Source organism: Cupriavidus sp. 05T41, from assembly GCF_056396525.1.
Map to the genome: position 1 here is coordinate 1 of NZ_JBFTLQ010000046.1, position 54,836 is coordinate 54,836.

Below are 54,836 nucleotides of genomic sequence, written 5' to 3' on the forward strand. Positions count from 1 at the left end.
GTCCCCTCGATCTACCGCAAGCAGACCCCCACCCTGCGCGACAAGTACAACTTCACCGACGAAGAAGTCGAGTTCTTCGACCTGCATATCGTCTCCGACGAAATCCACGGCGAGCGCGGCTACCAGATCGTGCTCGAACACGCCGACACCCCCGAACTCCAGCAGCGCTGCCTGAAGATCTGCGAGATCGGCGCACAGATGCGCCTGCTCTATACCACCGCCCTCTATCACGACTACGTCGCGCAGGAAATCCCGCTGCCCGAACTCGAACTCGCCGCTTGAGAGGGCTGCGTCATCGCACGCGGCCGGCATTGCACGCCGGCCGTCCTTGACAGACCACCACGGACCGCTTGCGGAACAGTTGTATGCCGAAAGTCGTATTTCACAAGAATGGCCAGACCTTCGAAGACGAGGTCAAGCCCAGTACCAACCTGGTGGTCCGGGCGGGAATCAAGCAGTTTCCGTATCCGAACCTGCGCTACGAATGCGGCATGGGCAAGTGCTCGAAATGCGCCTGCCGCGTGATCTCGGGCGCCGAGCACTTGCCGCCGCCCAACTGGAAGGAAAAGAAGCAGCTCGGCGAGCGGCTCGAACAGGGCTACCGGCTGACCTGCCAGATCTGGCTGGAGCATGACATCGAGCTGGCCCAGGACGAACTGCCGCCAGAGAGCGTCGCGCCCAAGGCCATGCCAGCCGCAGCGCGGCCGGTGACGGCAACCAGCAATTCGTGAGCCATCGGCAATTCTCCGCACCTGTACCAGCGGCAACAAGCAAGCGGCAAAGTCATGTACGTGATTCTCAGCAGCAAGCCAGGGCAGTTCCATACCGAACTCGTCGAAGGACTGTCGGCCGTGGAGGCCTACGACTACCTCTTCTACGGCCGCATGACGGCGCAGTACGTGATCGCCGAGCTGGCGTATCCGGTCAAGGTGAAGGTGGTAGAGCAAGCCGATGGCGGCACGCAGCCCATCGTCAACTACGTGCCCTCCAAATTCCTGGAGAAGTTCGACACGCTCGAAGGCGCACGCGAGGAACTCAGGCGGCTGGCCAGCTTCGGCAGCATGGATATCGCGCTGGTGAAGCATCCCGACTGAACAACCCCATCCACGACAAACCGAGTATGACCGGCACGGCGCCGGGCAGCCCCCTCATGCAATCGGACTGTTTCCATGATTGAAATCACCTTTGTCACCAACGACAGCAAGGTCGTCACCGCCCCCGAGAACAGCAACCTGCTGCGCGTTTCCCTGCGCGAGAAAGGCGGCATCCCCTTCAAGTGCGGCGGCGGCCTGTGCGGCACCTGCAAGTGCAAGATCGAAAGCGGCCTCGAGTTCACCGACGCCATCAAGCCCAAGGAGCGCAAGCACCTGACCGAGGAGCAGTTCGGCCAGGGCTACCGCATGGCTTGCCAGACCTTTGTGAACGGCGACATCAGCGTGTCCTGGGAAGCGCAGACCAGCGCCGCGGCCAAGGCCGTATCCGTCGCCGGATAAGCGAGCGCCGCTTGTGATGCGGCGTGCTCCCGGCTTGCCGCAGGATAGCTGCGGCGCACCTGCATGCCGCCCCGCCGCGCCAAAGTTTGCCGCTTTGGCACAAGGCCGGCTACGATGCCGCCTCTGCACAGACCGGCGACACCGCCTTCGTCACGCCGGCACAGGAGACAACCCCCAAAATGGATTCACATATCGCCATCGGCGCGGCCCACTGGGTCTACCTCGCCGGCGTGTTCGCCATCGTGCTCACCATGGTGTTCCGCGCCAACGTGGTGGTGCCCTCGATCATCGCCACCTTCCTGGTGACCCTGGCCTGGACCCATAGCCCGGTCAGCGCGCTGGCCAGCATCTTCAACGCCAGCTTCGTGGCGGCGCGCGAACTGTTCAACATCTTCCTGGTGATCGCGCTGATGACAGCGCTGCTCAACGCGCTCAAGGCCCTGCGTTCCGACGTGCGCATGGTGGAGCCCTTCCGTTCGGTGATGAAGAACGGCCACACGGCTTACTTCATGCTGGCCGCCATCACCTATGCCATCTCGCTGTTCTTCTGGCCCACCCCGGCGATCCCGCTGGTGTCCGCCATCCTGCTGCCGGCCGCCATCGCCGCCGGGCTGCCGCCGCTGGCCGGCGCCATGGCCATTGCCATCGCAGGCCAGGGCACCGCGCTGTCGTCCGACTACGTGATCGGCGTGGCGCCGGGCATCAGCGCCAAGGCGGCCGGCGCCGCGGTCAGCGCCGCCATGGTGGCGGACCGCGCGCTGGTGCTGTCGCTGATCACCGGCGGCATCGCGCTGACGCTGGCCTATCTTTCCATCCGCGGCCATATCCGCCCCGCCAGCACCAGCCTGCTGGAGCGCTGGCAGGGCCGCGCGGAAACCGGGATGGACCCCGCCGGTGGCGCCGGCAGCTTCGACAAGAGCGAACTGGCGCGCGGCACCGCGCATGGCGAGCCGCTGGGCACCGACGCCAATATCGCGCGCAGCCTGTCGATGGTGGAGCAGCGCCGCATCAAGTGGTCCAAGGCATTTGCCGTGCTCACGCCGCTGGCCTTCGCGGCGGTGATCGCGCTGATGGTCTCGCCCAAGCTCGGCCTCGGCGTGGCCGAGCTCAAGGGGGGCGAAGCCGCGGCCATGGTGGGGGGCACCGCGGCGCTGCTGATGATCCTTTGCACGCTGGCTGCCGAAGGGCCGCGCAAGATGCTGGACATGAGCGCAGAGCACATCACCGACGGCTTCGTCTTTGCCTTCAAGGCCATGGGCTCCGTGCTGCCGATCGCGGGATTCTTCTTTATCGGCGCGAGCGACACGGCCGGCGCCATCCTGCACGTTGGCACCGGCCACGCGCCCAGCCTGCTGTTCGAGCTGATCCAGGGCGCCGAGCAATGGATTCCAAACAATCACGTACTGGTGGCCTTCGGCGTACTGCTGGTGGGCATGATCACCGGCATCGACGGCTCCGGCTTTGCCGGCCTGCCGCTGACCGGCACGCTGGCCGGCGCGCTGGGGCCCACGGTCGGGCTGGACGCGGCCACGCTGTGCGCGGTGGGCCAGATGGGCGCGGTATGGACCGGCGGCGGGACGCTGATCGCGTGGTCGTCGCTGGTGGCCATTACCGGCTTTGCGCGCGTGCCGGTGCTCGATGCCGTGCGCGCGCTGCTGGTGCCGGTGCTGGCGGGCCTGACCGTCTCGACGATGTGCGCCGTGGTCCTGTGGCGCTGAAACACCGAACCTCAAACCCCTGACAAGCAAGGAGCGACCCGCATGACAACCGCAACCCCGGCCGAAGGCGTGCGCGCCGCGCACTGCATGGTCGCCACCGGCCACCCGCTCGCCGCGCAGGCAGCGCTGCGGGTATTGCGCGAAGGCGGCAGCGCTGTCGACGCGGCGCTCGCGGCCGACGCTATCCTGGGCGTGGTGGAGCCGATGGCCACCGGCATCGGCGGCGACATGCTGGCCATGATCGTCGAGCCCGACGGGCATGCGGTCAGCTACAACGGCACCGGCCGCGCGCCTGCGGCCTTTCCGATGGCGGCACTGGCGGGCCTCCCCGGGCAGCGCATCCCCGAGCGCCACGCGCTTTCGCTGACCACGCCCGGCGCGGTGCGCGGCTGGGAGGATCTGCACCGCCGCTATGGCCGCATGGAGTGGAAGCAATTGTTCGCCCCGGCGATCGCGCTGGCGCGCGACGGCTTCCCGGTCGCACCGGTAGCCGCGCGCGAATGGGCCGTGTTCGATCGCGTGCTGCACCAGGACCCGGTCTGCGCCGCGCTCTATCGCGCCGGCCGCCCGCCGGTCGCCGGCGAGACCTTCAGCAATCCGGAACTGGCGAAGGTGCTGGGCGCCATCGCGGCGGAAGGCGCCGATGCCTATTACCTGGGCGCCCCCGCGCAGGCGGCCGCGACAGCCAGCCGCAATGCCGGCGGCGCGCTGGCGGCCGCGGATTTCGCCGCCCATCGCGGGAATTTCTGCACGCCGGTTTCCACGACCTTCCGCGGCCTGACCGTGCTCGAGTGCCCGCCCAATACGCATGGCGTGGCGATCCTGCACGCGCTGGACGAACTGGGCCGGCTCGACCCTGCCCTGCTGGCGCAGGACGATCCCGCCGCCGTGCTGCGCACCGTGCAAGCCATGGGCCGCGCCATGCAATACGCCAAGCAAACCGTGGCGGACCCGGCCGGCAACACAGTCTGCACCGTGGTGGTGGATCGCGACGGGCTGGCCGTCACGCTGATGACCAGCATCTTCAAGCGCTTCGGCTCCGGCATAGCGGTGCCGGGTTGCGGCTTCGTGCTGCAGAACCGCGGCTTCGGCTTTGCCGGCCCCGGCCATATCAACAGCCCCGCGCCCGGCAAGCGGCCGTACCACACGGTCGTGCCCGGCGCGGCGCTGCGCGACGGCCGCTTCCATGCGGGCTTCGGCGTGGTCGGCGGCCTTATGCAGCCGCAAGGACAATTGCAGTTGCTGGTGCGGCTGGCGGCCTGGCAGCAGCCGCTGCAAGCCGCGCTCGATGCGCCGCGCTGGCGGCTGGAGTCCGACACCGCGCTCGCCATCGAAGCCGGCATGCCGCCGGCCATCGCGCAAGCCCTGCGCGACGCCGGCTACACCGACCCCGCCGGCCTTGGCGAGCTGGGCGACCGCAGCGATTTCGGCGGCGCGCAGATCGTCATGCGCGATGCCTCAGGCGGCCTGCTGGGCGCATCGGACAAACGCAAGGACGGCATCGCGCTGGGCGATTGAAGCGCGCCCCGATTGCCGACACCCATTTCCAACCGCCGGAACCCCACCCGTGACCCTGAAGATCTACGGCATCGCCGCCTCGCGCGCCATCCGCCCCCTGTGGGCGGCGGAAGAACTTGGCCTGGCCTACGAGAACATCCCGCTGCACTACGCCTCGGCGCAAGCCAAGGCACCCGCCTACCTGGCGATCAACCCCAACGGCACCGTGCCCGCCATCGACGACGATGGCCTGGTCATCTATGAGTCGCTGGCCATCACGCTCTACCTGGCGCGCAAGCATGCGGGCCAGGTGCTGTGCGACGGCACCGCCGGACAGGACGCCGGGATCCTGCAATGGACGCTGTGGGCCGCCACCATGGTCGAGCCGCACCTGACGCAGTGGAGCCAGCACACCCGGCTGTTGCCACAGGCGCAACGCGACCCCGCCCAGGCCGCCGCGGCGCTGGCGGCGCTGGCGGCGCTGCGCAAGCCGCTGGCCGTGCTGGACGCGCATTGCGCGCGCCAGCCCTACTTGCTGGGCGACACCTTCACCGTGGCGGATCTGAACGTGGCATCGGTGCTGCACCGTCTGGCCGACATCGATGCCTGCGCCTTCACCAGCTTGACTGCCTGGCACCAGCGCTGCGTGACGCGGCCGGCGGCGCAGCGGGCCTTCGCCTTGCGCCAGCAGGCGGCCTGAGCCAGCGCCACCAGCAGGCCGATGCACGCATCGGCCGCCGCCTGCCCCTGGCGGCAAGGACGCCGCGACGCACCGCAAGGCGGCATGCGGCTAGCGCTTGCCGCCCGCCAGCTTGACGGCATCCGGGTGCCGCCGCAGCCGCCACATGGCGACGCAGCCCAGCGCCGGCCCGATGGCCAGCATGCCGAAGCCCCCGCGCCAGCCGAGATACGCCACGACATCCGGCACCAGGTGGATGCTGACCAGCGTCAGCAGGAAGCCCGCGCAGGTCTGCGCCGTCAGCAGCGTGCCCACCGAGGACGGATCGGCCAGCTCGGTCACGCTGGCGGAGAACTGCGCGGAGTCCGCGATCACGGACAGACCCCACAGCAAGGCCACGGCCACCAGCAGCGCCATCGGCGCGGTGGACAGCCAGCCCATCAGCGCCGCGCACGAGGCGCTGATGCCCATGGCACCGATGGTCACGGCGGTGCGGCCCACGCGGTCGGCCAGCCAGCCGCCCAGCCACGCGCCGAGCGCGCCCACGGCCACCACCACGAAGGTCATCCATTCGGCCCGCGAGCGCGCTTCGGCCACGCCGCGCGCGACCAGCGTCTGCTGCAGGAACAGCGCCAGCCAGGCCCACATCGCGTACAGCTCCCACATATGGCCGAGATAGCCCAGGTTGGCCAGGCGCACTGCCGGGCTGCGCCAGGCCTGCGCCACCTTGCCGATATCGATGCGCGTGGCGCGCCTGATGTTGGGACCGACGCTGGCGAAGCCGATCAGCACCGCCGCTGCCGCGGCACAGGCCGCGGCCACGCCGTAGATGGTGCGCCAGTCCAGCCCGCCGGTGGCGGCCAGCAGGTGCGGGCTGGCCGAGCCGAGCGTGAGCGCGCCCACCAGCAGGCCGATCAGCAGGCCCAGGTCGCGCTGCGCCCAGGTGGCGGCCATCCGCATGCCCACGGGATAGACTCCCGCCATGCACATGCCGGTGACAAAGCGCAGCAGCACCACCACGCCGCCGGTGGGCGGCAGGAACGCCAGCGCGCCGGTGGCCAGCGCCGCCACCAGCGCGGAACCCATGAACAGGCGCCGCAGATCGTAGCGGTCCGGCAGCGACAGCAAGGCCGAGGTAATGGTGCCGGCGACAAAGCCGAACTGCACCGCGCTGGTCAGCAGGGCTTCGTCGAAGGCCGCGATCGCGTGCGCCTGCTTGATAACGGCGATCACCGTGCTCGACGAGAACCACACGCCCATCGCCGCCACCTGTGACAACAGCAGGATGACTAGCGAGGCGGTCTTGCCGGGCAGGTGGGCGGCGGCGGGCATTGCGGGCGTGGAGGACATGACGGGCGCGGCCTGGGCGCGAGCCATCGCGTCAGGTCCCGGCGTCGGCTGGCGCCGCCGCGCCGACCCGGTGGAAATCGCGGCCGAAATAGATCAGCCCGTCGCGGTCGTCCTGCGCGCGCGCGGCCCGGACCGCGCAGAAGAACACCGTGTGCGTGCCGACCTCGGTCACCGATTCGATCTCGCAATCGAGCGCGCTGACCGCGCCGCGCAGCACCGGCGCGCCGGTCTCCATGCGCTCCCACTCTGCACTGGCAAAGCGCTCGCCGATCGAGACGTCCTTGCTGGAAAAGCGCATCGCCACGTCGCGCTGTTCCGCGCTGAGCACATTGACGCACAGCCGGCCGTTCTCGCGCATGGCGGCATTGTTGCGGCTGGCGCGGTTGATGCACACCAGCAGCATGGGCGGCTCGTCGGTCACGCCGCATACGGCGGAAGCGGTGCAGCCGGCCAGGCCCGCCACGCCGTCGGTGGTGATGACGTTGACGGCGGCGCCCAGCCCTGCCATCGCGTCTCGGAAAGTCGTCTTGTCTACCATGCCCTTGTCCGGTGCCTGCGCAGAATGATGATCTCAGGCCTGCGCGCCTGCAACCGCGGCGGCGCCGCGGTAACGGGCGGCAGCGTGCGTGGCCGGCAGGCGGGCGTGGCCGAACAGCTTGTCGCGGTAGGTGCCGTCGCGGTACGCGGTCTTGTAGACGCCGCGCTCCTGCAGGATCGGCACCAGCAGCCCGATCACATCGTCGAAGCACTCCGGCATCACGGTGCGCGAGAGATTGAAGCCGTCCACGCCGGTGTCCTGGCTCCAGCCCTGCATCAGGTCCGCGATGCGCCCGGCGCTGCCCACCCAAGGCGCCTGTCGGCTGCCCAGCACCATCTGCTCGAGCAGCTTGCGGCGGGTCCATTGCGGGCCGGCGCTGCGCGTCATGGCCTCCACATTGGATACGATGGCCTGGCTCTTGCTGGCCTGGATGGGCTCGTCGATGTCATAGCGCGCGAAGTCGATGCCCATCGACGCGGCCGCGTGCACCAGTGCCGCCTCGGAACTGACATAGCGGCGGTATTCCTCGTACTTTTCCTGCGCCTCGGCATCGGTCCTGCCGGTGACGATGGTGGCGCCCATGAACACCTTGACGTCTTCCGCGCGGCGGCCCTGCCGCACCGCCTGGGCGCGGATGTCGCCGACGATCTCCTGCACCCCCTCCTTCTTCTGCCCGTTCACGAACACGCATTCGGCGTGCGTGGCCGCGAACCGGCGCCCGCGCGCGGACGATCCCGCCTGGTACAGCACCGGGGTGCGCTGCGGCGACGGCGCGCACAGGTGCACGGCGTCGACCTTGTACTGCGGGCCGCGATGGTGGACGGCGCGCACCTTGGACGGATCGGCATAGACGCCGCCGGCGCGGTCGTGGACCACGGCGTCGTCGTCCCAGCTGCCTTCCCAGAGCTTGTAGACCAGCGCCATGTATTCGTCGGCGAGGTCGTAGCGGTCGTCGTGCGCCGCCTGCCCTTCGATGCCGATGGCGCGTGCCGCACTGTCGAGATAGCCGGTCACGATATTCCAGCCGATGCGCCCGCCGGTCAGGTGGTCGAGCGTGGACATGCGGCGCGCGAACAGGAACGGCTGCTCGTAGGTCAGGTTGCAGGTCACGCCGAAGCCGAGATGGCGCGTGACCGCCGCCATGGCCGGGATGATCAGCGTCGGGTCGTTCACCGGCACCTGCACCGCGCCGCGCAGCGCGGCGTCCGGACTGCCGCCGTAGACGTCGTACACGCCCACCACGTCGGCGAGGAAGATGCCGTCGAACAGGCCGGCTTCGAGCGTCTTCGCGTAGTCGGTCCAGTACTGCAATTCGCCGAAGCGACTGGATTGATCGCGCGGGTGGGTCCACAGCCCCTGCTGGATGTGGCCCACGCAGTTCATGTCAAAGGCGTTCAGACGAATTTCACGGGGCATGCCGGCTCCAGGTCAGCCATTGGTCCGCCGGGGCCGCTGCTTCGCCGCAAACCGGCCAATGTCTGCCACCCCGCTCATTGCGTTTAATATAGTGGACGGATGACTACCGATAAAAGCGAAATTCGATAAGGGTTAACGCGAGCATGTGAGGCAGCCCGGCGCAATGCCAGATGCCAGATGCCAGATGCCAGATGCCAGATGCGGGAAGCGGGGAAGCGGGAAACAGCGCCGACGCCGGCGCCCGTCAGATGGCCGCCGCCACCGGGCGGTTCGCCTGGCGGCCACGGCGACGCAAGTCAGTCCTCGCCGTCGACCTGGCAAAGTATCCGGTGGGCCAGGCGCAGATGCGGCCGGTCGATCATCGTGTCCCCGAGGCGCACCACGCCGGACGCGCCCACGGTAGAGAACGCGGCCACCACCTGCCTTGCCCAGACCACTTCTTCCTCATTGGGAAGGAAGGCCTGGTTGATCGCGGCGATATGTGCCGGATGCCCCGCCGCCTTGGCTACGAATCCATCGCGGCGCGCCTGCAAGGCCTCTGCCACGATCTGCGCTTCGTCGCCGAGTTTGGTGCTGACGGCATCGATCGCGTCGACGCCCGCCTGGGCGGCCGCAAGCAGGCACATGGTCCGCGCCACGGAGAAGGGCGATGTGAGCTCCCGGCCGGCATGCGACGAGAAAGCGCCCAGATCCGCGGCCAGATCGTCGACGCCCCACATCAGCGCGCGCAGACGCATGGGGGCGTTGCGGTACGACGAGAGACCGAACACGCCCTCCGACGTCTCCGTCGCCATGGCGATGATGCCGGTCTGCTGCTTGCCGCCGAGCAGGATGTGCTCGAACGCGGAAAGAAAATCGCCTAGCCGGTGCACATCGTCGACACTCCGGCATTTTGGTAACACGATGGCATCGGGACGGTGACGCACGACGGTTGCGAGGTCTTCAAGGACGTGCGCCGTGGACAGGCCATTGATCCGCACGAAGAAGCAGGCGGGCATCGATTCCCGGTGCACATCGAGGAAGGCCGAAAGCCGCTTCCTCGCCTCGCCCTTCCCTTCCTCGGGCACGGCATCCTCGAGGTCGAAAACCAGCGCATCGGCGCCGGACCGCAAGGATGCTTCGAGCTTCCTGTCGCTGTCGGCGGGTACGAAAAGCAGAGAGCGCAGATGGCCCGGCGTTCCAATACTCATGGTCTTCTCCTGCCTTGCGGCCATCCAGGCCTGCGATTCCGGTACGCGAGACTCGCGCCCGGGTTCCCGGCGTCCCTGTTGCGACAGGATTCGTCCTGAACCACCGGGTCATTGTCCTGCACGATGCCTGCACCGGGCAACTTCGTCAAACCGCATTCCCGGAAGACCCCTTTAGCCAATTTCGAATACACTGGCCCGGCCACGCCGGCGATACGCGATACGCAATACGCATCGGCATGGGCGGCCGGGAAAAACATGCAGATATCGTCATAGATGGAATGGCCGGCGATGCTCGGGCCGATGGACCGCAAGGACCCCGGCTACAGGCGGCAGGCGCGGGGCGGCACCAGGACGGCGCCTCGTATAATGCGGCGACCATCGCCACGGCCCCGCGCCCGGATTCCAGTCCCATGCAAAACCAGCCTTCCGCCGATCCTACCGTCGCCATCTCCGCCCGCATCAGGACCGAGCGCGAATCGCGCGGCTGGTCGCTGTCGGACCTGGCCGATCGCTCGGGGGTGTCCAAAGCCATGATCAGCAAGATCGAGCGCGGCGAGGCCAGCCCCACCGCCACCGTGCTCGGTCGCCTGTCCGGCGCGTTCGGCCTGCAGCTGTCGATGCTGCTGGCGCTGGCCGAACAGGCTGGCGAGCGCCTCAGCCGGCATGACGACCAGGCGGTCTGGCAGGATCCGGAAACCGGCTACACGCGCCGCGCGGTCTCGCCGCGCAACGGCGGCATGCTGGAATTGCTCGAAGTCATGCTGCCGGCCGGGACCCGCGTCTCCTATCCGCCCGCCGCGTTCACCTTCCAGCACCAGCAGATCTGGATGCGCGAAGGCACGCTGGTCTTCGAGGAAGGCGATCTGGTGCACACGCTGAACGCCGGAGACTGCCTCCAGCTCGGCCCCCCGGTGGCCTGCACGTTCTTCAATCCCGGCGATACGCCGTGCGTGTACGCGATTGCGCTGGTACGCCGCTGACAGGAGCGGGAGCGCCCGGGCCTTGCAACCCGGCCGCGCCACCCGGCGCAGCTAGGCTGCGCAGCTAGGCGGCAGCGGCCTTGCGTTCTTCCTTGCGCCGCCCCCACCAGCCGCCGATCACCAGCAGCAGTGCCACCGCGACGATATCGCCGCCCAGCGCGATGGGCCGCGACGGCCGCCCACCGGCGATGCCATAGGTAAAGCCCTCGATCACCACCGACACCACCGCGCCGAAGACAAAGCAGAACAGGCTATGGCGGCCGATCTGCACCACCGGCCCCATCACCGAGGCCAGCCGCGCCACCCAGCCCGCGCGCACCGCCAGGTAGGCCAGCCATGCCAGGCCCAGGAAGCTCGCCACGCGCAGCGCCGCCAGGCTCTTCTTGGGCAGCGGGAACACCATGGTCGGCAGCCACGCCGGCAGCCACGGCTCATAGACGTGCGGACGCATCCACAGGTAGGCCAGCAACACGCCGGCCAGCGTCATCGCCACCGCCAGCACCGTCACCACCCAGCGCACCAGTTGCTGGCGCGGCAGGATCACGTCAGGCCGCAGGCGCGCCATCAGCCCCAGGCCGAACATCAGTTGCCAGGCAAAGGGATTGAAACTCCAGCCATTGCCGTCGCTGCTCGGCAGCAGCGGCGTGAGCATCGGCGCCATCAGCCACAGCAGCGCGCTGGCGCCGACGAAGGTCAACGGCCGCGCGCGCGCCATGCGGATGCCCAGCGGCGCGAACAGGATGAACACCGCATACATCGGCAGCACGTCCGAGACGAAGGGCTGGCGCGCCACGCTGAACACCTCGACCAGCGTGCTGAACGGATGCGCCATGAAGATCGGCGCCTCGGTGGATACCACCGCCGGTGCCGGCACGCGTGCCAGCGCCAGCAGCAGACCGAACACCAGCATCAGCACGCCGGTCAGCACGAACGCCTTGTAGATCTCCCAGCTGCGCCGCACCAGGCGGCTCTGCGCGGCAGCCGCGCCGTGGCGCGCCTCCATGGCCAGGAAGGCCGAGCTGGCCGAATAGCCGGCCAGGAAGACAAAGATCTCCGCCGCGTCGAAGAACGCGAAATTGCGGATCGTATAGTCAGCCAGCACGCTGCCATTCACGTGGTCGACCACGATGAAGATCAGCGCGACGCCGCGAATTAGGTCAACCTCAGTTCTGCGCTGGGTTTCGTTTGTTGCCAAAAGCATCTCCTGCATTACCCGGCACCGGACGCCCCGACAAAGCGCCCGCGTGCCCCCGGGATCTCCTCGAGCGGAGAACCCGTACCTGTTCAATGTGTAAAAACCAGCACGTTGGACAGGACAGATGCGCAAATGTGCCGCGCCCGAGACGCAACCATGCCCTGGCGACGAACGCGCAGGGCGAGATGATACGGCATACTGGGGATTACCCTAGGATCCTGGGGCGGAGTCTTGCCAGAGGGCGGAAAACAAGAAGGCCGGCGAGCACGGCAAGGAGGCCGAGCCCGCCGGCCCGTGCCGGTTCAGGGGATGTCTTCGCAGCCTTAAGACTGCAATGGCTGGATCTTCGCGCGATGCACGATCGCGCGCCATTTCAGCGTTTCGGCGGAGATCGTCCGTGCGAATGCCTCCGGCGTGCTCGCCACCGGCTCGAGCCCAAGCCCCAGCATCTTCTCGCGCACCTCCGGCTGGCGCAACACCGCGGCCGCATCCGCCTGCCACTTGCGCACCACCGCGTCCGGCGTCCCCTTCGGCGCCACCAGCCCGTACCACGAGGTCACGTCGAAGCCCGGATAGCCCGACTCCGCTACCGTCGGCACGCCCGGCAACTGCGCCAGGCGCTGCGGCCCGGCCACGGCAATCGCCACCAGCTTGCCTGAACGGATATGCTGCAGCACGGTCGACACGCCTGCGAACACCATCTGTACCTGCCCGCCAAGCACATCATTGAGCGCGCTCGCGGTGCCGTTGTAAGGTACGTGCACGGTCTGGATGCCCGCCTCCAGGTTCAGCAGCTCGCCCGCCAGGTGCGCCCCGCTGCCGCTGCCCGGCGAGGCAAAATTCAGTTCACCCGGATGGGCGCGCGCGTAGGCCACCAGCGCCTTGAGCGAATGCGCGGGAAAGCCCGGGCTGACCACCAGCACGTTGGGCGACCTCGCCAGCATCGTCACGGGGACCAGGTCGCGCGTGTCGAAGCCAAGCTTCGGGAAAAGAATCGGGTTCACCGTGAGGTTGCCTGCCGGCGCCAGCGCCAGCGTATAGCCGTCCGCGGGTGCCCGCGCCGCGGCCTCCATGCCGATATTGCCTGCCGCGCCGGGCTTGTTGTCGATCACCACGGCACGGCCCCACTGCTCTGCCAGCTTCTGCCCCACCAGTCGCGGCAAGGCATCGGACACGCCGCCCGGCGCGAACGGCACGATCACCCTCACCGGCTTTGCCGGGAAACCCTCGCCTGCGGCGGGGCCGGCAGCGAACGACGGCAGGCTTGCGCAGGCCAGCACGGCTGCCCCCGCAAAGCGAACGACAGTGGAACTGGCAAGCTGGCGGACAAGACGATTCACCTCGGACTCCGAAAAACGTGGAAAGACAACAAGCGCGCCGGGCATGCGCGCGCTTGTTGTTCAGATCGATGTTATCGAGCCGCCGGTTACTTGTATAGACAACTTTTCAGCTATGGAAAGGCAGTTTTTGCATATGGAACAGGCGCCATATGGGACAGGCGCCGCCGGCCTGGGGCGAAACGGATCTCGACTACCCAATCACCTCACCCGCCAGTTCGCTCTCCAGCCAGGCGCGGAACTGCCGCACGCCGGGCCGCTCCACGCTTGACGTGACGATCTGGTAGGTCAGCCCGTCGGCGGTGTGCTCCGGCACCACCACCTGCAACTGGCCGCTCTTGAGCATCGGCAGCACCATGGGCGTGCGCCCGATGGCAATGCCCGCCTGCTGGACGGCGGCGTTGAGCACGTGCGCGTATTGCGAGAAATACAGGCAGGCCTGCTTGGGCGAGCGCAGCAAGCCCAGGCGCTGGTACCACTGCGTCCACGACATCCAGGCAAAGCGGGCGCCGGGGTCGTGGAAGACCAGCAGGGGCGCATCGAGTATGTGGCGCGGCTCGGTGATGCGCGCGGCGATGGCGGGGGCGGCCACCAGCATCAGGCGTTCCTGCAGCAGCGGGCGGGGACCGCCGGGACCGGGGGCTTGCGCATTGAGGCGGATGGCCAGGTCGATGCCTTCGCGCTCGAGATTGAGCATGGGTTCGGAGGCATCGATGCGGACGTCGATGCCGGGTTCGGCGGCCTGGAAGCGGGCAAGCTTGGGCACCAGCCAGAGGGCGGCGAAGGATGGCGTGGTGGTGACGGCGATGGAAACGCGGTCCACGGCGAGCAGGCGGTCGATGGCGGCGCCGAGCTGGCCGATGGCTTCGCGCGCGGCTTCATAGAGCTGGCGGCCTTCCGGGGTCAAGCTCAGGCCTTTGCCGCCGCGCCGGAACAGCGCGACGCCGAGCACGTCTTCCAGGCTCTTGACCTGCTTGCTGATGGCGGACTGGGTGAGGCAGAGCTCTTCGGCGGCTGCCGTGAAGCTGAGATGGCGCGCGGCGGATTCGAAGCCGCGCAGGGCCTCGAGCGACATGGTGCGCAGCGCGCTGGTGGAGGCTCGGCTCAGGATCGTCATGACGCCCAGGCATACCGCTGATGAAAATCCTTCCGGCCGCTGCGGCCGGTTCCCGGCAAGAATGCAGTCAAGGTTCCCGGCGCCCATCTGGCGCTATCCGACGCTCACCCGATGCATTCGGACGCAAGCCCATGCGGCGGATACAGGGGAAGCGCTTTGCCCGGAGGCTGACATGCGCGCGACGACCACGACCCAGAGCGTTAATCCATCGGCCACGCCAGCTGCCGCGCAAGGCCTCTGGCTGCTCGGCCCGGCCGCGCTGCGGATCCCGCTTGGCTCTGGATCTTACCTGATCTGCACGCAGGGCATGGCATGGCTCACCCAGCAATCGGCCGCGCTCGACGCCGCGCGCCGCGACACCGTGCTGGCCTGCGGCGAGCGCTTCGTCGCGGCCGAGGAGACCGTGGTGTTTGTCTCCGGCTTTCGGGGGCGGCCGGCGTGCATTGCCGTGCGGGACCCCGCCTGAAGAACGCCAGGAAAAAACGTCACGACAAAGGAGAACGACCATGAACGATGCACTCCACGGGCACGCTGCGCAGGACGACGGACACGGCGCCCCCGCCGGTCAAGCCGGTCACGCCAATCAAGCCGATCAAGCCGATATGCTCGTGCAATATGAAGCGCTGGGCGCGCACGCGCTGCTGGTACTGAACCGTCCGGCCAAGCTCAATGCGCTGAGCTATGCGCTGATCGATGCCTTGATGGCAAGGCTGGATGCCATCGAGGCGGATCCGGCCGTGCGCTGCGTGATCCTGACCGGCAGCGGCACGCGCGCGTTCAGCGCGGGCGCAGACATCGCCGGCTTCGCGCCGGATATCGCGGCGTCGCCGGAGCAGGCGCTGCGCCGCTTCCTGCAGCGCGGGCAGGCCATGACGCGGCGCATCGAGTCGTTTCCCAAGCCGGTCATCGCGGCGGTCAACGGCCTGGCCTACGGCGGCGGATGCGAGACCGTGGAAGCATGCAGCCTGGCCATCGCGGCAAGCCATGCCACCTTTGCCAAGCCGGAGATCAAGCTGGGCTTTCCGCCCACCTTCGGCGGCACGCAGCGGCTGCCGCGCCACGTCGGGCGAAAGCGCGCCAACCAGATGATCCTCACCGGCGAGCCGATCGACGCGGCCGGCGCGCTGCGCTTCGGGCTGGTCAACGAGGTGGTGCAGGCGCAAGACCTGATTCCCGCGTGCGTGCGACTGGCCGACAGCATCGCCCGCCATTCCGCGGTGGCGGTAGCGGCCTCGCTGCGCGCGGTGACGCGTGGCATCAACCTGCCGATCGACGAGGGCCTGGCGGTGGAGGCCATGCAGTTCATGGTGGCGGCGGGCTCGCACGATGCGCGTGAAGGCACGCGCGCTTTCGTGGAGAAACGCCCCGCCGTGTTCCGCCACGCCTGAGCCGGCGGCATGGCCGCGCCGGCGCATGGGCGGCGTGTGCGAGTCCCGCGGGCGCCTTCCACGCAGAACTGGCGCTGGCGACTTGCACGGCATATATTGACCTCCACACGCGTGACCGGCACACGCGCGGCCGCCGGGCCGGTCTCTTGCGGGAGGGCGGCGGATGCGCCGCACGCGGTGCCCAAGGAGACTGGCGATGCAAGCGCAAATGGCGGGGACGGCCCTACCCGGGTCCTCGAAGCTCGGTGCCGTACTTCGTGTCACCAGCGGCAATTTCCTCGAGCAGTTCGATTTCTTCCTGTTCGGCTTCTACGCCACCTATATCGCCCAGACATTCTTCCCGGCCAACAGTGAATTCGCCTCGCTGATGCTGACCTTCGCCGTGTTCGGCGCGGGCTTCCTGATGCGCCCCCTGGGCGCCATCATGCTGGGCGCGTATATCGACAAGGTGGGACGGCGCAAGGGCCTGATCGTGACGCTCGCGCTGATGGCCAGCGGCACCATCCTGATCGCCCTGGTGCCAGGCTATGCCACCATCGGCCTGCTGGCCCCCCTGCTGGTGCTGGTCGGCCGCCTGCTACAGGGCTTCTCGGCCGGCGCCGAGCTCGGCGGGGTATCGGTCTATCTGTCGGAAATGGCCACGCCGGGCCACAAGGGCTTCTATACGGCGTGGCAGTCGGCCAGCCAGCAGATCGCCATCGTGGTGGCGGCGGGCCTGGGCTTCGCGCTGAACCAGTGGCTGACGGCCGACGCGCTGCACAGCTGGGGCTGGCGCATCCCGTTCTTCATCGGCTGCCTGATCGTGCCTTTCCTGTTTGTCCTGCGCCGTTCACTACAGGAAACCGAAGCGTTCCGCACGCGGCGCCACCATCCGAGCACGCGCGAGGTGTTCGACTCCATGCTGCGCAACTGGCGCACCGTGCTGGCCGGCATGCTGCTGGTGGCCATGACCACCACCACCTTCTACCTGATCACCGTCTATACCCCCACCTTCGGCAAGACCGTGCTCAAGCTGAGTACGGCCGACAGCCTGGGGGTGACGCTGTGCGTGGGCATCTCGAACTTTATCTGGCTGCCCATCGGCGGCGCGCTGTCCGACCGCATCGGCCGCCGCCCCATCCTGCTGGCGATCTCGCTGATTGCACTGGTCACCGCCTACCCCGCCCTGTCGTGGCTGGCGGCTGCGCCCAGTTTCGAGCGCATGCTGCTGGTGCTGCTGTGGCTGTCCTACCTGTTCGGCATGTACAACGGCGCCATGGTGGTGGCCCTGACCGAGGTGATGCCGGTCGAGGTGCGGGTGGCGGGCTTCTCGCTGGCATACAGCCTGGCTACCGCGCTCTTCGGCGGCTTTACGCCAGCCATTTCCACGTATCTGATCGAGGCCACCAAGGACAAGGCCGCGCCGGGATACTGGATGGCCTTCGCCGCCGCATGCGGGCTGATCGCCACACTCATCCTCTACCGCAAGAACCGCGTCGAGGCGACCGCGTAGCCTGCGCCCGGCCGGCCTGGCAGTGCCGGTGCGGAGGGCATCACAAGCCTCGCTGGGCGCCCGGGCCTGGCTCCCGGGGTGCCCGTGCGCATTTGTGCAACGCACAAAACCTTCCCGCAAGGCTCACTTTCAAAATTCCAAATTGTCGAACCGGCCGGCACGCGCGACACTTTGTCCACTGCGGCTGGCGCCCCCCGGCGCCCCGGACAAAGCATTCCATACAAGTTCGTTGCGGCCCCAATGACAGCTACCGAATTCATTCCCCTTGCCGCCCTGGTCGATGCGCACGGCACACAGCGGCCGCACCATCCCGCCGTGGTGCTGGATGACCGCAGCATCGATTACGCCGGGCTGAACCGGCTGGCCGACCGCGTCGCGGCGGCGCTGCAGCGCGACGGTGTGCCGGCGCAAGGCACGGTCGCCATCTGCGCAGCCACGTCCATCGAATACGTCGCCGCCTTCCTTGGCAGCCTGCGCGCAGGGGTGGCGGTGGCGCCGCTGTCGCCGGCACTGAATCCGGCAACGCTGCGGGGGATGGTGCAGGATTCAGGCGCGTGCCGCTTGTTCATCGACGCCACCACGCGCGAAGCGCTGTCCGGCCTGGGGACGGATCCGGGCGTGCCATGCATCGCGCTGGACGACAGCCATGCCGGGCAGCCGTTCAGCCAGTGGCTGGCCGCCGGGAACGCGCGGCCGGCACCGCCCGCGATCGGGCCGGACTGGGCCTTCAACCTGATCTATTCGTCCGGCACCACCGGTGTGCCCAAGGGCATCATCCAGCCGTTCGGCATGCGCGCCTCGCACGTGCAGCGCGCCGCGCAGGGCGGCTACGGCCCGGACAGCGTCACGCTGCTGTCTACCCCGCTGTATTCCAACACCACGCTGGTCAGCCTGTTCCCCACCCTGGCACTGGGCGGCACCGTGGTGCTGATGCGCAAGTTCGATGCCGGCCAGTACCTGGCGCTGGCCGCCCGCCACCGCGCCACCCATACCATCCTGGTGCCGGTGCAGTACCAGCGCATCCTGGCCCACGCGGACTTCGACGCCACCGACCTGTCCTCCTTCCGCGTCAAGTTCTGCACCAGCGCACCGTTCTCCGCCGCGCTCAAGGCCGAAGCGCTGCAACGCTGGCCGGGCATGCTGATCGAGTACTACGGCATGACCGAAGGCGGCGGGCGCTGCGAACTGCGCGCGCATGAGCATCCCGACAAGCTGCACACGGTGGGACGCCCGTCGGCGGACACCGACATGCGCCTGCTCGACAACCACGGCCGCGAGCTGCCGCCCGACGCGCCGCCCGGCACCCCGGGCGAGATCGTGGGGCATTCGTCGGGGATGATGTCCGGCTACCACAACCAGCCGGCCAAGACCGCCGAGGTGGAGTGGTTCGACGCCGGCGGCAAGCGTTTTATCCGCACCGGCGATGTCGGCTACTTCGACGCCGATGGTTTCCTGGTCCTGATGGACCGCAAGAAGGACATGGTGATTTCCGGCGGCTTCAATCTCTACCCGAGCGATATCGAAGCCGTGCTGATGACGCACGCCGACGTTGCCGACGCGGCCGTGGTGGGCGTGCCGTCCGAGCGCTGGGGCGAGACGCCGGTGGCCTATGTGGTGCTGCGCGCGGGCGCCGCGGCGGGCGCGCAAGCATTGCTGGACTGGGCCAACGGCCGGCTGGAGAAGATGCAGCGCCTGGCCGCGCTCGAGTTCACGGACGAACTGCCGCGCAACGCCATCGGCAAGGTGCTCAAGCGCGACCTGCGCGAGCGCTTCGGCCGCGCGCCGTGAGACCGGGGCTCGATCCGGGCACGATCCGGGCGACGCAAGAGCAAGCAATAGACAGGCACATGCAGCCTGCGCGGCCGCAGACAGTACAACTGGTACTTGCCGTGGCCGCGCAACGACACCAGGGTCTTTTGAAACGCCCTCTTAGAGACAGATCCATTCATTCCACGACAAGTACCCGGGACAAACAGGGAGACCTATGAGCATCAACGGCAAGGCATATATCGTCGGGGCCTACGAGCACCCGACCCGCAAGGCTCCGGACAAGAGCGTCGCGCAACTGCACGCGGAGTGCGCACGTGGCGCGCTGGAAGACGCCGGACTCAGCCTGCAGGACGTCGACGGCTACTTCTGCGCGGGTGACGCGCCCGGCCTCGGCATGATCAACATGGTGGACTACCTTGGCCTCAAGGTGCGTCATGTGGACTCCACCGACACCGGCGGCTCGGCCTATATCGCCCACGTCTCGCACGCCGCGCAGGCCATCGCCGCCGGCAAGTGCAACGTGGCGCTGATCACGCTGGCGGGCCGTCCGCGCTCGGAAGGCTCGAGCGGCACGCAGGCGCGCAACTGGGGCGCCAACCTGCCCGACCAGCCCTTCGAGGCGCCCTACAGCGCCGTCACGGTGAACCTGTACGCCATGGTCGCGATGCGGCATATGTTCCAGTACGGCACCACCAGCGAGCAGCTCGCCTGGATCAAGGTGGCGGCCTCGCACCACGCCCAGCACAACCCCAACGCCATGCTGCGCGAGGTGGTGACCGTGGACGACGTGCTGAATTCCCCCATGATCTCCGACCCGCTGCACAAGCTGGACTGCTGCGTGGTCAGCGACGGCGGCGGCGCGCTGATCGTGGCGCGCCCGGAAATCGCGGCCCGGCTCAAGCGCCCCAAGGTCAAGATCATCGGCGCCGGCGAAGCGGTCAAGGGCCAGCTCGGCGGCGAAGTGGACCTGAGCTGGTCCGGCGCGGCCATCTCGGGCCCGATCGCCTTCGAGGAAGCGCGCATCCGCCCGTCCGACATCAAGTACGCCTCGATCTACGACAGCTTCACCATCACGGTGCTGATGCAGCTCGAAGACCTGGGCTTCTGCAAGAAGGGCGAAGGCGGCCGGTTCGTGGCCGACGGCAACCTGATCTCCGGCGTGGGCAAGCTGCCCTTCAATACCGACGGCGGCGGCCTGTGCAACAACCACCCGGCCAATCGCGGCGGCATCACCAAGGTGATCGAGGCGGTGCGCCAGCTGCGCGGCGAAGCGCATCCCGCCGTGCAGGTCAAGAACTGCGACCTGGCCCTGGCCCAGGGCACGGGCGGCTATCTCGGCTCGCGCCACGGCAGCGCCACTGTGATTCTGGAACGGGAGTAACAAGATGAGCACACCTTACACGGCCACGCCGCTCAAGTCGCCGCAGGTGGCACCGGACAACACCGAGTTCTGGGAAGCCGCGCGCGAAGGCCGCCTGCTGGTCAGGCACTGCAAGTCCTGCGGCAAGCCGCACTGGTATCCGCGCACGTTGTGCCCCTTCTGCATGGGCGACACGGAATGGAAGCAGGCTTCGGGCCGCGGCACCATCTATTCGTTCAGCGTCACGCGCCGCGCCGGCCCCACGCCGTTCTGCATCGCTTACGTGAAGCTGGAAGAAGGCGTGACCATGATGACCCATATCGTGGATTGCGACCTGGATACGGTGCGTATCGGGCAGGAAGTGAAGCTCACCTTCACGCCGACCGAGGACGGCCCGCCGGTGCCGACGTTCGCGCCGGTCGGCGCGGGCTGAGCTGACGAGGCAAGGGGGAAGCGGCGCGCCGGCGGCGCCCGCGGTACCCCGGGGGCTTTGCGCCCTTTCCCCTCATGGGGAGAGGGTCTGGGCAAGCGGGGACGACAGCCGGCAAGGCATGGCTGGCTGCGTCAGCCAACCAGATTGCGCAACGCCTCCCCGGCCACCCAGCGCCGCAGGTTGTCCAGGAAGATGCCCGCCACGCGCGCGGCATTGCCGTCGGAAAAACCCGCGCTGTGCGGCGTGGCGATGACGTTGGGCAGGCTCCACAGCGGCGAATCCGCCGGCAGTGGCTCATGCGCAAACACGTCCAGGTAGGCGCCGGCAAGGCGGCCGGACCTCAGCGCTTCGATCAGCGCGCCCTCTTCCACCACTTCGCCGCGCGCCACGTTGACGAGCCTGGCGCCGGCAGGCAGCAAGGCCAGCGCGGCGCCGTCCACCAGCCCGTGCGTCTGCGCGGTCAGCGGACATGCGAGCACCAGCCAGTCGGTACGCGGCAACACCCCGCTCACTGAGTCGAAGCTCACCGTCTCGTAGCCGGCGCCGGCCGGCAAGGCGCGCTGCCGCACCACGATCACGTTCATGCCCAGCGTCTGCAGCAGCTTGCCGAGCAACTGCCCGATCGGGCCCCAGCCCACGATGGTCGCAGTCTGCCCGGCAATGTCGCGCGGCAGGCCAGAGCCGATCAGCGGCGCCCACCGGCGCTCGCGCTGCGCTGCCACCATCTGCGGGAAATGCCGCGCCAGCGCCAGCAGCCCGGCCAGCGCGGTCTGCGCCACCACGCCTGCGTTGGCGCCCGACGAGGTGGTCACCGCCACGCCGCGCGCGCGCAGTTCGCCGAATACCGCGCGGTCCGCGCCGGCCGAATGCGTATGTGCCCAGCGCAGCGCGGTGCTGGCCAGCATGGCATCGTAGAAACGCCGCGTGGCCGGCAGGATCTCATGCTTGGTGGACAGCCCGGTGACGTCGCGCGAGACAAAGGCGATGTCGGCATCCAGCCCGGCAGGCAGGCCGCCCTCCCCGGCCGCCGGCACGACCGGCACGAAGCTGCCGCCCAGTGCGGCCCCGATCTGCGCACCGTACTGCCGTAGCGCCTGTTCCGACAACAGGATGCGCGGGCCCAGCCCGCCGGACGGATGATTCATTGCAGCCTGCATATCGTTCAATCCACCGAAGCGCCCGAATCGCGCACCACCACTTTCCACTTGTCGTACTCCTTGTGCGTGAACTTGCCGAACTGCTCCGGCGAGCCGCCCACCGGATCGGCGCCTTCGCGCACCATCTGCGCCTGCAGCGACGGCAGCGCCTCGTTGATCGCCTGGTTCAGCTTGTCGATGACCGGCTTGGGCGTGCCCCTGGGCGCAAACACGCCGAACCAGGAGCCGGCCTCGAAACCGGGAAAGCCCTTCTCCGCCACCGTCGGCACCTCGGGCAGCGACTGCGAGCGGTGCGCGCTGCTCACTGCAAGCGCCCGCAGCTTGCCGGCCTTGATATGGGCGATGACCGACGGGATGGTGGCAAACATGAACTGTACCCGGCCCGAGAGCAGATCGTTGAGCGCGTCGGCACCCTTGTACGGAATATGGGTGGCCTCGGTGCCGACGCGCTGCGTCAGCATGAAGCTCGACAGCTGGGAGGACGTGCCCACCCCGGTGGAACTGTAGTTGAGCTTGCCCGGATTGGCCTTGGCGTAGGCCACGAACTCCTCGAAGCTCTTCGCCGGCAGCGAGGGATGCACCACCAGCACATTGGGCACGTCGGCGATCTGCACCACCGGCACCAGGTCGGCCAGCGGATCGTAGTTCAGCCGTTTGTACAGCGTCTGGTTGATGGAAATGGGCCCGACCGAATCGACCAGCAGCGTATAGCCGTCCGCCGGTGCGCGCACCACCGCCTCGGTGCCGATATTGCCCCCGGCCCCGGGCCGGTTGTCCACCACGAAGGACTGCCTGAAGCGCTGGGCCAGTACCTGGCTGACGCTGCGCGCCAGGATATCGGTGGTGCCGCCGGCGGTGAAGGCCACCACCACGCGCACCGGCCGGGCCGGGTAGTCGTCGCCGGCGGCGTGGGCGGGGGCCCCGCCGGCGCAGGCCAGCCCGAAGGCAAGGGCGGCCAGCGCCCGGCGCGGCGCATGCATGGGGTGGAACGAGGATAAAGCGGGGGCGAACTTCGGCATGACGGTCTCCTTGGGACGGCCGGCATCGGAACGCGCCCGCGTCCGCCGTTCCCTGTCTGTTTTATGTTCTGGTGTTCGTCGGTGCGGCTTGCGGTACTGCGGCGGGGCTTTCGGGCGCCCGCGCGAGCGCGCCCGGATGTTCGCGCTCCCGGGGCGCCGCGCTCAGTCGCGGAAACCCGGGTCCAGGCGGTCGAGCTTGCGCAGCAGCGCCGGCCACTCCATCACGCCATAGGGCCTGCGCGTGCCGGGCTGGTAGTTGTTCCAGGTCTCCTGCAGCACCTCGGCGCCCACCTCGCGCAGCGGCGTGTTGCAGGACATCGCGCCGATCTGGGCGCGGCAGGCCAGCTCCAGCCGGTGCATCCAGTTGAAGGCCTCACCCACGGTATTGCCCACCGTAAGCGCGCCATGGTTGCGCAGGATCAGCGCCTCGCCGCGGCCCAGGTCTTCGATCAGCGAGGCCTGCTCGGCAGTGTCCAGCACCACGCCCTGGTAGTCGTGGTAGCCGATCTTGAGAAAGCGCATGGCGGTCTGCGTAAGCGGCAGCAGCCCGCAGTCCAGCGACGATACCGCCATCGAGGCCCAGCTATGCGTATGGATCACGCAGGCCACTTCGGGGCGCGCTTCGTGCACGGCGCTGTGGATCACGTAGCCGGCCTTGTTGATGCCGTAGTTGAGCGCGCCGAAATCCGGCTTGGAGAGGAGATTGCCGGCATGGTCCACCTTGATCAGGCTGGAGGCGGTGATTTCCTCGTACATCATGCCGTAGGCATTGATGAGGAAGGCGCCATCCTCGTCCGGCACGCGCGCCGAGATATGGTTGGCCATCATGTCCGCCATGCCGTACAGCTCCACCAGGCGGTAGCAGGCGGCCAGGTCCACGCGCGCCTGCCACTCGGCTTCGCTGCACTGGTCCCGCATCGAGGAAATGGCGAGCACGCCGGGCTTGGTCATGTGGAGTCTCCTTGGGTACGGTGTTCTTGTTCGGGTGTCTGCGGGACCGGTTGCCGCTCAGTCCGAGCCGAGCGCCAGGCCGGCGGGCCGGCGTTTCTCGATATTCCACTTCAGCAGTGCCGCGCTGCGATAGATGCCGTGCGCGAACTTGCCGTAAGGCAGGGTCAGGAACAGCGCCATCACCACGCCCAGGTGCAGGGCCAGCAGCAATGCCATGGCGGCGGAATCGCGCCAGGCCAGCAGCGCCAGGCCGCTCAGGCTGGTGAGGAACAGCAGCGCGATAAAGCCGCGGTCCATCGGCTTCTGGGCGGCGTCGCCCGTGCGCGGGTCACGCTTGAGGTTAAGCCAGAACAGCCCCGCGGTGCCGATCAGCAGCCCGATGCCGCCCGCCGTGCCCAGCAGGACAGGCAGGCTGCCCAGCGCATAGGGCGCGTGCAGATCCAGCAGGTAGTGATACAGGGTGGCAACCGCCGTGGCGGCGAAGCACAACATGAAGCCATAGAACGTGAAATGGTGGAAGCGGCGGCGCCACAGCGTGAAGGCGTCGTCGGCATTGTTGCAGCCCTGGCCGTGGCCGCCGTCGAGGTAGCGCAGGCGTAGCGCATCGTGCGCCGCGCCACCGATGGCCGGGCCTCGGGCCTCGCCTGCCAGCTCGCCCGGGGTGACCTTGCGCCAGAAGCGCATCACGCCCACGCCCAGCGCCACGATGGCAAGGCCGAATACCAGCCCGAACATCGCCGCCAGCAGGTTGTGCGGGAAGATGGCGTAGAAGTTGCCGGCCAGCGGCGCATGCAGCAGGCTGCCCTGCATGGCCAGCGCCATCACCAGGAACAGCGCCAGGCCGCCCGCCAGCGCCAGCGCGGTGGCCAGGCCGGCGCGGCGGTAGAGGCCGCCGAACGCGGCCGGCCAGGCGTAGTCCGAATAGGTTTGCGCCCGTACCTTGGCCATGGCCTGCGGCACGTTCACCGCGAACTCGTGCGGCGGCGCGTACTGGCAGGCGTGGTAGCAGGCGCCGCAGTTGTGGCACAGGTTGGCCAGGTAGTGGATATCTGCCTTGCCGAATTCCAGCCGGCGCGTCATGGCCGGGAACACGGCGCAGAAGCCTTCGCAATAGCGGCAGGCGTTGCAGATCTGCATGACGCGGCCGACCTCGGCCTCGTCGCCGGTCAGCGGCAGCACGCCCTGGGCCAGCGCCGCCGCTTCGCGCGTCAGCGCTTCAAGATGTTGCATGCTGCTCTTCCTGGAGTTCGTTGTGACGGGTCCGCCCGAACGCGGCGGCGGCGGCCCGCGTGCCGGCGATGCGGCCGAAGGCGGTGCCGATGGCCATGCCCACGCCCGCGGTGTAGCCCTTGCCCAGCACGTTGCCGGCCATCATCTCGCCGGCCACGAACAGGTTGGCGCTGGGCTTGCCGCCGAAGTGCACGGCGGCGTGCTCGTCCACCTTCAGGCCGAGATAGGTGAAGGTGATGCCGGGCCGCAGCGCATAGCCGTAGAACGGCGCGGTATCGAGCGGGCGCGCCCAGTGGGTCTTGGCCGGCGCGATGCCTTCGGTATGGCAGTCGTCCAGCACGGTGTGGTCGAAGGTGCCGACGCGGCAGGCCGCGTTGTAGTCCTCGATGGTGCGCACGAAGGTGGCTTCGTCCAGCCCGAGCTGGCGCGCCAGTTCCGGCAGCGTATCGGCGCGCACGCCGGGGAACACCGGCGGTATGAAGCGCCCGACCGCCTTGGCGTCGATGATCGAGTAACCGATCTGCCCAGGCTGCTGGGCCACCAGGCGGCCCCAGATGGCGTAGCGTTTGGGCCAGAAATCCTCGCCTTCGTCATAGAAGCGCTCGGCATTGCGGTTGAGCATCACGCCCAGCGAGACGCAGTCCACGCGGGTGCAGATGCCACCGTCGTACAGCGGCGCGCGCGCGTCGATGGCCACGCAGTGCGATTGCGACGGGTCGCCGATGGCGTCAGCCCCGGCCTCGATCATGTGCTTGAGCAGCACGCCCATATTAAAGCGCGTGCCGCGGATCAGGAAGTTGTCGGCCGGCCATTCGCCGTCGGCGTTCTGGCCCCAGGCCTCGCGCAGCCACTCGCGGTTGGACTCGAAGCCGCCGGCGGCCAGCACGCAGCTGCGCGCCTCGATGCGCTCGCTGCCGATGCGGGCGGCCACGAAGCGGTCGCCGTCGAGCTCGATGGCGTCCACCGGCGCGTCGTAGCGCACCTGCACGCCGAGCGCCTCGGCGCTGCGGAAGTAGGCATTGACCAGGGCCTTGCCGCCGCCCATGAAGAAGGCATTGGTGCGCGCCACGTGCAGCGCGCCGGACAGCGGCGGCTGGAAGTGCACGCCGTGCTTGCGCATCCAGTCGCGGCAGGTGGACGAAGCGCGGATCACCAGGCGGGCCAGGCGTTCGTCGGTCAGGCCGCCGGTGACCTTGAGCAGGTCCTGCCAGTACTCTTCTTCGGGGTAGGCCTCGACCAGCACGTCCTGCGGGGCGTCGTGCATGCAGCGCAGGTTGCGGGTGTGCTGGGAGTTGCCGCCGCGCCACTCGCGCGGTGCCGCTTCGAGCAGCAGCACGCTGGCGCCGGCTTCACGCGCCATCAGGGCGGCGCACAGGGCGGCGTTGCCGCCGCCGATGACCAGGACGTCGATCATGGGCGGGCGCCTCCGGCGAGGCGGTGGGGAGTCGGCGCGAGGCGCTCCCGGATTGGATTGATGAGGAACACGATGCGGCTTCCGGTGGGGTAGACCGCACTGTAGCGGGCTGGCGCCCTCCTGCTAAGCCCGCGGATCGCATGGGGGCATCACGAATCGTGATGCCCCCCCGGGGCGCCTGTCTTCTAGTCGACCAGCAGGCGCGCGCCGCGCCATGCGCCGGAACGTACCAGCTCGCGCGCGCAATCGGCCAGCACCACGCGCAGGGCCAGCGCCGCCGGGGACAATTCGTCGTCGGACAGGCTGCACAGGACATTCTGGCGCCGCACCTTGGGGTCGGCAATCTCGGCCAGGTGGAAGCGCTCCTGCGCGTCCGCATAGCGCCCCACCGCCGCCCACGGCTGCAACGTGGCGCCGAAACCCAGGTCCACGGCGTCCATCAGCATGGCCAGCGAGTCCACCTCCTGCACCACCTGCGGCACGATCTTGACCCGCGCGAAGGCCGCATCGAGCGTGCTGCGCAGGCCGTGCAGGCCGGTCGGCATGATCAGCGGCACGTCCTGCAACTGCGCCATGCGCAGGCGCGCGGGCGCGCCCGCCTCCGAGCCGGCCGGCAGGCTCTTGCGCGAACGGATCAGGAACAGGGTTTCCTCGAGCAGCGGCGTGACGCTCCAGCGGCGCGCCACGTGGGTGTCGAACAGCACCGCCAGGTCGAGCTGGCGCGCGTTGAGCATGGCGCCCAGATGGCCGGACAGGCTTTCCACCATATGCAGGCGCACGTCGGGATAGCGCTCGCGCATGGCGCGCATCAGCGGCACGCCGATCACCGATGCGGTGGTCGGCGCCAGCCCCACGCTGACCGTGCCGGACAGCCGCGCATGCTGGGCTGCGCGCTTGGCCTGCTCGGCATGGCGCAGCGCCAGCTGGGCTTCGCGGAAGAAGGCCAGGCCGGCCTCGGTCGGGGTGACGCCGCGCGTGGTCCGGCGCAGCAGGCGGGTGGACAGCTCGCTCTCCAGCCGGCTGATCTGCTGGCTCATGGCCGACTGCACCATGTCCAGGTCGAGCGCGGCGCGGCTCATGCTGCCGAGCTCGACCACCCGCACGAAGTATTGAAGCTGGCGCAGTTCCATCTGGCTCCCCCGACGCCCGGAAAATTGTCTGGGTTGCTTATACCAGAATCGCGGGCGCCCCCTCCCCAACTGCTGGCAGGGGGCCGCCCGGCGGTTGAAACGCGCGCTCAGGCTTCGTCGAAGCCGCTGTACCAGTCCACGGCCTGGTCGGAGTAGGCCAGGCCCTTCGCCGCGAGCGCCTCGCGCATGCGGTACATGTCCAGGCCCAGCACGCCCGAGGCCAGCGTGGCCCGCTTGGCCAGCTCCGCGGCTTCGCGCTCGGCGGCGAGCCGCGCGGTCTCGGCGGCCCGCGGCCGCGGCACCACCACCACGCCGTCGCCATCGGCCACGATCACGTCGCCGGGGCGCACCTGGGCGCCGGCGCACACCACCGGCACATTGACCGCGCCCACGGTTTCCTTGACCGCGCCCTGCGCGCTGACCGCCCGCGACCAGACCGGGAAGGCCATGGCGTTCAGCGTGGCAACGTCGCGCACGCCGGCGTCGATGACCAGGCCGCGCGCGCCGCGCGCCTTGAGCGACGTGGCCAGCAGGTCGCCGAACAGGCCGTCGGTGCAGTCGCTGACCAGCGCCACCACCAGCACGTCGCCGGGCTGCACCATCTCCACGGCGACGTGGATCATCCAGTTGTCGCCGGGATGCATCAGCACCGTCACCGCGCTGCCGGCAATGGCGGCGCCGGACTGGATCGGCCGCAGATAAGGCTTCATCAGCCCGGTGCGGCGCTGCGCCTCATGCACCGTGGCCACGCCGGCCGCGCCGAGCGCATCGATGGCGGCGGCGTCGGCACGCAGGATGTTGCGATAGGCGATGGTCTTCATGCCAGGCTCTCCACTACTTGCGGGAACACGCGCGCATAGCCTTCGCCGTGCCTGACCTTGCGCTCCGAGTTGCGCGTGGCCTGGGCGCCGCGCTGCAGCGCCACGCGCGTGTAGTACTCCCACAGGTGCTCCTGCGCCGCCATGGTGGCGAAGGCACGCTGCTTCTTTTCCCACACGGACGAAATATCGAGCAGCACGTCGGGCTTCCAGTTGCATTGCTCGGGCTGGTGCGGCTCGAACAGGAACACCGGCGGCGCGCCGATCACCGGCACCTCGGGCTTGTAGCCGTGCGCCTGGGCGATGACGCGCGCTTCCTGCGCCACGTGGGTGGCAAGCGGGTGGTCGAAGTTGTAGATGTCCTCGCGCGAATGGCTCAGGACCAGTTCGGGGCGCAGTTCGCGGTAGATGTCGGCCAGGCGCAGCAGCGCCTCGTCGCTCACCCGCAGGGGATAGTCGCCCAGGTCGAAGCACTCGAGCGTGGCACCGAGGATATCGGCGGCCTGCTGCGCTTCCTCGCGCCGCGCGGCCTTGACCCGCTCCATCGTCATGCCCGGCTGGCGCCACATCTTGGCAGACTCGCCGCGCTCGCCGAACGACAGGCAGACGATCTTCACGTTGTAGCCGCGCTCGGCGTACAGCGCAATGGCGCCGCCGGCGCGCCAGACGAAGTCGGCTGCGTGCGCGCTGACCACCAGCATGGCAGGACGGTCGGTTGCGGCTTGTGCCCCGCTGGGGGCCTGGGCTTGGATTTCGGTCATGGGTGTTACCGTGTGAGATCGATGGCATGGCCACGCCGTGCCGGGCCCCGGGCCCCGCGCGGCGCGGCACGGAAGTCAGTCGGCGGTGATGCCCGCCTTGCGGATCACGCCGTTCCAGGTCGTGGTTTCATTGCGCACGAACTGGCCGAAGGCCTCGGGCGTGCCCGGCAGGATCGTCACGCCCAGCTGGGCGAGCTGCTTGCGCACATCGGCATCGGCAAGCGCGGCGTTGGCGGCGGCGTTGAGTTCGTGGATCACCGCCGGCGGCGTCCTGGCCGGCGCGATCAGGCCCCACCACACCGAGGCGGTAAAGCCAGGCACGCCCTCTTCGCGCGAGGTCGGTACCGCGGGCAGCAGCGGCGTGCGCTGGTCGCTCGCCACCGCGATGGCGCGCAGGGTACCGGCACGGATATGCGTGATGACTTCGAGCGGATTGATCGGCATGTAGGAAATGCGCTCGCCCAGCAGGTCGGTGATGGCCGGTGCGCCACCCTTGTAGGGCACGTGCAGCACATCGATATGCGCCGCTTCCTTGAACAGCTCGCCGGCGAGGTGGCCGGAGCTGCCGTTGCCGGCAGAGGCGTAGCTGAGCTTGCCGGGCTGGGCCTGGGCCTGGGAGATCAGCCCCTTGAGCGAGGTCACGCTGGATTTCGCCGGTACCACCAGCACCAGCGAGGCCTGCCCGATGCGGGCCACCGGCGCGAAGTCCCGGGCCGGGTCGAAGGGCAGCTTGGCGAACAGCGCGGCATTGGTGGCCAGGCTGTTGGAGGCCATCATGATGGTGTAGCCGTCGGGCGCGGCCTTGGCCACGGTGTCCATGCCGATGTTGGTGCTGGCGCCCGGGCGGTTGTCGACGATGACCGGCTGCTTGAGCTGCACGCTCATGCGCTGGCCGACCGCGCGCGCCACGATATCTACGGCGCCGCCCGCCGCGTAAGGCACGACCAGCCGGATCGGCCTGGCCGGATAGGGCTCGGCCCCGCCCGCCGCGGCAACCACGCCCAGTGACAAGGTGGCCGCCAGCAAGGCGGCAAGGTGGGATCGACGCAGCATTCTTGTCTCCGGACAGGTTATCGGTTGTATCGTTTGCGTGCATTCTGCGCAGCGGCCGTGATACTGTCCAATATGTTTTAGACCAGCTTGTTATCTCTGATTGCTATAACCAAACCAGAGCCAAAGCCCCTCACCCTCACCGCAAGCCCATGGATTTCCGGCAACTCCGCTATTTCGTCGCCGTGGCCGAAGCACTGAGCTTCAGCGAAGCCGCGCGCAAGCTGCATATCAGCCAGCCTCCGCTGAGCACCCAGATCAAGGCCCTGGAAGACGAACTCGGCAGCCCCCTGCTCGACCGCTCGCGCCACCACGTGGCGCTGACCCCGGCCGGCAGCCTGTTCCTGGACAAGGCCCGGGCGGCCCTGGGCAACCTGGAGCAGGCCCGCGAAGTGGTCAGGCAGGTCGCCGCGGGCGAGGCCGGCGAGATCCGGGTGGGCTTCACCGCCTCGGTGCCGATGCAGGACGTCTTTCCGCGCGCAGTGCAGCAGTTCCGTCTTGGCCACCGCCGCGCGATGCTGGAGCTGGTGCACATGTCCACCGGCCAGCAATTGCAGGCGCTGGAAAAAAGCGAGATCGACATCGGTTTCCTGCGGCCCTCGCCGCAGTTCCACCCGCCCGCCAGCATCACGGTGCATGAAGTGCTCGCCGACCGGCTGGTCGCCGTGCTGCCGGCCACGCATGCACTGGCCGGGCCGGAGGACGGGGGCACCGCCACGACAGGCGCGCCGCCGCTCGAGATCGGCGCGCTCTCCGGCCAGCCTTTCCTGCTGTTCCCGCGCGGCCTGGGCTGCGGCCTGTTCGACCACGTGACCACGCTCTGCAACCGGGCTGGCTTTGCCCCGCGCATTGCCCAGGAGGCACGCGAGGCCACCACCATCATCGGACTGGTGGCAAGCGGCGCGGGCGTCTCGGTGCTGCCGGAGATCTATGCGCGCACCGGCATCCCCGGCGTGGCCTACCGGCCGCTGGCGGGCCCGGACGCGGCCAGCCGCGTGCTGGTGGCGCATCGCACGGGCGCGCTCTCGCCCATCATGCGCAGGTTCCTGGGGTTTTTCGATGCCGGCGAGGCGGCGACGCTGGCCTGACGAGCACTCGGCCTGCGCGGCCCGCCATGAACGATGGCCTCGTTGATGCGTCAAAAGACGCACATTGCAGTGCATCGCGCACAATGGAGGCTCGCAACGACTCGCGACGACCCGCAACGGCAGAGACTCAGGAGGATTCCACCGCATGACCGTATTCCAGGGGACCGGCGCCCTTTTCACCCTCATCGCCATCTTCGGCGTCATCAACTACCGCTTCATCAAGCTGCCCGACACGCTGGGCATCACCGCCGTGGGCCTGGTGACCTGCCTGAGCGTATCCGTGCTCGGCTTCAATCACCCTGAAATGGTGGCCCAGGCCCGCAAGCTGGTGGCCCAGATCGATTTCTCCGACCTGGTCTTCCACGGCCTGCTCAGCCTGCTGCTGTTCGCCGGCGCGCTGCACGTGGACCTGTCGCGCATGCGTCGCCAGCGGCGCGCCGTGTTGCTGCTCGCCACGGTCGGCGTGGTGATCTCCACGGCCGCGGTGGGCCTCGGTTTCTTCTACGTGGCGCAATGGCTGGGCCATCCCGTCAGCCTGCTGTGGTGCCTGGTGTTCGGCGCACTGATCTCGCCGACCGATCCCATCGCGGTACTCAGCGTGCTCAAGAACGCCGGTGCGCCAGAAAGCCTGGAAACCAAGATCGCCGGCGAATCGCTGTTCAACGACGGCACCGCCGTGGTGGCCTTCCTCACGCTGGTCGGCCTGGCCACCGGCGCCACCGAGTTCTCGGCTTCGCACGTGGCCATGGCGCTGGTGCGCGAGGTACTGGGCGCGCTGGTGCTGGGCGCGGTGCTGGGCTACGGTGCGTCGCTGCTGTTGCGCGGCATCGAGAGCTATCCGGTGGAGATCCTCATCACGCTGGCGCTGGCCACGGGTGGCTACAGCCTGGCCGAACTGGTGCATGTCTCGGCGCCACTGTCGGTGGTCATCATGGGGCTGGTGATCGGCAACCACGGCGCGGCCACTTCGATGTCAGAGAAGACGCGCGAGCATCTGTTCAATTTCTGGGGCTTGCTCGACGAACTGCTCAACCTGGTGCTGTTCGGCCTGATCGGGCTGGAGATCATCGCGCTGTCGCTGCACCTGCATATCGTGTGGCTGGGGCTGGCGGCGATTCCCGTGGTGCTGCTGGCGCGCTGCATCAGCGTGGCGATCCCGCTGCTGGCGCTGCAGAACTTCCGCCGGCTCAACCCGCACTCGGCCACCATCATGACCTGGGGCGGGCTGCGCGGCGGCATTTCGATCGCGCTGGCGCTGTCGCTGCCGGAGTTCCACGGGCGCGAGATGCTGATCGGCGTGACCTACCTGGTGGTGGTGTTCAGCCTGCTGATCCAGGCCACCACGCTGGGACGGCTGGTCAGGCACCTGAACGGGCGCAACGGGCTGAACGCCACGCGCTGATCCCGATAGCAGAAAGGCCCGGAAGCGCTACGCCACCGGGCCTCGCCGGAAACCGGCAGCGGGAGGGCATGCGCGCCCTCCCGCCCTGCTCACGCCACCTTCGGGAAATCCACCACCGTATCGTTGACGCGGTTGACCATATTGGTGAACAGGATCGCGCTGACGGCCTGGATGCTCTCAATGATCTGGCGGTCGCTGTAGCCGGCTTCGCGCACATCGGCCACGGCGCTGGCGGGCAGCGTGCCGCTGGTCTTGACGAGGGTCAGCGCAAAGCGGACCAGCGCGTCGATCTTGCCGTCCTCGGCGTAGGCGCCGGCGCGCAGCGCGCGGGTCTGCTCGGTGCTGTAGCCGGCCATCTTGCCGGTCATGGTGTGCGCGGCCACGCAATAGTCACAACCCGAGGCTTCGCTGACGGCGAGGTTGATGGCTTCGACTTCGCGCGCGCTCAGCGTGGAATTCTTCTGCAGCAGCGCACCAGTCTGCAGCGCGTTGGCCAGCACGGCCGGGGCATTGCTGCCGATGGTCAGGTAGGCGTTGGGTACCTTGCCGATGGCCTTCTTGATGGCGCCGAACAATTCGGCGGTCTGGCCAGTGGCTTCGTCGAGGGCGATGGTGTGAAGACGGGACATGACGGACTCCTTTGCGTTGGTTGATGGACCGCGCGGTGTTTGTTGCGCGGCTTCCATGGACTGAAGTCTAGGCGCCCAAACTGCGCGTTACCGCATATAATGATCGCAATATCTTGCCCAAACGTCTCAAGCAAGCTCACCTCGCCCGGACCCTCTACCCTCCCGAAGCCATGGACAGCCTGACCGAACTCGTCCGCATGCTGGCGCCCGCCGGAACCGTCGACCTGCATTGCCACTTTGCCGGCGTCTGGCGGGTGGACCATGTGCTGGCGCCGCCGGGACACCTGCCCTATCACATCATCCTCGAAGGGCAGGCGATCGCCGAGGCCGGAAAGAAGGAAATGACGCTGGATGCCGGCGATGTGCTGCTGTTTCCGCACGGCAGCGCGCATACGCTGCGCAGCCTGCGGGCCAATACCGGCAAGGGCGGGGACCAGGCCGCCCCGGGCGAGCGGCAGACACACTTCAACGGCATGCTGACCGAGGTGAGGATCCCGGGCGAAGGGCCTGAGCTGGACCTGCTGTGCGGCACCTTCGTGCTGGGCCTGCCGGGCACCATGCTGCTGCGCCACCTGCCGCCGGTGCTGCGCATATCCACCGCGGGGCGCGCCGACTGCGCGTGGCTGGATGCCATGATCGGCATGATGCGCAACGAGGCGCAGGCACCCGAGCCGGGCGGCACCGCGGTGATCGGGCAGCTCTCCACGGCGCTGCTGACCTTGCTGCTGCGCGCCCTGATCGCGCAGGGCGGCGTGACCCACAGCGTGCTGGCGCTGATGGCGGACGCGCGCATGGCGCGGGCCGTGGACGCGGTGCTGAAGGCGCCAGCCGAGCCGTGGTCGGTGGAATCGCTGGCACAGGTGTGCAATGTGTCGCGCGCCACGTTCGCACGGCGCTTCACGCAGCTCAGCGGCGAGACGCCGCTGCAGTTCGTCACCACCTTGCGCATGGAATTGGCGGCCCGCCTGCTGACCCAGGACCGCGAGTCCGCGGCCAATATCGGCGAACAATGCGGCTACGCTTCCGAGGCGGCCTTCGGGCGCGCCTTCAAGGCGTATTTCGGCGTGGGCCCGGGCGCGTTCAGGCTGGCCGCGCGCGAGCGGCGCAGCGCCGCCGTCGCGCAGGCGGCGGCTGCAGCGGGATAGCGGCGCCTCAGGCGGCGGCGTGGGGGGCCTGCCGGGCCTCGTAGACCTGCAGGTGGGCGTAGGCAGTGCGCACCAGCGGCACGGCGTGCCCGAAGCGCTCGGCGCGGCTGGCCATGTCGCCAACGATGTCGCGCGCTTCCAGGCGCGGCGCACCCTGGGCGATATCGCGCATCATCGAGGCCGCCCACGGCGAGTTGGCGTCCAGCAGCCGCTCGACCATCGCCTTGTGCACCGGCTCGGGCAGCGCATGGCCCGACAGCCGCGCCACTGTGGCGCATTCGTCCATGGCCTGCTGCATCAGTGCGCGGCCGTCGTCGGTCTTCACGATCTCGCCCACCGTGCCGCGCATCAGGCAGGTCATCAGCGCGCCCGACGCGATCATCACCCACTTGTTCCACAGCGCCTGGTCGACGTTGGCCGACAGCTCGCGCGTGCCGGGCGTGGCCGCGGCCAGTTCATGGAAAGCGCGGGCCAGGGGCTGCGCGGCCTCGGCGCGCGCGCCCACCACCAGTCTGTCGCCGGCGCCCTGGTGCACCACCGCGCCCCCAGCTTCGAGCGTGGTGGCGATGTAGGAAACGCCGCCCAGCACGCGTTCGCGGCCATAGCGCGCGTCCAGCGTTTCGTAGGCGCGCAGGCCGTTGACCAGCGGCAGTATGGCCGTGCCGTTGCCGCGCTCGTCCAGCGCCGGACCGAGCGCCTGCATGGCGCTTTCGAGGTCGTAGGTCTTGCAGGCCAGCAGCACCAGGTCGTAGTCCGGGCCCACATCGCCGGCCTGCACCGTCTTCACGGCGGTGCGGATATCGCCTAGCTCGCTGCGCACCACCAGGCCATCGCGGGCCAGCACCTCGGCGCGCCGCGGCCGCACCAGGAATGTGACATCCGCGCCAGCCTGCTGCAGGCGGCCGCCGTAATAACCGCCCATGGCGCCCGCGCCCAGGACCAGAATCTTCATGACGTTCCCCGCTTCGATGAAATGAATGAAACAAACGGATGCGGAGGCCCGCGCGGGCACGGTGCGCGGCAGCCGCGCGGCCTGCTAGACCTCCCCTGCAACTTCGTCCGGCGCCTGCTCGGCGCCGGACAAAAAATCCTGCGCGGCGGCGAGCCGCCTGCGCATCCCCTCTTGCGCGGCCGGCCCCGGCACCAGCGCATGTCGCGCAAAGCTCAGGGGCTCGCCGGTGCCGCGGTCCACCAGCACTGGCTCGACCGCCTTGCCGGTGTCCTTGTCGACCAGCTCCACGCTCGGCCCTTCCGGCGCGAAGTGCTTGTTGCCCCAGGCCAGCATGGCCAGCAGCACCGGCAGGAAATCGTGCCCGACCGGGGTCAGCACGTATTCGTAGCGCGGCGGCTTTTCCGAGTACTGGCGCCGCTCGAGCAGCCCCTCGTCCACCAACGCCGTCAGCCGGCGCGTGAGCATATTGGGGGCGATCTCCAGGTTCCTCTGGAAGTCGTCGAAACGCCGCGAGCCGTAGAACGCCTCGCGCATCAGCAGCATGCTCCACCACTCGCCGACCCGTTCCAGGCCACGGGCGATGGGGCATTGCATATCCCTGAAGGTCTTTCTCTGCATGGTCGACGGCTCCGCTGGCATCACGATACTTTCACCATGATAGCCAAAATGGCGGCCGCCTACGGTTTCAGGAAGCCGGCCGGTCGCGCGCCGCCCCCGGCCTGGGCGGCGGCGCGCCGGGCCGGGGCGGCACGCGGCAGTACATATTGTCGGCACGGCTGCAGGCGATGCTGCCGCTTTGCGGCCGGTCCCCGCCGGCGCGCGCCGGGGCCAGGCCGCCGGCAAGCAGCGCCACGCCGGCGAGTGCAATCAGATGGCGTTTGAGCATGGTTGTTGTCCCTTGCATGGATGACGTTGCGCCTGGCCGCGTTCAGTGCGCATCGGCCGACGGCGCCTTGGGCGGCGCCACCTTGTGCATCAGCGGCACCATGGCTGTGGCGATGACGAAGCACACCAGGATGACGATGAAGATATCGGCGAAGGTCTGCGTCTGCGCCTCGCGGTAGGCCAGCGCCCACAACTGCCTGATGGCGGCGGACTGCGCCCCTTGCGCGTCGAAGCCCCACGCAGCCATATTGCTGCTGGCCGACTGCAGCAGCGCGGCCATGGCCTCGTTGCCGGCGTTGAGGTGCTCGGCCAGCCGCAGGAAATGCAGGTTGGTGCGGTCGTTGAGGATGGTGGCGCAGACCGCGATGCCGATCGCGCCGCCCAGGTTGCGCATCAGGTTGAACAGCCCCGAGGCCAGCTTGAGCCGGTCCGGCGGCAGCGCGCCCAGCGTCAGCGTGACCACCGGCGCCACCGCGAACTGCTGCGCCATGCCGCGGAAGGCCTGCGGCAGCAGCAATTGTTCGGCACCCCAGTCGCTGGTGATCGGCGCGAACTGCCACATCGAGAAGGCAAAGCAGGCCAGCCCGACCATCAGCAGCCAGCGCAGGTCCACGCGGTTGGCGAAGAAGGCATAGACCGGGATCGACATGACCTGGAAGACGCCGGTGGAGAACACCGCCAGCCCGATCTGCAGCGCGCTGAAGCCGCGCACGTGCCCCAGGAACAGCGGCGTCAGGTAGATGGTGGCGAAGATGCCCACGCCGGCGATGAAGGAGAAGAAGCAGCCCAGCGCGAAGTTGCGGTCCTTGAGCGCGCGCAGGTCCACCACCGGGTTCGCGTAGGTCAGGCTGCGCCACACGAAGCCGACGCTGGCCAGCGCGGCGATCCACGCCGTGGCGCGGACGGTGTCGTCGCCGAACCAGTCCCAGCGCGGGCCCTCTTCCAGCGTGTACTCCAGGCAGCCGAGGAACAGCGCCATCAGCGTCATGCCGAGGTAGTCGGCGCCGCGCACCAGCGACCAGTTGGGCCGGTCCACGCGCACGAACATCGGCACCGCGATCATGACGAAGATGCCCGGCACGAGGTTGATGAAGAACAGCCAGTGCCAGGAGAAGTGGTCCGTGATCCAGCCGCCCACGGTGGGCCCGAGCGTGGGCGCCAGCGAGGCCAGGCCGCCGATGGTGGCCGCGGCGATCACGCGCTGCTTGCCGGTGAAGAACATGAAGGCGGTGGTGAACACCAGCGGGATCATCGAGCCGCCCAGGAAGCCCTGCATGGCGCGGAAGGCGATCATGCTCTGGATGTTCCAGGCGATGCCGCACAGCAGGCTTGCCACCGTGAAGCCGGCGGCCGACGCCGCGAACAGCCAGCGCGTGGACATCACGCGCGCCAGCCAGCCCGACAGCGGGATGACGATGATCTCCGCGATCAGGTAGCTGGTCTGCACCCACACGGTTTCATCGGTGCCTGCCGACAGCCCGCCGCCAATGTCGCGCAGCGAGGCCGAGACGATCTGGATGTCCAGCAGCGCGATGAACATGCCCACGCACATGGTGGCGAAGGCGAACACCTTGGCGCCGGTGGTCATCGACGCCGGCGAGAAGTCCGGCAACCCTGCGGGCGGGCGGACCGGCGCGGATTGCCCGGCGGCGGCGCCGGGCTGCGCGTCCGCCAGCGCGGCGCCGCTCATTGCTGCACCTGTGCGTCGGCGCGGGAATCGACCTCCGCCACCACGGACAGGCCGGGACGCAGCATGGCCAGCTTGGTGTCGGTCTCGTCGAGCATGATGCGCACCGGCACGCGCTGCACGATCTTGGTGAAGTTGCCGGTGGCGTTTTCCGGGGGCAGCACGCTGAACTGCGCGCCGGTGGCGGGCGCCAGGCTGGTCACGCGGCCATGGAACACCTGCCCGGGCAGCACGTCCGCCTCCACCGTGGCCCGCATGCCCGGGCGCAGCCGGGCCAGCTGGCCTTCCTTGAAGTTGGCATCGACCCACAGGCCGCGCGCCGGCACCAGCGACAGCAGTTGCGTGCCGCTGGCGGCATAGGCGCCGACGCGCGCGCGCCGGTTGCCCACGGTGCCGTCGATGGGCGCGCGCAGCTCGGTGTATCCGAGGTTCAGGCGTGCGATATCGCGCTCGGCAATGGCCTGCGCCAGCGCCGCCTGGGCCTGCTGCTTCTGCGTGGCGATCACGTCCACCTGGCGCTGCGCGGCCAGCAGGCTGGCCTGCGCCTTCTGCGTATTGGCCAGCGACTGCTTGAAATCCGAATCCGCTTTCTGCGAGCTCTGCAACGACACCGCCGACTTGGCCGCCAGGCTCTGGTAGCGCGCCTGGTCCTCGCGGGCGCGCACGGTATCGGCATCCACCGCCGTCACCGCGGCGCGGGCCTGCCCGATCACGGCCTCCTGCAGGGCGCGCGTGGCATCCAGGTTGGCCAGCAGCGCCTGCTGCGCGGCCACCGCGCCTTCGGCCTTGGCCAGCGCGGCGCGGTAGTCGCGGTCGTCGATGCGGGCCAGCAGGTCGCCGGCATGCACCTGCTGGTTGTCCGTCACGCGCACTTCGGCCAGGTAGCCCGCCACCTTGGGCGCGACCACGGTGACCTCGCCGCCGATATAAGCGTCGTCCGTGCTCTGCAGGAAACGCCCCTCGGTCCACCAGTGCTGGCCGTAGACGGCCAGGCCGACACCGGCCGCGACGAGCACGCCGGTCACGACAGCTCGCTTGCGGCTGATGCGGGGTTTCGAGACGGAAACGGGATCCGAGCCGGCACGGTCGGCGGCGATTTCGCTGGTCATGACACTTCCTCTTGCTTGCACGTTCAGATGACGCCCGCGGTCTGCGGGTCGCCGGGGATGGTTGCGGCGCCGGTGGCGGTGCCGGGGCAGGCGGCGGCGCGCGCGCCATCCGACCTCGCCAGGCGGAAGCGCAGGCGCTCGCTCGCGGCCGGTCCGGCCGTGACGAAATGGTCTGCTTCCGTAATGGGGCGCCCGTTGGCGGCGTCCACCAGGATCGGCGTGACGGTGGCGCCGCTGTGGCGGTCCACCAGCACCACGGTCTCGCCTTCGGGCGCGTAGTGACGGTTGCCCCAGTTCAGCAGCGCCAGCAGCACGGGCCAGAATTCGCGGCCGCGCGGCGTCAGCAGGTATTCGAAGCGCGGCGGCCGCTCGCAATACTGGCGCCGCTCCAGCAGGCCTTCGGCCACCAGCGACTCGAGCCGCCGGGACAGCATGTTGGGCGCGATGCCCAGCTGCACCTGGAAATCGTCGAAGCGGCGGGTGCCGTAGAAGGCCTCGCGCAGGATCAGGATGCTCCACGACTCACCCACCCGCGCCAGGCTGCGGGAAATGGGACAAGGGGCGGTATCGAGCGGTGTTTTCCGCATATTCTCGGCCTCCGAAAATCATGTTGCTATCAAGATGAAAGTTAGTATAGAGTGGTAGATATCATCATGCAAGTAACTTGTTGATCAAAGTTTGCGAGGCGCCGAAGACGCCGCGCTGCAGATTCGCAGAAGGAGATGGATATGGATCGAACCTCGCCCCGCCCCGGGCTCAAGTCACCCCGGACACCGGCGTTCGGCTACGCCAGGCTGGCAGCGGCCGCCCTGGCCGCTGCAGGTCTCGCGGCCTGCGCCGCGGTGGGGCCGGACTACCGGCAGCCCGCCGTTCCCACCACGGCGGGCTATGCGCAGGCAGACGCGCTCGCCGCGCGTGAAACCAGGCTGCCGGCACCGGCGCTGGATAGCTGGTGGACCGGCTTCGACGATCCCGTGCTGACCCGCATCGTGCAGCGCGCGCTCGACCAGAACCTGGACCTGGCCGCCTCGCTGGCGCGCGTGCAGCAGGCCCGCGCGGCGGCGGCCGAAGCCGGTGCGCAGTTGCTGCCGCAAGGCAGCCTGTCGGCCCAGGCCGTAAAGGAGCGCCAGTCGCTGGAAAGCCCGCTTGGCAAGATCGCCAGTCAGTTCCCCGGCTACAACCGCAATCCCACGCTCTATGACGTCGGTGCCGGCGCGAGCTGGGAGATCGACCTGTTCGGCGGCCTGCGGCGCGGCGCCGAAGCGGCCGACGCCGAAGCCCAGGCCGCGCAGGCGGAGCAACTCGGCGTGCGCGTCTCGGTTGCCGCCGAAGCCGCCGATGCCTATTTCCGCGTGCGCGGCGCGCAGCAGCGCATCGCCATCGCGCAGGAACAAGTCGATACCAACGGCAAGCTGCTCGAACTGGTGCGCCTGCGCCTGAACGACGGCCTGTCCTCCAGCCGCGAAGTCGCGCAGGCCGAAGCGCTAGTGGCGCAGGCGCGCGTCACCATCCCGCCGCTGCGCATCGAGCTGCAGACCCAGCTCAACCGGCTGGATGTGCTGATGGGCGCGCAGCCCGGCACCTACGCCGCGGAACTGGCCGGCCCCGGAGGAAAAGCCAGCCTGGCCGTGCCCGCCATCTCGGTGGCGCAAGGCCCCGCGGACCTGCTGCGCCGCCGTCCCGACGTGATTGCCGCCGAACGCCGGCTGGCGGCCAGCAGCGCGCGCATCGGCGCGGCCACCGCGGAGTACTACCCCAAGCTGTCGCTGTCCGCCCTGCTCGGTTTCGAGAGCCTCAGCACCGGCAAGCTGTTCTCCGCCGCGGCCTTCCAGCCAGCGGCGGTGGCCGGCCTGCGCTGGCGCCTGTTCGATTTCGGGCGGGTCGATGCCGAAGTGGCGCAGGCCAGGGGCGCCAACGCCGAGGCGCTGGTCAACTATCGCAAGGCCATGCTGCGCGCCACCGAAGACGTGGAAAACGCCGTCGTCACGCTCACCGAGCTGGAATCGCAGGGCAAGGAGCTCACCACCGAGATCGACGCCCACGTGCGCGCGCGCGGCGCCTCCGAGGATGCCTACAAGGGCGGCGCGGTGAGCCTGTTCGAAGTGCTGGACGAGGAGCGCCAGCTGCTGGCTGCGCGCGACCAGCAGGCACGCGTGCATGCCGACAATGCGCGTGCCGCGGTGGCCACCTTCCGGGCGCTGGGCGGCGGCTGGTAGGACCTGGCCGCCGCGGGCGCGGGCGCACCATCGGCGTGCACCGCGCCCGCCGATGCATCCCCCGCTGCGCCCGACTGGTGCGCGGCCACATGCAGCGCATGCCATGTTTGCGTACAAAACATGCGCACGGCGCTTGTATATCAGGCTGGCATACCTATTGCATGACAGCCTGGCATGACCTTCTCCACGCCAGTTCTCGACCACGACTCCGCCCTGCCGTCCGCGCTTCGCGGCGGCGGTGGCGATGCGGCCCGCACCGCGTCTTCGGCCGAGATCGCCGAGCGCATCACCCAATCGATCCTGGCCCAGCGCCTGGCACCCGGCACGCGGCTCGGCGAGCAAGCGCTGGCCGGCCTGTTCGGTGTGAGCCGCACGCTGGTGCGTGAAGCGCTCACGCGGCTGGCCGCGCGCGGCATCGTCACGGTGTCGGCCCGGCGCGGCTGGTTCGTGATCGAGCCCTCGCGGCAGGAAGCCCGGCAGGCCTTTGCCGCGCGGCGCGCCATCGAACTCGGCCTGCTGCGCTACGCCCCGCCGCTGACCGCGCAAGCCATCCGCCGCCTGCAGGAACACGTGGCGCAGGAAGAGCGCGCACTGCGCGCCGACGACGCAGCCCTGCGCAGCTACCTGCTGGGCGACTTCCATGTCTGCCTGGGCGAATGCGCGGGCAATGTGCTGCTGGCCGATACGCTGCGCGACCTGACCGCGCGCACCACCCTGATCGCCATGCGCTACCAGTCCAGCCACCAGGCCCATGCCTCGTGCGCGGACCATGCGCAGATCGTGGCGGCACTGGCCCGCGGCGACACCGAACAAGCCATCGCCCTGATGGACGCGCACCTCGGCCACGTGGAGGCCGGGCTGAGCGCGGCCACGCCGGACGACCGGCCCGATCCGCTGCGCCAGGCGCTGCGCCCGCTCGGGCATGGCGCGTGAGCGCCCGCCCTCCGACCGATTTCCGATTTCCTCTTCACCCAACCCAAACGGCAAGCTAGCAAGGACACGCAATGAAGCTCTCCAGAATCCTCCTCGGCCTTGGCGCCACCGCCCTCGCGTTCACCATGCGCGCCGCCAGCGCCGAAGCGCTCGACGACGTGGTCAAGGCCGGCGTGCTCAAGGTTGCGGTGCCGCAGGACTTCCCGCCCTTCGGTTCGGTCAGCGCCGACATGAAGCCGCAAGGCCTGGACATCGACGTGGCCGCGCTGATCGCCAGGAAGATGGGCGTCAAGCTGGAACTGGTACCGGTGACCAGCACCAACCGCGTGCCTTACCTGCAGACCAGGAAGGTGGACCTGGTGATCTCCAGCATGGGCAAGAACCCCGAGCGCGAGAAGGCCATCGACTTCAGCGAGGCCTACGCCCCCTTCTACAACGGCGTGTTCGGCCCGGCCGACCAGAAGGTCGCCAGCGCAGCCGAACTCGCCGGCAAGACCGTGGGCGTGACGCGCGGCGCGGTGGAAGACCTGGAGCTGAGCAAGGTGGCACCGCCCACCGCCACCATCAAACGCTACGAAGACAACAACGGCACCATCAGCGCCTTCCTCTCGGGCCAGGTGCAGCTGGTGGCCACCGGCAACGTGGTGGCCGCCGCCATCCTTGCCAGGAATCCGCCCAAGAAGCCCGAGCCCAAGTTCCTGATCAAGAACTCGCCGTGTTTCATCGGCCTGAACAAGGGCGAGCCGAAGCTGCAGGCCAGGGTCAACGCCATCCTGGGCGAAGCCAAGAAGGACGGCGAGCTCAACACCCTGACCGTGAAGTGGCTCGGCATGCCGCTGCCGGCCACGCTTTGATGTCCTGAAGTCGTGAAACCCTGAAGCCCTGGCGCTCCGGATCCACCGGGGCGCCAGCCAAGCAAGGCCCGCGCTCACGCGCGCCTCCTGGCGGCGCGCCCAACTACGGCATCGCATGTCCTATCAATTCGACTTTCTCTCGGCCTTCGACTACGCCGGCGTGTTCGCGCACGGCGTCGCCGTCACGGCCGAACTCACCGCCGTGGGCGGCCTGCTCGGGGTAGCCCTGGGCATCGGCTGCGCGTGGGCGCGCACCCAGGGACCGGCCTGGCTGGCGGCGATCGCCGGCGGCTATGTGGAACTGATCCGCAACACGCCGTTCCTGATCCAGCTCTTCTTTATCTTCTTCGGCCTGCCCAGCGCCGGCATCCACCTGGGAGAAATGACCTCGGCCATCCTGGCCATGGTGATCAACCTCGGCGCATACAGCGCGGAGATCGTGCGCGCAGGCATTGCCGCCGTGCCGCGCGGGCAGTTCGAAGCCGGCGCCAGCCTTGCCATGGCCCCCTTCCAGGTGTTCCGCCACGTGGTGCTGCTACCCGCCTTGCGCAAGATCTGGCCCGCGCTGTCGAGCCAGGTGGTGATCGTGATGCTCGGCTCCGCGGTCTGCTCCCAGATCGCCGCCGAGGACCTCACCTTCGCCGCCAACTTCGTCCAGGGCCGCAACTTCCGCGCCTTCGAGGTCTACCTGCTGACCACCGGCATCTACCTGCTGCTGGCCATCGGCCTGCGCCAGGTGCTGCGCGGCATCGGCGGCGCGCTGTTCCGGAGAGCCCGATGACCGATTTTTCAACGTGGGACATCCTGCGCAACCTGCTGCTGGCGGCGCGCTGGACCGTGGTGCTGTCGCTGGCGGCCTTTGCCGGCGGCGCCGTGACCGGCCTGCTGGTGCTGCTCATGCGCATCAGCCGGCGCGCGCCGTTGCGCCGCGCCGCCTGGGGCTTCATCGAGGTCTTCCAGGGCACGCCGCTGCTGATGCAGCTCTTCCTCGCCTTCTTCGGGCTGGCGCTGTTCGGCGTGGAGATTCCCGCCTGGCTCGCTGCCGGCCTGGCGCTCTCGCTGTGGTCCGGCGCCTACCTGGCCGAGATCTGGCGCGGCTGCGTCGAAGCCATCCCCAAGGGCCAGTGGGAAGCCGCCGGCTGCCTCTCGCTGGGACATCTGCAGCAGATGCGCTACGTGATCCTGCCGCAGGCGCTGCGCATCGCCATTGCGCCCACCGTCGGCTTCGTCGTGCAGATCGTCAAGGGCACCGCGCTGGCCTCCATCATCGGCTTTGTCGAGCTGTCCAAGGCCGGCACCGTGATCACCAACGCCACCTTCAGCCCCTTCACCGTCTACGCGCTGGTCGCACTGATCTATTTCGCGCTGTGCTGGCCCCTGTCCCGCTACAGCCGTCACCTGGAAAGGAAGCTCAATGTCGCTCATCGCCATTGAAAACGTGAAAAAGCGCTTCGGCGCCAACGAAGTGCTCAAGGGCATCGATCTCAAGATCGATCCGGGCGAGGTCATCGCCATCATCGGCAAGAGCGGCTCGGGCAAAAGCACGCTGCTACGCTGCATCAACGGCCTGGAAAGCATCGACGAAGGCAATATCTCCGTGGCCGGCGCCAAGCTCGGCACGAGCGAGCTCGAGCTGCGCGTGCTGCGCCGCAAGGTCGGCATGATCTTCCAGCAGTTCAACCTGTTCCCGCATCTGAGCGCCGGGCGCAACGTCATGCTGGCCCCCACCGTGGCCGGCGGCGCCAGCGAGTCAGAAGCCCTCGCCCGCGCGCGCGAATGCCTGGCCAAGGTGGCGCTGGCGGAGAAATTCGACAGCTACCCCGACCAGCTCTCCGGCGGACAGCAACAGCGCGTGGCCATCGCGCGCGCGCTGGCGATGCAGCCGCGCGCGCTGCTGTGCGACGAAATCACCTCGGCGCTGGATCCCGAGCTGGTGGTGGAAGTGCTGAACGTGGTGCGGCAACTGGCGCGCGAAGGCATGACGCTGGTGATGGTGACGCACGAGATGCGCTTCGCGCGCGAAGTCTGCAACCGGGTCGTGTTCATGCACCAGGGCCGCGTGCATGAGGCGGGTCCGCCCGAGGAACTCTTCGCCAGGCCGGCCACGCCGGAGCTGCAGCAGTTCCTCGGGATGGCGGCCTGAAACATGCAGGCCGGCCGGCGCCCGGATGCCGGGTTCCGTGTTCGCCATCGTACCGACTGCGCACCGGATCGGTGTCAGTGTCGTTTTGTGAAGCATCGCCAGGACCGTTCGCGGATCCGCGCGGTTTCCCGGCCGGGCTTCTCAATCGCGCCGGCGGGCCATGAGATGCCGGCATGATCGCGCCCGCTGCCGGCTCGCCTTCGATCCGGTGCAAACCAGCTTGCCTGCGAGGTAAAGAATCATGCGCACCGTACTGTACTTCCGGCTTCGCGACGCCGTGGCCGCAAGGAAGATTCAAGCGGGCCTTTGCGAATTGCCCCTTTCCCCCTCGCTCATCAAAGGCCCATGGTTCATCCAGCGTGACGACCAGGCGCTCGAAGGACTGCAGAAAGCCGACGCCACCCAGACCACATACCGCGGCGAATGGGAGATTGCGGGCATCCTGGCCGGCGCCGCGCTGGCGATCTACGGGACCTTGCGCCTGGGGACTTCCGCCGGCACGCTGGCCACCGTGCTGGCCTGCGTGGCGGCAGGCGCCATGGGCGCCCTGGCCGGCTGGTGGCTGGGACGATGGCTGGGCGGGCTGATCCGCCGTGGCGGGATCGCCCGGCAACGCGCCAGCCTGGCGCCAGGCGAGATGCTGCTGGTCACCAGTTGCGCCAGGGCGACCAAGGACACCGTCAAGCGGATGGTCGGTGAACTGGGCGGCGAGAGCATCGAGGAGCGCAATGAGGTCTTGCCGGGCTTGCGCTGGGCCTAGCGTGGCCGCCCCGCCGGGGCGCCGCGAGCGCAGCGGGCCGCGCAAAGGTGCCTGCACGCAGTACCGCCCTTCCGGGCGCCTGAGCCCCCGGCCACCGCGCCGGGGGCTTGCCATCTGATGCCAGCGATTGCCAGCGATTTTTCCGCCTGGCGGGCGCGCTTTGTCCGGCCCCCGATCGGCAAAGTGTTCGCGGCGGCGCCCCGCGCCGGCGCAGGTCAGCTACCCCACCTTCGGCGCGAACGCGCCATCATTGCCAATGCGCTGACATATGTCCCGTCTATATTCCTAGAGGGGGCATGTGTCCGACGTGCCCGCCAGACGATCCGGAGGCCTGCCGCAAGCACACCGGCAGGCCCCGTCCAGCCGGCTTTGGAGGCCTGACATGAGTGCCCAGCACGACCCGAAGGCCAACCGCCTGCTTGCGGTGCTTCCCGAAGCAGACTGGTTGCGCATCGCACCGCACCTCGTGCTGACCGAACTGCCCCTGGGCTATGTCGTCTACGAGTCGGGCGACCAGCTCGGGAATGTGTACTTTCCCACCACGGCGATCGTATCGTTGCTCTATGTGATGGAAGATGGCGCATCTGCCGAGATCGCCATCGTCGGCAATGAGGGTATCGTCGGGATCGCGCTGTTCATGGGCGGCGAAACCACGCCGAGCCGGGCCATCGTGCAAAGCGCGGGTATCGGGTACAAGTTGAATGCAAAGCTGCTGAAGCAGGAATTCGCGCGTGGCGGCCCCGTACAACGCCTGCTGTTGCGCTACACGCAGGCACTGATCACGCAGATGGCCCAGACCGCGGTCTGCAACCGGCATCACTCGATCGAGCAGCAACTCTGCCGCTGGCTGCTGCTCAGCATTGACCGCCTGCCGACCAACGAGCTGACGATGACGCAGGAACTGATCTCCAACATGCTCGGTGTCAGGCGCTCCGGCGTCACCGAGGCGGCGCTCAAGCTGCAGAACGCCGGCCTGATCCGCTACAGCCATGGACATATCGCGGTAATCGACCGGCCGGCGCTCGAAAGACATGCGTGCGAATGCTACGCCGTGGTGAGGAGGGAATTCGATCGCCTGCTGCCGGACTTGCCAGCCGTCTGAGCAACGGTGGCCGGCGCGCCGGGATGTATTCCCGCGCTGCCGGCGCGCCATGGAAGAGATGAGTGCCAGCGGCGGGCGCGTGCCTGTCCGCCATCGTACCGACAACCCGGCCGGAACCCGGCAGCATTCGCCAACAGGTGGGCGAAATGCCCACCGGGCACCGTGCTCCCGACACTTGCATGCGCAGGGCGCGCTTGCGAACACGCCGAGCCCGCAGGAGGACGAGACATGCTACGCAGCATCGAGGAACTGGAAAGCTACCCCGTTCGCGCGACAGACGCCGATATCGGCGCGGTGAAAGACCTCCTCTTCGACGAACAGGCATGGGTGGTCCGCTATCTGCGCGTGGAAGCCGGCAGCAAGCGCTCCAGCCAGCCGGTCATGGTCGCGTCCAAGGCCATCGCACGCTCGGACTGGATGGATGACGTCATCCACCTGACGCTCGCAAGATCGCAGGTGCTGGAGCACAAGCAGGGGGAAGCCGCCGACGCCTCCCTGCGCAGCGCGCAGGCGATGTCGCACTACGGGGTTCACGCCCGGGACGGCGATATCGGCCACATGGACAGCCTGCTCGTCGACGTACACACCTGGGCAATGCGCTACATCATCGCCAGCATCAGTAACTGGCTGCTGGGCGACCGGGTCATCATTCCCGTGAAGGCCATCCAGGGCGTGAACTGGCCGGACGCGATGGTGTCGCTCGACCTCACCCGCGAGACCCTGAAGGGCGCGCCGCGCTATGACGACGAAGTCCGCCTGGACCGCCGACAGGAAGCGGGCATTCACCAGTACTACGGGCACCCCGGCTATTGGCTCGATCCGCCCGCCCACGACGACGCCTCAGCGCGCCGGCACTAGTCGCCGGCGGGGTGATGCGCGAGTGCAGGCGGCACCGGTGCGCGCCGTTGATGTCGTCGCCTGCACACACCGTCGAGTAACACAGTTTGGGGTGGGCCAGCACAAGAGCCTATGATGCAAGCGTGACATAACCACAAGCTCGATTATCGAAAAGGTATCCATGAAGTATGTCTCAGTACCGCCAGCCCCGGCGCGCCCCCCGCACACAGCGGGAAAACGCCGGCCTGAGCAACCCGATGAAGCCCGCCGGACCGCGCAGCCCGGTCAGTTTGATCCGCAAAGCAGACAGATAGCGGATCTTGGCGACGGCAGCTTCAAGCAATAACTTCATCACGCGCCGGCACCAAGGGTGCTTGCGCGCGTGCAGACGGCCCAGGGACGGAACCGCATTCGCCACACCGTCATGGCCTTGCCCCTGCGGGCATCTCGTTCTCCCTGGCCCCTTGGGCGACAAACCTCCGGGCACGCACGTGCCTGGTCAGCCGAGGTGCAATATGGCACTCAGTTTTCCCAACCCGAGCCGCAGCTACGATGCCGCCAAGCATTGTGTGTGGTTCTGGGGCTACGACAACGCACGCGAGATCACATTCCTGGTGGGCGATGCCATGCTCGCCAGCCTGGATCCCGCGATGGGCCAGGCCGAGCGCGAAGTGCTCGCGGCCTTCGACCGGCACCGCGAGCAGATCCTGGAGCTGGCCAGGACCCAGTACGCTGGCGGGCGCCAGAACAGGTACCTGCTCAGCTGAACAATCTCGGCTGAACAAGCTCACCTGGCATCGCTGACATAGCTGCGCACCGGCGTCAGGAACTCAAGCGTGCGCGCGGCCTTCAGCAAGCGCGGCAGCGCCGCCTCATAGGCCTGGCGATAAGGCCGGCTCAGGTGATGCGACTTGAAATAGTGCTCGCTGCAAGCCCATGTCTCGTACAGGACCAGCGTATCCGGATCCTCCACCGAGCGGTGGAGATAGGTATTGATGAAGTCCGGCTCCTTCGACATCTCTTCGAGCACGTGCAGCAGCTTTTCCTCGATTTCTTCGCGGTGCTCTGGCTTGCCCGGCAGATGGACGATGAATGCGGTGACGTCGCTCATGTTTGTCTCGCGTAGGACCGAACCGCGCGCCATGCGCGGCTCGTGCAAGGGATGCGCTCAGGTGAAGACGCTCAGGCGTTGAAGCCGCCGTCGATGGTCAGGCTCGCGCCGGTCACGAAGCCGGCTTCAGGGCTTGCCACGTAAGCCACCATGCCCGCGATTTCGTCGGCGCTGGCGTGGCGTTGCAGCGCCATCAACCCGTGCAGCGCGGCGGCGAAATCGCCGGACTCGGGATTCATGTCGGTGTTGGTCGGGCCCGGCTGCACATTGTTGACCGTGATGCCTTTCGGGCCCAGGTCGCGCGCCAGGCCCTGCACCAGTCCCCGCAATGCCGACTTGCTCATCGCGTAGGCGCTGCCGCCGGCAAACGGCATGCGCTCGGCGTTGCAGCTGCCGATATTGATGATGCGCCCGCCGTCGCCCATATGCGGCAGCACGGCCTTGGCGGCGACGAAGACGGCGCGGACGTTCACATTCAGCGTCTTGTCGAAGTCGTCCAGCGAGAAGCTGTCGAGCGTGCCCATCAGCAGCACGCCGGCGTTGTTCACTAGGATATCGATCTTGCCCAGGCGATGCGCTGCGTCGTTGATGGCGCCGCTCAGCGATGCCGGGTCGGCAACGTCGGCTCTGATCGCGAGCGCGCGGCCGCCCGCGGCTTCGATGCTCGCAACCAGTTCACTCGCGGCGGCCGCCGAGCTTTGATAGGTGAAGGCCACGGTGGCGCCATCGCGCGCCAGGCGGCGCACGACTGCCGCGCCGATGCCGCGCGCACCGCCGGTGACGAAGGCAACCTTGCCGGAGAGGGAAGACGTCATGATTTCTGTTCCGATTCGAAAGTGGGTGTGCAGCAAGTATGGTCACTTTGGCCACCACCTCGGTAGACGGCAATCGGGATCATCACCTTCAACCGTTGGTATGAGCTGACGGCATGGAAGCGCTCAACCTCCTCGAGTCATTCATCCATAGCGCCGAAACCGGCAGTTTCTCCGCTGCGGCACGCCGGCTCGGTGTCGCTGTACTACCCGAACAAGAAGGCACCAGCCCTGCAAGCTATGTGCGCCAGCACACTGAGCGAAGCGCCGAAGCCGTCGATAAAGTACAGGCTCGGGCTGCATGTGACCCATTGCAGCCAGGTGCGTCCGCGCCGGCACCGCGCAGGAGCCGGCTACGCGCCCGGGCCATGTGACGAATGAGCAACCCCTCCCAGGAGCCAAGACACCGTGAGCCGCACCCGTACCTGGCTTCGACGCGGCGGTATTGCTGTGGTCGCATTGGCGATGCTCGCCGGTGTCATCGTGTTCGCCGGCGACTGGCTCGCCGCCCGCAAGATGCAGCGCAGCATCGATGATATTGTGGTCCAGCCGCTGGCTTACCGCGATGACGCGGCAGCCATCGAGCGCGGCCGCTACCTCTACGCTTCGCGCGGCTGCGCCGACTGCCACGGCGCGCAAGGCAACGGGCGCATGTTCGTAAACGACGGCAGGGGCCTGCGCATAGCCGGCCCGAATATCAGCCCCGGCCCCGGCAACGTGGTGTCGCACTACATAGCCGCCGACTGGGTTCTCGCCATCCGCCACGGCGTGAATCCGCAACTCCGCCCGCTCATGGTCATGCCGAGCGAGGACTTCAATCGCCTGACCGACGAAGATCTCGCCGCAGTGATCGCCTATGTCCGTCACATGCCGCCTGCCCCGGGCGGTGCCGCGGTGCTTGAGCTGCCGCTGCCGGTGCGTGTGCTCTATGGCTTCGGGCTGATGCAGGACGCCGCGGCAAAGATCGACCACACGCTCCCGCCCGGACAGCCCGTGCCCGATGGCGTCACGGTCGAACATGGCGCATACGTGGCCAATATGTGCATAGGCTGCCACCGCGCGACGCTGGCTGGCGGCAAGATTCCCGGTGCCCCGCCGGAGTGGCCGGCCGCCCCCAGGCTCGCGCCCGGCGACGGCTCGGTCATGCCCCGCTATCCCGACGCCGGCACCTTCGAACGCATGCTGAGGAGCGGCCAGCGGCCCGATGGCGCAGCCCTGCAGGTCATGCCCTTCGCGTCGCTGCGCCAGCTGAACGACACCGACGTGCGCGCGCTGTATCTCTATCTGACAAGCCTGAAGGGAGAGCGCAAGGGCTGAGCCGTCACGGAACCGGTCACCCGGGACCCGCCCGTCCGCATCCACGGAACGCGGCTTGTCACTTCAGGGAGAAGACCACAAGCTGCGCTGCGTGGGTGGCTACGCGTTCTGGTCCGTTGCCGCGGGTGCGGTCTTGAAATAGTCCGGGAAAGGCCATTCTTCTTTCAATTCGTCTGCCGTGCCGGCATAGCAGTCCCGATCGATGGCATCCATGCCGGGAAACGCGTGAGGAGGTGGCCCCGCATTGCCGTCGGTATATTGCCAGAGGATGAACCGTGGCCACGTATCGATTGGAATCCCGACCGGCAAGTCCTTGTAGCGCGCATACCAGAGGGGGCAGTTCTTGAGGATAGCGTCGGCGCCATGCGCCTGCACGGCATCCCGCAGCATATTGCCGCCATAGATCATCGGCCAGCGGCCCGTCTTCTCCTTGACCCTGGTCACGAAGGCATGGGCTTGCTCCAGCGTCATGTCAGGACCGCTCGAACTGGGCTCGAAGTCGAGGCAGAAAAGCGTCCTGCTGTTGTCTACCGCCGGATCGCCCCACTGCACGGCACCGAGGAAATTGTCCGCCTGCTTGATTGCGGGGCGGGAGCTGGAGAAGTGATAAGCGCCCCACAGCAGCCCTGCCGCCAAGGCCTGGTCGCGGCGCTTCCTGTACTTTGGATCCTGGAAGGTTTCACCCTCGCTAGCCTTGTGAATGACGGCCCTGACGCCGGCATTGAATGCCGTGAGCGCGTCAAAGGGATTGTCGTGGTTGATGTCGACGATGACGTCGATCGTACCCGCGAAGGTTTCCGGCATGGAAGTCTCCAGATTGGAAGGTTCCCGGGAGCGTCGACGAACCCGACTTCAGTGCACGGCAGGCATGGGCAATGCGATGTTGGTGGCGGCGCGTGTGCTGCCAGATCAGCCTGTGCGGCGGCTCTCTTCGGACATGACAGCATCAGCATAGGCATGCGGCACGTGAAGGGATCTCATCCAGAAGTTGGAAATGGCTTTCGAATTATTTACGACAGCTGTTCACAAATTTCACTGGAGCCAGCCGGAAGGCAGGCTGCGGCGGTTGTCGCCTGTCGGGCTGCGGGTTCCGGCCGTCAGGGCTTGCGTAGCGGCCTGAGTCGCGGCCTGAGTCGCTGCCTGAGTCGCGGCTTGAATGATCCTTGACGGCACCAGCGCCTGGCGCACCGATCTGTCAGTCGGCGCGCCGTGACGCCCACTCGCTGAAGCCAGGTCCGCCATGAATGGTCTTGTGTCTCGCCCACTCCACCTCGGCGGCGGTGGCGTATGTGACACCAGGCTCCCACCAGAGCGCGGCTTCCTGCTCAAAGGATGGCCGCTTCTCCATTCGCGCAACCAGCGAGGCGAGCTTTGGGCGATCTGGCGCGCGCCAGGACAGCCGCAACGGGCGGGTCTCGATGAACTGGCAAATACAGGTGAGGAGGATATCCTGCGCAGAGGTCACGCCAGGGACAAAGCCGTCGGCAGCGCCGGCTATCTGCGCCTCGAACCAGTCGAGAAGATGCTGGTTGCGAATGGCGCACCGGGCGGCGTGGCCATTTTCTTCGTGCCGGATGCCGGACCACTGCAATTGCGACACCGTCGTCGTCGACACGCCGAAGGTTTGCAGCGTGGCGAGAACGAGCTTGTCGTGCCATTCCTGCGCCGGGCGCACGTAGTCGGTCGCCAGGGGAGGCATGCCTGCCGGCGCGGCCGCACCCGGATAGCGAGACATGAGGTAGTCAATGATCACGGCCGAGTCCCACAACGTGAGTCCGCCGTCGACAAAGGTGGGAACCTGGAGGGTTGGCGTGATCTTCGCACGCTCCTCCACGCTGGGCGTCGTGAAGGTCTCCACCCGTTCAAAATCCAGGCCCTTTTCCACCAGCACGATGCGCACGGCACGAGCGAAGGGCGATCCCGTGGTGAAAAACAGCTTGCGCATTCCGGCCTCCAAGAACGACAGCGCGCCGCGCGAACCGGCGTTGCGAAGACAAGTGCATCGCCGGTCCTGACATGAACGCACCCTTGCCTTCGCGCTCGCGCATCTGTCGCCGCCTGCTCACGACGCCACGCCGCCACGTCGGCGCCGGGACGTCTAGCTCAGCCCCAGCGTGAACGGCAGCAGCAGGACATTCACGATCAGCAAGCCATAGAAGATCGCCATGGCCGCGGAGATGGCCGGACGCTGTTCGCGCTCTGGCGAGGCACGTCGATCCCGCCTGCGTTTCCACAGGAAACCCGCGCCCATGCTGAAGGCGGCAAAGCCGGTCAGCAAGGCCGGCGAAACCACGGCGGACAAAGCAGGCTTCGGCGCGGCATTCTCCGTTGCCGCCGCCGCCGAGGTCTCGGAGGAAGCGGCTGCCGGCAGCACGGGCACGGCCGGCTCGGCCGGCTTGGCCGGCTGCAGGCTCTCCTGCATGACAGGCGGCCGGGCGGGCGTCTCCCGATCCACCGCCGGCGGTGTCGGCTCCCGCTTTGGCGGCACGGGCACGGGCGCGGCAGCGCTTATGCTTGGCGGGGCCAACGGTTGCGCCGGCTTGCTGCGGGGGCTATCCCGCCACCGCCACCATTGGTGGTAAAGGCTTTCAAGACAAGACGTGGAGTCGCAGGCATCCCGTTTGATGCGCCATGCGTTGACGTCGGCATCGTTGATGACGCCGGTCCGCAGCAGCTTCTGCTGCTCGGCGTACATGCGCTCATAGCGCGTCGCGAGCTGCGCGTTGTCGCAGAGCAGCTGCTGGCTGCGCCGGCGCTCGCCGCTCGCCAGCGCACACCGCGTCCCTTTGCCGTTTTGATCTTCGCAGCGGACCGATCCGCCGCCCGGCGCTGACTTACAGTCGATGTCGGAAGCCTGCGCCACTTCGAAGGCAGACAGGCCCAAGGCAACGAGCACGGCCAGGCGTCCTATGACCCTGTTCATCATCGGCCCCCACGGAAGCGGGCACATCGGCCCAGGGAGTTAACGTAGCCGATGGTCGCATGGGTCCGCAAGCGCGCAGTAGGAAACGGATGTGGTAGTGCACTTTCTCTGGCATCGCAAAACCGAAATGCGCGCGCTCCTTCTCCTGCGCTTCGATATGCGCGCCGCCGGGTGTGCGCTTGCGGCCACGAGGGATCTCGCCCCTCCAGTTTCCATTGCCGCGCGATAAGGTCGATCGGCCTGCGCCTGGTCTTCGGCCGGCGTTATTGCTATCGGGCGGCATGCCCCGCACATGCGTCCCGGCGGTCAAGGCGGACGATGAATCCGCCGGGTATATTGCACACCCTGCATCTGGCAGCGGCCCTTGCCGGATGCAAGGCCGAGCCTATCAGGCGGCGGCGCCGCACCAGCCGGAGTGGCGCGCTTGCTGGCCAGCCCGGCAGTGCGG

At 68.2% G+C, this 54,836-nt stretch carries 57 protein-coding genes and 1 pseudogene; 29 read left to right on the forward strand and 29 right to left on the reverse strand.

The features are described from left to right. The 7 genes from AC1DKV_RS24590 to AC1DKV_RS24620 all read left to right on the forward strand — a co-directional run. Positions 1–282, forward strand: a 282-nt coding sequence (locus AC1DKV_RS24590) for an iron-containing redox enzyme family protein (RefSeq protein WP_441618936.1), incomplete at its 5' end; no start/stop codon positions are given. Positions 283–365: 83 nt separating this feature from the next. Continuing rightward, on the forward strand, positions 366–731 hold the full coding sequence (locus AC1DKV_RS24595; protein ID WP_441616822.1) for a 2Fe-2S iron-sulfur cluster-binding protein: 366 nt from the start codon (positions 366–368) through the stop codon (positions 729–731). A gap of 54 nt (positions 732–785) precedes the next feature. Further along, complete coding sequence (locus AC1DKV_RS24600; protein ID WP_441616820.1) at positions 786–1,094, forward strand: ferredoxin; 309 nt, start codon at positions 786–788, stop codon at positions 1,092–1,094. Between the two features lie 75 nt (positions 1,095–1,169). After that, on the forward strand, positions 1,170–1,493 hold the full coding sequence (locus AC1DKV_RS24605) for a 2Fe-2S iron-sulfur cluster-binding protein (RefSeq protein ID WP_441616818.1): 324 nt from the start codon (positions 1,170–1,172) through the stop codon (positions 1,491–1,493). Between the two features lie 179 nt (positions 1,494–1,672). Next, positions 1,673–3,211 carry a hypothetical protein gene (locus AC1DKV_RS24610; protein ID WP_441616816.1) on the forward strand — a complete coding sequence of 513 codons (1,539 nt, stop codon included), beginning with the start codon at positions 1,673–1,675 and terminating at the stop codon, positions 3,209–3,211. Positions 3,212–3,253: 42 nt separating this feature from the next. Further along, complete coding sequence (locus AC1DKV_RS24615) at positions 3,254–4,729, forward strand: gamma-glutamyltransferase family protein (RefSeq protein ID WP_441616814.1); 1,476 nt, start codon at positions 3,254–3,256, stop codon at positions 4,727–4,729. A gap of 49 nt (positions 4,730–4,778) precedes the next feature. After that, positions 4,779–5,408 (forward strand): glutathione S-transferase family protein, encoded by a 630-nt coding sequence (locus AC1DKV_RS24620; protein WP_441616812.1) that lies wholly within the window; start codon positions 4,779–4,781, stop codon positions 5,406–5,408. Positions 5,409–5,498: 90 nt separating this feature from the next. On the opposite strand, the gene AC1DKV_RS24625 is transcribed toward AC1DKV_RS24620, so the two are convergent. From AC1DKV_RS24625 to AC1DKV_RS24640, 4 genes are all read right to left on the reverse strand, one after another. Further along, positions 5,499–6,737, reverse strand: coding sequence for an MFS transporter (locus AC1DKV_RS24625; protein WP_441616810.1), 1,239 nt, complete (start codon positions 6,735–6,737; stop codon positions 5,499–5,501). 31 nt (positions 6,738–6,768) lie between these two features. Continuing rightward, the gene (locus AC1DKV_RS24630; RefSeq protein ID WP_441616809.1) at positions 6,769–7,275 is read right to left on the reverse strand and encodes a flavin reductase; all 507 of its coding nucleotides are present in this window, start codon (positions 7,273–7,275) and stop codon (positions 6,769–6,771) included. Positions 7,276–7,308: 33 nt separating this feature from the next. Further along, entirely contained in the window at positions 7,309–8,691 is a 1,383-nt protein-coding gene (locus AC1DKV_RS24635) for an LLM class flavin-dependent oxidoreductase (RefSeq protein WP_441616807.1), read from the reverse strand. A gap of 296 nt (positions 8,692–8,987) precedes the next feature. Further along, the gene (locus AC1DKV_RS24640; RefSeq protein ID WP_441616805.1) at positions 8,988–9,881 is read right to left on the reverse strand and encodes an HpcH/HpaI aldolase/citrate lyase family protein; all 894 of its coding nucleotides are present in this window, start codon (positions 9,879–9,881) and stop codon (positions 8,988–8,990) included. A 410-nt stretch (positions 9,882–10,291) separates the two neighbouring features. Between AC1DKV_RS24640 and AC1DKV_RS24645 the strand changes: the two genes are divergently transcribed. Further along, positions 10,292–10,861, forward strand: coding sequence for a helix-turn-helix domain-containing protein (locus tag AC1DKV_RS24645; RefSeq protein ID WP_441616803.1), 570 nt, complete (start codon positions 10,292–10,294; stop codon positions 10,859–10,861). 64 nt (positions 10,862–10,925) lie between these two features. Here the strand turns inward: AC1DKV_RS24645 and AC1DKV_RS24650 are convergent, their stop codons facing one another. From AC1DKV_RS24650 to AC1DKV_RS24660, 3 genes are all read right to left on the reverse strand, one after another. Then, positions 10,926–12,062: an OpgC domain-containing protein gene (locus AC1DKV_RS24650; RefSeq protein WP_441616801.1), complete on the reverse strand. Its 1,137-nt coding sequence runs from the start codon at positions 12,060–12,062 to the stop codon at positions 10,926–10,928. A 317-nt stretch (positions 12,063–12,379) separates the two neighbouring features. Beyond that, a complete protein-coding gene (locus AC1DKV_RS24655; RefSeq protein WP_441616799.1) occupies positions 12,380–13,396 on the reverse strand; it encodes a Bug family tripartite tricarboxylate transporter substrate binding protein in 1,017 nt (338 codons plus the stop codon). Positions 13,397–13,586: 190 nt separating this feature from the next. Next, positions 13,587–14,510 carry a LysR substrate-binding domain-containing protein gene (locus AC1DKV_RS24660; RefSeq protein ID WP_441650014.1) on the reverse strand — a complete coding sequence of 308 codons (924 nt, stop codon included), beginning with the start codon at positions 14,508–14,510 and terminating at the stop codon, positions 13,587–13,589. Between the two features lie 172 nt (positions 14,511–14,682). Here AC1DKV_RS24660 and AC1DKV_RS24665 point away from each other — a divergent pair, with 172 nt between their 5' ends. The 6 genes from AC1DKV_RS24665 (at position 14,683) to AC1DKV_RS24690 (ending at position 20,953) form a co-directional block, all read left to right on the forward strand. Beyond that, complete coding sequence (locus AC1DKV_RS24665) at positions 14,683–14,976, forward strand: DUF2917 domain-containing protein (RefSeq protein WP_441616795.1); 294 nt, start codon at positions 14,683–14,685, stop codon at positions 14,974–14,976. A gap of 40 nt (positions 14,977–15,016) precedes the next feature. After that, the gene (locus tag AC1DKV_RS24670; protein ID WP_441650015.1) at positions 15,017–15,898 is read left to right on the forward strand and encodes a crotonase/enoyl-CoA hydratase family protein; all 882 of its coding nucleotides are present in this window, start codon (positions 15,017–15,019) and stop codon (positions 15,896–15,898) included. Between the two features lie 196 nt (positions 15,899–16,094). Beyond that, the gene (gene tcuC, locus AC1DKV_RS24675) at positions 16,095–17,390 is read left to right on the forward strand and encodes an MFS transporter (RefSeq protein ID WP_441616791.1); all 1,296 of its coding nucleotides are present in this window, start codon (positions 16,095–16,097) and stop codon (positions 17,388–17,390) included. Between the two features lie 240 nt (positions 17,391–17,630). Continuing rightward, complete coding sequence (locus tag AC1DKV_RS24680; RefSeq protein ID WP_477138207.1) at positions 17,631–19,178, forward strand: class I adenylate-forming enzyme family protein; 1,548 nt, start codon at positions 17,631–17,633, stop codon at positions 19,176–19,178. A 196-nt stretch (positions 19,179–19,374) separates the two neighbouring features. Then, positions 19,375–20,541, forward strand: a complete 1,167-nt coding sequence (locus AC1DKV_RS24685; protein ID WP_441616787.1) for a thiolase domain-containing protein — start codon at positions 19,375–19,377, stop codon at positions 20,539–20,541. Between the two features lie 4 nt (positions 20,542–20,545). Next, positions 20,546–20,953, forward strand: coding sequence for a Zn-ribbon domain-containing OB-fold protein (locus AC1DKV_RS24690; RefSeq protein ID WP_441616785.1), 408 nt, complete (start codon positions 20,546–20,548; stop codon positions 20,951–20,953). A gap of 131 nt (positions 20,954–21,084) precedes the next feature. Here AC1DKV_RS24690 and AC1DKV_RS24695 read toward each other — a convergent pair whose 3' ends face one another. From AC1DKV_RS24695 to AC1DKV_RS24735, 9 genes are all read right to left on the reverse strand, one after another. Next, positions 21,085–22,098: a D-2-hydroxyacid dehydrogenase gene (locus tag AC1DKV_RS24695; protein ID WP_441616783.1), complete on the reverse strand. Its 1,014-nt coding sequence runs from the start codon at positions 22,096–22,098 to the stop codon at positions 21,085–21,087. Between the two features lie 17 nt (positions 22,099–22,115). Further along, positions 22,116–23,129: a Bug family tripartite tricarboxylate transporter substrate binding protein gene (locus AC1DKV_RS24700; protein WP_441616781.1), complete on the reverse strand. Its 1,014-nt coding sequence runs from the start codon at positions 23,127–23,129 to the stop codon at positions 22,116–22,118. Between the two features lie 162 nt (positions 23,130–23,291). After that, positions 23,292–24,080 carry a class II aldolase/adducin family protein gene (locus AC1DKV_RS24705; RefSeq protein ID WP_441616779.1) on the reverse strand — a complete coding sequence of 263 codons (789 nt, stop codon included), beginning with the start codon at positions 24,078–24,080 and terminating at the stop codon, positions 23,292–23,294. Between the two features lie 57 nt (positions 24,081–24,137). Then, positions 24,138–25,310 (reverse strand): tricarballylate utilization 4Fe-4S protein TcuB, encoded by a 1,173-nt coding sequence (gene tcuB, locus AC1DKV_RS24710; RefSeq protein ID WP_441616777.1) that lies wholly within the window; start codon positions 25,308–25,310, stop codon positions 24,138–24,140. Continuing rightward, positions 25,297–26,724 (reverse strand): FAD-dependent tricarballylate dehydrogenase TcuA, encoded by a 1,428-nt coding sequence (tcuA, locus tag AC1DKV_RS24715; RefSeq protein WP_477138208.1) that lies wholly within the window; start codon positions 26,722–26,724, stop codon positions 25,297–25,299. The genes tcuB and tcuA overlap by 14 nt, the downstream gene beginning before the upstream one ends. Positions 26,725–26,909: 185 nt before the next feature. After that, positions 26,910–27,854, reverse strand: a complete 945-nt coding sequence (locus tag AC1DKV_RS24720) for a LysR family transcriptional regulator (protein ID WP_441616774.1) — start codon at positions 27,852–27,854, stop codon at positions 26,910–26,912. 107 nt (positions 27,855–27,961) lie between these two features. Then, positions 27,962–28,675 carry a 4-carboxy-4-hydroxy-2-oxoadipate aldolase/oxaloacetate decarboxylase gene (locus AC1DKV_RS24725; RefSeq protein ID WP_441616772.1) on the reverse strand — a complete coding sequence of 238 codons (714 nt, stop codon included), beginning with the start codon at positions 28,673–28,675 and terminating at the stop codon, positions 27,962–27,964. Then, complete coding sequence (locus tag AC1DKV_RS24730) at positions 28,672–29,433, reverse strand: PIG-L deacetylase family protein (RefSeq protein ID WP_441616770.1); 762 nt, start codon at positions 29,431–29,433, stop codon at positions 28,672–28,674. The genes AC1DKV_RS24725 and AC1DKV_RS24730 overlap by 4 nt, the downstream gene beginning before the upstream one ends. 75 nt (positions 29,434–29,508) lie before the next feature. Next, a complete protein-coding gene (locus AC1DKV_RS24735) occupies positions 29,509–30,486 on the reverse strand; it encodes a tripartite tricarboxylate transporter substrate binding protein (protein WP_441616768.1) in 978 nt (325 codons plus the stop codon). Positions 30,487–30,635: 149 nt separating this feature from the next. On the opposite strand from AC1DKV_RS24735, the gene AC1DKV_RS24740 reads away from it, so the two are divergent. After that, complete coding sequence (locus AC1DKV_RS24740) at positions 30,636–31,571, forward strand: LysR family transcriptional regulator (protein WP_441616766.1); 936 nt, start codon at positions 30,636–30,638, stop codon at positions 31,569–31,571. Between the two features lie 145 nt (positions 31,572–31,716). Continuing rightward, positions 31,717–32,973 carry a cation:proton antiporter gene (locus tag AC1DKV_RS24745; protein ID WP_441616764.1) on the forward strand — a complete coding sequence of 419 codons (1,257 nt, stop codon included), beginning with the start codon at positions 31,717–31,719 and terminating at the stop codon, positions 32,971–32,973. A gap of 89 nt (positions 32,974–33,062) precedes the next feature. On the opposite strand, the gene AC1DKV_RS24750 is transcribed toward AC1DKV_RS24745, so the two are convergent. Further along, the gene (locus AC1DKV_RS24750) at positions 33,063–33,602 is read right to left on the reverse strand and encodes a carboxymuconolactone decarboxylase family protein (RefSeq protein ID WP_441616762.1); all 540 of its coding nucleotides are present in this window, start codon (positions 33,600–33,602) and stop codon (positions 33,063–33,065) included. Positions 33,603–33,715: 113 nt separating this feature from the next. Between AC1DKV_RS24750 and AC1DKV_RS24755 the strand changes: the two genes are divergently transcribed. Then, positions 33,716–34,747, forward strand: a complete 1,032-nt coding sequence (locus AC1DKV_RS24755) for a cupin domain-containing protein (RefSeq protein WP_441616760.1) — start codon at positions 33,716–33,718, stop codon at positions 34,745–34,747. Between the two features lie 7 nt (positions 34,748–34,754). Here AC1DKV_RS24755 and AC1DKV_RS24760 read toward each other — a convergent pair whose 3' ends face one another. The 6 genes from AC1DKV_RS24760 to AC1DKV_RS24785 all read right to left on the reverse strand — a co-directional run bounded on the left by AC1DKV_RS24760 (position 34,755) and on the right by AC1DKV_RS24785 (position 39,967). After that, a complete protein-coding gene (locus AC1DKV_RS24760; RefSeq protein ID WP_441616758.1) occupies positions 34,755–35,699 on the reverse strand; it encodes a 2-dehydropantoate 2-reductase in 945 nt (314 codons plus the stop codon). Positions 35,700–35,783: 84 nt separating this feature from the next. Beyond that, positions 35,784–36,317 (reverse strand): winged helix-turn-helix transcriptional regulator, encoded by a 534-nt coding sequence (locus AC1DKV_RS24765; protein WP_441616756.1) that lies wholly within the window; start codon positions 36,315–36,317, stop codon positions 35,784–35,786. 67 nt (positions 36,318–36,384) lie between these two features. After that, positions 36,385–36,585 carry a hypothetical protein gene (locus tag AC1DKV_RS24770; protein WP_441616754.1) on the reverse strand — a complete coding sequence of 67 codons (201 nt, stop codon included), beginning with the start codon at positions 36,583–36,585 and terminating at the stop codon, positions 36,385–36,387. 42 nt (positions 36,586–36,627) lie between these two features. Beyond that, positions 36,628–38,172, reverse strand: a complete 1,545-nt coding sequence (locus AC1DKV_RS24775) for a DHA2 family efflux MFS transporter permease subunit (protein WP_441616834.1) — start codon at positions 38,170–38,172, stop codon at positions 36,628–36,630. 98 nt (positions 38,173–38,270) lie between these two features. Further along, positions 38,271–39,380 (reverse strand): HlyD family secretion protein, encoded by a 1,110-nt coding sequence (locus AC1DKV_RS24780; protein ID WP_441616752.1) that lies wholly within the window; start codon positions 39,378–39,380, stop codon positions 38,271–38,273. Positions 39,381–39,403: 23 nt separating this feature from the next. After that, on the reverse strand, positions 39,404–39,967 hold the full coding sequence (locus AC1DKV_RS24785; RefSeq protein WP_441616750.1) for a winged helix-turn-helix transcriptional regulator: 564 nt from the start codon (positions 39,965–39,967) through the stop codon (positions 39,404–39,406). A 141-nt stretch (positions 39,968–40,108) separates the two neighbouring features. On the opposite strand from AC1DKV_RS24785, the gene AC1DKV_RS24790 reads away from it, so the two are divergent. The 9 genes from AC1DKV_RS24790 to AC1DKV_RS24830 all read left to right on the forward strand — a co-directional run bounded on the left by AC1DKV_RS24790 (position 40,109) and on the right by AC1DKV_RS24830 (position 48,246). Then, complete coding sequence (locus AC1DKV_RS24790) at positions 40,109–41,596, forward strand: efflux transporter outer membrane subunit (RefSeq protein WP_441616748.1); 1,488 nt, start codon at positions 40,109–40,111, stop codon at positions 41,594–41,596. A 174-nt stretch (positions 41,597–41,770) separates the two neighbouring features. Continuing rightward, positions 41,771–42,529: a GntR family transcriptional regulator gene (locus AC1DKV_RS24795; RefSeq protein ID WP_441616746.1), complete on the forward strand. Its 759-nt coding sequence runs from the start codon at positions 41,771–41,773 to the stop codon at positions 42,527–42,529. Positions 42,530–42,600: 71 nt separating this feature from the next. Continuing rightward, positions 42,601–43,383 (forward strand): transporter substrate-binding domain-containing protein, encoded by a 783-nt coding sequence (locus tag AC1DKV_RS24800; protein WP_441616744.1) that lies wholly within the window; start codon positions 42,601–42,603, stop codon positions 43,381–43,383. Between the two features lie 115 nt (positions 43,384–43,498). Further along, entirely contained in the window at positions 43,499–44,164 is a 666-nt protein-coding gene (locus AC1DKV_RS24805; protein WP_441616742.1) for an amino acid ABC transporter permease, read from the forward strand. Further along, positions 44,161–44,817, forward strand: a complete 657-nt coding sequence (locus AC1DKV_RS24810; RefSeq protein WP_441616740.1) for an amino acid ABC transporter permease — start codon at positions 44,161–44,163, stop codon at positions 44,815–44,817. Before AC1DKV_RS24805 ends, AC1DKV_RS24810 begins: the two co-directional genes overlap by 4 nt. Beyond that, positions 44,798–45,526 (forward strand): amino acid ABC transporter ATP-binding protein, encoded by a 729-nt coding sequence (locus tag AC1DKV_RS24815; RefSeq protein WP_441616738.1) that lies wholly within the window; start codon positions 44,798–44,800, stop codon positions 45,524–45,526. The genes AC1DKV_RS24810 and AC1DKV_RS24815 overlap by 20 nt, the downstream gene beginning before the upstream one ends. A 241-nt stretch (positions 45,527–45,767) precedes the next feature. Further along, positions 45,768–46,286 (forward strand): hypothetical protein, encoded by a 519-nt coding sequence (locus tag AC1DKV_RS24820; RefSeq protein WP_441616736.1) that lies wholly within the window; start codon positions 45,768–45,770, stop codon positions 46,284–46,286. A gap of 382 nt (positions 46,287–46,668) precedes the next feature. Beyond that, the gene (locus tag AC1DKV_RS24825) at positions 46,669–47,388 is read left to right on the forward strand and encodes a Crp/Fnr family transcriptional regulator (protein WP_441616734.1); all 720 of its coding nucleotides are present in this window, start codon (positions 46,669–46,671) and stop codon (positions 47,386–47,388) included. Positions 47,389–47,616: 228 nt separating this feature from the next. Further along, positions 47,617–48,246: a hypothetical protein gene (locus AC1DKV_RS24830; protein ID WP_441616732.1), complete on the forward strand. Its 630-nt coding sequence runs from the start codon at positions 47,617–47,619 to the stop codon at positions 48,244–48,246. Between the two features lie 172 nt (positions 48,247–48,418). Here the strand turns inward: AC1DKV_RS24830 and AC1DKV_RS24835 are convergent, their stop codons facing one another. Beyond that, positions 48,419–48,580: a hypothetical protein gene (locus tag AC1DKV_RS24835; protein ID WP_441616730.1), complete on the reverse strand. Its 162-nt coding sequence runs from the start codon at positions 48,578–48,580 to the stop codon at positions 48,419–48,421. A gap of 160 nt (positions 48,581–48,740) precedes the next feature. Here AC1DKV_RS24835 and AC1DKV_RS24840 point away from each other — a divergent pair, with 160 nt between their 5' ends. Continuing rightward, positions 48,741–48,992, forward strand: a complete 252-nt coding sequence (locus AC1DKV_RS24840) for a DUF1488 family protein (RefSeq protein WP_441616728.1) — start codon at positions 48,741–48,743, stop codon at positions 48,990–48,992. Between the two features lie 20 nt (positions 48,993–49,012). On the opposite strand, the gene AC1DKV_RS24845 is transcribed toward AC1DKV_RS24840, so the two are convergent. Together AC1DKV_RS24845 and AC1DKV_RS24850 are read right to left on the reverse strand one after the other, a co-directional pair. Then, positions 49,013–49,336 (reverse strand): putative quinol monooxygenase, encoded by a 324-nt coding sequence (locus AC1DKV_RS24845; RefSeq protein ID WP_441616726.1) that lies wholly within the window; start codon positions 49,334–49,336, stop codon positions 49,013–49,015. 71 nt (positions 49,337–49,407) lie between these two features. After that, positions 49,408–50,151 carry an SDR family oxidoreductase gene (locus AC1DKV_RS24850; protein WP_441616724.1) on the reverse strand — a complete coding sequence of 248 codons (744 nt, stop codon included), beginning with the start codon at positions 50,149–50,151 and terminating at the stop codon, positions 49,408–49,410. 113 nt (positions 50,152–50,264) lie between these two features. On the opposite strand from AC1DKV_RS24850, the pseudogene AC1DKV_RS24855 reads away from it, so the two are divergent. Beyond that, positions 50,265–50,348, forward strand: a pseudogene (locus AC1DKV_RS24855) (helix-turn-helix domain-containing protein); the annotation flags it as partial. Positions 50,349–50,556: 208 nt separating this feature from the next. After that, positions 50,557–51,465, forward strand: coding sequence for a c-type cytochrome (locus AC1DKV_RS24860; RefSeq protein WP_441616722.1), 909 nt, complete (start codon positions 50,557–50,559; stop codon positions 51,463–51,465). 99 nt (positions 51,466–51,564) lie between these two features. Here the strand turns inward: AC1DKV_RS24860 and AC1DKV_RS24865 are convergent, their stop codons facing one another. The 3 genes from AC1DKV_RS24865 to AC1DKV_RS24875 all read right to left on the reverse strand — a co-directional run bounded on the left by AC1DKV_RS24865 (position 51,565) and on the right by AC1DKV_RS24875 (position 54,349). After that, on the reverse strand, positions 51,565–52,269 hold the full coding sequence (locus AC1DKV_RS24865) for a glycoside hydrolase family 25 protein (RefSeq protein ID WP_441616720.1): 705 nt from the start codon (positions 52,267–52,269) through the stop codon (positions 51,565–51,567). Positions 52,270–52,660: 391 nt separating this feature from the next. Beyond that, positions 52,661–53,410: a glutathione S-transferase family protein gene (locus AC1DKV_RS24870; RefSeq protein WP_441616718.1), complete on the reverse strand. Its 750-nt coding sequence runs from the start codon at positions 53,408–53,410 to the stop codon at positions 52,661–52,663. Positions 53,411–53,563: 153 nt separating this feature from the next. Next, entirely contained in the window at positions 53,564–54,349 is a 786-nt protein-coding gene (locus AC1DKV_RS24875; RefSeq protein ID WP_477138209.1) for a GntR family transcriptional regulator, read from the reverse strand. Between the last annotated feature and the right edge of the window lie 487 nt (positions 54,350–54,836).

Excerpts from the sequence above, each read along its gene's own strand:
- AC1DKV_RS24845 (WP_441616726.1), bottom strand. The coding sequence starts at position 49,336 with ATGAGCGACGTCACCGCATTCATCGTCCATCTGCCGGGCAAGCCAGAG.
- AC1DKV_RS24850 (WP_441616724.1), bottom strand. The coding sequence starts at position 50,151 with ATGACGTCTTCCCTCTCCGGCAAGGTTGCCTTCGTCACCGGCGGTGCG.
- AC1DKV_RS24685 (WP_441616787.1), top strand. The coding sequence starts at position 19,375 with ATGAGCATCAACGGCAAGGCATATATCGTCGGGGCCTACGAGCACCCG.
- AC1DKV_RS24665 (WP_441616795.1), top strand. The coding sequence starts at position 14,683 with ATGCGCGCGACGACCACGACCCAGAGCGTTAATCCATCGGCCACGCCA.
- AC1DKV_RS24680 (WP_477138207.1), top strand. The coding sequence starts at position 17,631 with ATGACAGCTACCGAATTCATTCCCCTTGCCGCCCTGGTCGATGCGCAC.
- AC1DKV_RS24745 (WP_441616764.1), top strand. The coding sequence starts at position 31,717 with ATGACCGTATTCCAGGGGACCGGCGCCCTTTTCACCCTCATCGCCATC.
- AC1DKV_RS24645 (WP_441616803.1), top strand. The coding sequence starts at position 10,292 with ATGCAAAACCAGCCTTCCGCCGATCCTACCGTCGCCATCTCCGCCCGC.
- AC1DKV_RS24825 (WP_441616734.1), top strand. The coding sequence starts at position 46,669 with ATGAGTGCCCAGCACGACCCGAAGGCCAACCGCCTGCTTGCGGTGCTT.
- AC1DKV_RS24595 (WP_441616822.1), top strand. The coding sequence starts at position 366 with ATGCCGAAAGTCGTATTTCACAAGAATGGCCAGACCTTCGAAGACGAG.
- AC1DKV_RS24725 (WP_441616772.1), bottom strand. The coding sequence starts at position 28,675 with ATGAAGACCATCGCCTATCGCAACATCCTGCGTGCCGACGCCGCCGCC.
- tcuA (WP_477138208.1), bottom strand. The coding sequence starts at position 26,724 with ATGATCGACGTCCTGGTCATCGGCGGCGGCAACGCCGCCCTGTGCGCC.
- AC1DKV_RS24705 (WP_441616779.1), bottom strand. The coding sequence starts at position 24,080 with ATGACCAAGCCCGGCGTGCTCGCCATTTCCTCGATGCGGGACCAGTGC.
- AC1DKV_RS24735 (WP_441616768.1), bottom strand. The coding sequence starts at position 30,486 with ATGCTGCGTCGATCCCACCTTGCCGCCTTGCTGGCGGCCACCTTGTCA.
- AC1DKV_RS24820 (WP_441616736.1), top strand. The coding sequence starts at position 45,768 with ATGCGCACCGTACTGTACTTCCGGCTTCGCGACGCCGTGGCCGCAAGG.
- AC1DKV_RS24805 (WP_441616742.1), top strand. The coding sequence starts at position 43,499 with ATGTCCTATCAATTCGACTTTCTCTCGGCCTTCGACTACGCCGGCGTG.
- AC1DKV_RS24770 (WP_441616754.1), bottom strand. The coding sequence starts at position 36,585 with ATGCTCAAACGCCATCTGATTGCACTCGCCGGCGTGGCGCTGCTTGCC.
- AC1DKV_RS24815 (WP_441616738.1), top strand. The coding sequence starts at position 44,798 with ATGTCGCTCATCGCCATTGAAAACGTGAAAAAGCGCTTCGGCGCCAAC.
- AC1DKV_RS24795 (WP_441616746.1), top strand. The coding sequence starts at position 41,771 with ATGACCTTCTCCACGCCAGTTCTCGACCACGACTCCGCCCTGCCGTCC.
- AC1DKV_RS24810 (WP_441616740.1), top strand. The coding sequence starts at position 44,161 with ATGACCGATTTTTCAACGTGGGACATCCTGCGCAACCTGCTGCTGGCG.
- AC1DKV_RS24660 (WP_441650014.1), bottom strand. The coding sequence starts at position 14,510 with ATGACGATCCTGAGCCGAGCCTCCACCAGCGCGCTGCGCACCATGTCG.
- AC1DKV_RS24625 (WP_441616810.1), bottom strand. The coding sequence starts at position 6,737 with ATGTCCTCCACGCCCGCAATGCCCGCCGCCGCCCACCTGCCCGGCAAG.
- AC1DKV_RS24670 (WP_441650015.1), top strand. The coding sequence starts at position 15,017 with ATGAACGATGCACTCCACGGGCACGCTGCGCAGGACGACGGACACGGC.
- AC1DKV_RS24610 (WP_441616816.1), top strand. The coding sequence starts at position 1,673 with ATGGATTCACATATCGCCATCGGCGCGGCCCACTGGGTCTACCTCGCC.
- AC1DKV_RS24695 (WP_441616783.1), bottom strand. The coding sequence starts at position 22,098 with ATGAATCATCCGTCCGGCGGGCTGGGCCCGCGCATCCTGTTGTCGGAA.
- AC1DKV_RS24800 (WP_441616744.1), top strand. The coding sequence starts at position 42,601 with ATGAAGCTCTCCAGAATCCTCCTCGGCCTTGGCGCCACCGCCCTCGCG.
- AC1DKV_RS24650 (WP_441616801.1), bottom strand. The coding sequence starts at position 12,062 with ATGCTTTTGGCAACAAACGAAACCCAGCGCAGAACTGAGGTTGACCTA.
- AC1DKV_RS24785 (WP_441616750.1), bottom strand. The coding sequence starts at position 39,967 with ATGCGGAAAACACCGCTCGATACCGCCCCTTGTCCCATTTCCCGCAGC.
- AC1DKV_RS24640 (WP_441616805.1), bottom strand. The coding sequence starts at position 9,881 with ATGAGTATTGGAACGCCGGGCCATCTGCGCTCTCTGCTTTTCGTACCC.
- AC1DKV_RS24600 (WP_441616820.1), top strand. The coding sequence starts at position 786 with ATGTACGTGATTCTCAGCAGCAAGCCAGGGCAGTTCCATACCGAACTC.
- AC1DKV_RS24865 (WP_441616720.1), bottom strand. The coding sequence starts at position 52,269 with ATGCCGGAAACCTTCGCGGGTACGATCGACGTCATCGTCGACATCAAC.
- AC1DKV_RS24830 (WP_441616732.1), top strand. The coding sequence starts at position 47,617 with ATGCTACGCAGCATCGAGGAACTGGAAAGCTACCCCGTTCGCGCGACA.
- tcuB (WP_441616777.1), bottom strand. The coding sequence starts at position 25,310 with ATGCAACATCTTGAAGCGCTGACGCGCGAAGCGGCGGCGCTGGCCCAG.
- AC1DKV_RS24690 (WP_441616785.1), top strand. The coding sequence starts at position 20,546 with ATGAGCACACCTTACACGGCCACGCCGCTCAAGTCGCCGCAGGTGGCA.
- AC1DKV_RS24775 (WP_441616834.1), bottom strand. The coding sequence starts at position 38,172 with ATGACCACCGGCGCCAAGGTGTTCGCCTTCGCCACCATGTGCGTGGGC.
- AC1DKV_RS24720 (WP_441616774.1), bottom strand. The coding sequence starts at position 27,854 with ATGGAACTGCGCCAGCTTCAATACTTCGTGCGGGTGGTCGAGCTCGGC.
- AC1DKV_RS24840 (WP_441616728.1), top strand. The coding sequence starts at position 48,741 with ATGGCACTCAGTTTTCCCAACCCGAGCCGCAGCTACGATGCCGCCAAG.
- AC1DKV_RS24780 (WP_441616752.1), bottom strand. The coding sequence starts at position 39,380 with ATGACCAGCGAAATCGCCGCCGACCGTGCCGGCTCGGATCCCGTTTCC.
- AC1DKV_RS24605 (WP_441616818.1), top strand. The coding sequence starts at position 1,170 with ATGATTGAAATCACCTTTGTCACCAACGACAGCAAGGTCGTCACCGCC.
- AC1DKV_RS24870 (WP_441616718.1), bottom strand. The coding sequence starts at position 53,410 with ATGCGCAAGCTGTTTTTCACCACGGGATCGCCCTTCGCTCGTGCCGTG.
- AC1DKV_RS24760 (WP_441616758.1), bottom strand. The coding sequence starts at position 35,699 with ATGAAGATTCTGGTCCTGGGCGCGGGCGCCATGGGCGGTTATTACGGC.
- AC1DKV_RS24630 (WP_441616809.1), bottom strand. The coding sequence starts at position 7,275 with ATGGTAGACAAGACGACTTTCCGAGACGCGATGGCAGGGCTGGGCGCC.
- AC1DKV_RS24615 (WP_441616814.1), top strand. The coding sequence starts at position 3,254 with ATGACAACCGCAACCCCGGCCGAAGGCGTGCGCGCCGCGCACTGCATG.
- AC1DKV_RS24765 (WP_441616756.1), bottom strand. The coding sequence starts at position 36,317 with ATGCAGAGAAAGACCTTCAGGGATATGCAATGCCCCATCGCCCGTGGC.
- AC1DKV_RS24790 (WP_441616748.1), top strand. The coding sequence starts at position 40,109 with ATGGATCGAACCTCGCCCCGCCCCGGGCTCAAGTCACCCCGGACACCG.
- AC1DKV_RS24730 (WP_441616770.1), bottom strand. The coding sequence starts at position 29,433 with ATGACCGAAATCCAAGCCCAGGCCCCCAGCGGGGCACAAGCCGCAACC.
- tcuC (WP_441616791.1), top strand. The coding sequence starts at position 16,095 with ATGCAAGCGCAAATGGCGGGGACGGCCCTACCCGGGTCCTCGAAGCTC.
- AC1DKV_RS24750 (WP_441616762.1), bottom strand. The coding sequence starts at position 33,602 with ATGTCCCGTCTTCACACCATCGCCCTCGACGAAGCCACTGGCCAGACC.
- AC1DKV_RS24635 (WP_441616807.1), bottom strand. The coding sequence starts at position 8,691 with ATGCCCCGTGAAATTCGTCTGAACGCCTTTGACATGAACTGCGTGGGC.
- AC1DKV_RS24700 (WP_441616781.1), bottom strand. The coding sequence starts at position 23,129 with ATGCCGAAGTTCGCCCCCGCTTTATCCTCGTTCCACCCCATGCATGCG.
- AC1DKV_RS24740 (WP_441616766.1), top strand. The coding sequence starts at position 30,636 with ATGGATTTCCGGCAACTCCGCTATTTCGTCGCCGTGGCCGAAGCACTG.